The sequence below is a fragment of the Saccharothrix luteola genome, assembly GCF_020859565.1.
Classification (GTDB): Bacteria; Actinomycetota; Actinomycetes; order Mycobacteriales; family Pseudonocardiaceae; genus Actinosynnema; species Actinosynnema luteola.
The window spans coordinates 56,720-114,390 of sequence record NZ_JAJHUO010000013.1 but is presented as its reverse complement, the minus strand read 5'-3'; the positions used below and the strand labels follow the sequence as shown (position 1 = coordinate 114,390).

At 73.3% G+C, this 57,671-nt stretch carries 49 protein-coding genes and 1 pseudogene (2 of these 50 running past the window's edge); 19 read left to right on the top strand and 31 right to left on the bottom strand.

The features are described 5' to 3' along the window. A protein-coding gene (locus tag LNK82_RS19490) for an MFS transporter (RefSeq protein WP_230568439.1) crosses the window boundary here: on the bottom strand, positions 1–1,214 show its 5' portion. It extends 1 nt beyond the left edge of the window; 1,214 of the gene's 1,215 nt are visible here — the first part of the coding sequence; its start codon is at positions 1,212–1,214; its stop codon straddles the left edge of the window (only 2 of its three bases are visible, at positions 1–2). Further along, a complete protein-coding gene (locus LNK82_RS19485; RefSeq protein WP_230568438.1) occupies positions 1,211–1,552 on the bottom strand; it encodes a ClpX C4-type zinc finger protein in 342 nt (113 codons plus the stop codon). The genes LNK82_RS19490 and LNK82_RS19485 overlap by 4 nt, the downstream gene beginning before the upstream one ends. 152 nt (positions 1,553–1,704) lie before the next feature. Here LNK82_RS19485 and LNK82_RS19480 point away from each other — a divergent pair, with 152 nt between their 5' ends. Both LNK82_RS19480 and LNK82_RS19475 read left to right on the top strand, forming a co-directional pair. Beyond that, the gene (locus LNK82_RS19480; protein ID WP_230568437.1) at positions 1,705–2,583 is read left to right on the top strand and encodes a bile acid:sodium symporter family protein; all 879 of its coding nucleotides are present in this window, start codon (positions 1,705–1,707) and stop codon (positions 2,581–2,583) included. A gap of 229 nt (positions 2,584–2,812) precedes the next feature. Continuing rightward, positions 2,813–5,053: a PQQ-dependent sugar dehydrogenase gene (locus LNK82_RS19475; RefSeq protein ID WP_230568436.1), complete on the top strand. Its 2,241-nt coding sequence runs from the start codon at positions 2,813–2,815 to the stop codon at positions 5,051–5,053. Between the two features lie 151 nt (positions 5,054–5,204). On the opposite strand, the gene LNK82_RS19470 is transcribed toward LNK82_RS19475, so the two are convergent. After that, on the bottom strand, positions 5,205–7,475 hold the full coding sequence (locus LNK82_RS19470) for a catalase (RefSeq protein WP_230568435.1): 2,271 nt from the start codon (positions 7,473–7,475) through the stop codon (positions 5,205–5,207). A gap of 73 nt (positions 7,476–7,548) precedes the next feature. Next, the gene (locus tag LNK82_RS19465) at positions 7,549–7,941 is read right to left on the bottom strand and encodes a GNAT family N-acetyltransferase (protein WP_230568434.1); all 393 of its coding nucleotides are present in this window, start codon (positions 7,939–7,941) and stop codon (positions 7,549–7,551) included. Positions 7,942–8,027: 86 nt separating this feature from the next. On the opposite strand from LNK82_RS19465, the gene LNK82_RS19460 reads away from it, so the two are divergent. Both LNK82_RS19460 and LNK82_RS19455 read left to right on the top strand, forming a co-directional pair. Further along, positions 8,028–8,795: an ATP-grasp domain-containing protein gene (locus LNK82_RS19460; RefSeq protein ID WP_230568433.1), complete on the top strand. Its 768-nt coding sequence runs from the start codon at positions 8,028–8,030 to the stop codon at positions 8,793–8,795. A gap of 61 nt (positions 8,796–8,856) precedes the next feature. Beyond that, entirely contained in the window at positions 8,857–9,543 is a 687-nt protein-coding gene (locus tag LNK82_RS19455) for a hypothetical protein (protein ID WP_230568432.1), read from the top strand. 30 nt (positions 9,544–9,573) lie between these two features. Here LNK82_RS19455 and LNK82_RS19450 read toward each other — a convergent pair whose 3' ends face one another. Beyond that, on the bottom strand, positions 9,574–9,978 hold the full coding sequence (locus tag LNK82_RS19450; RefSeq protein ID WP_230568431.1) for an STAS domain-containing protein: 405 nt from the start codon (positions 9,976–9,978) through the stop codon (positions 9,574–9,576). Positions 9,979–10,173: 195 nt separating this feature from the next. Continuing rightward, positions 10,174–10,731, bottom strand: coding sequence for a class I SAM-dependent methyltransferase (locus LNK82_RS19445; protein WP_230568430.1), 558 nt, complete (start codon positions 10,729–10,731; stop codon positions 10,174–10,176). A gap of 60 nt (positions 10,732–10,791) precedes the next feature. Here LNK82_RS19445 and LNK82_RS19440 point away from each other — a divergent pair, with 60 nt between their 5' ends. Both LNK82_RS19440 and LNK82_RS19435 read left to right on the top strand, forming a co-directional pair. Continuing rightward, positions 10,792–11,193, top strand: a complete 402-nt coding sequence (locus tag LNK82_RS19440; RefSeq protein ID WP_230568429.1) for a MerR family transcriptional regulator — start codon at positions 10,792–10,794, stop codon at positions 11,191–11,193. Positions 11,194–11,239: 46 nt separating this feature from the next. Further along, positions 11,240–11,587 carry a VOC family protein gene (locus LNK82_RS19435; RefSeq protein ID WP_230568428.1) on the top strand — a complete coding sequence of 116 codons (348 nt, stop codon included), beginning with the start codon at positions 11,240–11,242 and terminating at the stop codon, positions 11,585–11,587. A 2-nt stretch (positions 11,588–11,589) separates the two neighbouring features. On the opposite strand, the gene LNK82_RS19430 is transcribed toward LNK82_RS19435, so the two are convergent. From LNK82_RS19430 to LNK82_RS19415, 4 genes are read right to left on the bottom strand one after another with little or no spacing between them, the layout of a single operon-like run. Further along, complete coding sequence (locus LNK82_RS19430) at positions 11,590–12,090, bottom strand: SRPBCC family protein (protein WP_230568427.1); 501 nt, start codon at positions 12,088–12,090, stop codon at positions 11,590–11,592. Continuing rightward, positions 12,087–12,509 (bottom strand): metalloregulator ArsR/SmtB family transcription factor, encoded by a 423-nt coding sequence (locus tag LNK82_RS19425; RefSeq protein WP_230568426.1) that lies wholly within the window; start codon positions 12,507–12,509, stop codon positions 12,087–12,089. Before LNK82_RS19425 ends, LNK82_RS19430 begins: the two co-directional genes overlap by 4 nt. Positions 12,510–12,537: 28 nt before the next feature. Further along, positions 12,538–13,623 carry a M20 family metallopeptidase gene (locus LNK82_RS19420; RefSeq protein WP_230568425.1) on the bottom strand — a complete coding sequence of 362 codons (1,086 nt, stop codon included), beginning with the start codon at positions 13,621–13,623 and terminating at the stop codon, positions 12,538–12,540. Positions 13,624–13,660: 37 nt separating this feature from the next. Then, the gene (locus LNK82_RS19415; RefSeq protein ID WP_230568424.1) at positions 13,661–15,118 is read right to left on the bottom strand and encodes an MFS transporter; all 1,458 of its coding nucleotides are present in this window, start codon (positions 15,116–15,118) and stop codon (positions 13,661–13,663) included. A 77-nt stretch (positions 15,119–15,195) separates the two neighbouring features. On the opposite strand from LNK82_RS19415, the gene LNK82_RS19410 reads away from it, so the two are divergent. Both LNK82_RS19410 and LNK82_RS19405 read left to right on the top strand, forming a co-directional pair. Continuing rightward, complete coding sequence (locus LNK82_RS19410) at positions 15,196–15,537, top strand: hypothetical protein (protein WP_230568423.1); 342 nt, start codon at positions 15,196–15,198, stop codon at positions 15,535–15,537. Continuing rightward, the gene (locus LNK82_RS19405) at positions 15,534–15,770 is read left to right on the top strand and encodes a DUF6343 family protein (protein WP_230568422.1); all 237 of its coding nucleotides are present in this window, start codon (positions 15,534–15,536) and stop codon (positions 15,768–15,770) included. The genes LNK82_RS19410 and LNK82_RS19405 overlap by 4 nt, the downstream gene beginning before the upstream one ends. A gap of 7 nt (positions 15,771–15,777) precedes the next feature. On the opposite strand, the gene LNK82_RS19400 is transcribed toward LNK82_RS19405, so the two are convergent. The 7 genes from LNK82_RS19400 to LNK82_RS19370 all read right to left on the bottom strand — a co-directional run bounded on the left by LNK82_RS19400 (position 15,778) and on the right by LNK82_RS19370 (position 24,741). Continuing rightward, entirely contained in the window at positions 15,778–16,647 is an 870-nt protein-coding gene (locus LNK82_RS19400; protein ID WP_230568421.1) for an isocitrate lyase/PEP mutase family protein, read from the bottom strand. 77 nt (positions 16,648–16,724) lie between these two features. Then, positions 16,725–18,182 carry a flavin-containing monooxygenase gene (locus LNK82_RS19395; RefSeq protein WP_230568420.1) on the bottom strand — a complete coding sequence of 486 codons (1,458 nt, stop codon included), beginning with the start codon at positions 18,180–18,182 and terminating at the stop codon, positions 16,725–16,727. A 92-nt stretch (positions 18,183–18,274) separates the two neighbouring features. After that, on the bottom strand, positions 18,275–18,889 hold the full coding sequence (locus LNK82_RS19390) for a cysteine hydrolase family protein (RefSeq protein WP_230568419.1): 615 nt from the start codon (positions 18,887–18,889) through the stop codon (positions 18,275–18,277). Positions 18,890–19,409: 520 nt separating this feature from the next. Then, a complete protein-coding gene (locus LNK82_RS19385) occupies positions 19,410–21,653 on the bottom strand; it encodes an ATP-binding protein (RefSeq protein ID WP_230568418.1) in 2,244 nt (747 codons plus the stop codon). A gap of 224 nt (positions 21,654–21,877) precedes the next feature. Then, complete coding sequence (locus LNK82_RS19380; RefSeq protein ID WP_230568553.1) at positions 21,878–23,062, bottom strand: PLP-dependent aminotransferase family protein; 1,185 nt, start codon at positions 23,060–23,062, stop codon at positions 21,878–21,880. Positions 23,063–23,104: 42 nt separating this feature from the next. Beyond that, positions 23,105–23,590, bottom strand: coding sequence for a nuclear transport factor 2 family protein (locus LNK82_RS19375; RefSeq protein ID WP_230568417.1), 486 nt, complete (start codon positions 23,588–23,590; stop codon positions 23,105–23,107). After that, the gene (locus tag LNK82_RS19370) at positions 23,557–24,741 is read right to left on the bottom strand and encodes an LLM class flavin-dependent oxidoreductase (protein ID WP_230568416.1); all 1,185 of its coding nucleotides are present in this window, start codon (positions 24,739–24,741) and stop codon (positions 23,557–23,559) included. The genes LNK82_RS19375 and LNK82_RS19370 overlap by 34 nt, the downstream gene beginning before the upstream one ends. Before the next feature lie 152 nt (positions 24,742–24,893). On the opposite strand from LNK82_RS19370, the gene LNK82_RS19365 reads away from it, so the two are divergent. After that, entirely contained in the window at positions 24,894–26,306 is a 1,413-nt protein-coding gene (locus LNK82_RS19365; protein WP_230568415.1) for an aminotransferase family protein, read from the top strand. 37 nt (positions 26,307–26,343) lie between these two features. On the opposite strand, the gene LNK82_RS19360 is transcribed toward LNK82_RS19365, so the two are convergent. Then, positions 26,344–27,327, bottom strand: a complete 984-nt coding sequence (locus LNK82_RS19360; protein WP_230568414.1) for an aldo/keto reductase — start codon at positions 27,325–27,327, stop codon at positions 26,344–26,346. A 156-nt stretch (positions 27,328–27,483) separates the two neighbouring features. Between LNK82_RS19360 and cs1 the strand changes: the two genes are divergently transcribed. Then, positions 27,484–28,473, top strand: a complete 990-nt coding sequence (gene cs1 / locus LNK82_RS19355) for a clavaminate synthase Cs1 (protein WP_230568413.1) — start codon at positions 27,484–27,486, stop codon at positions 28,471–28,473. Between the two features lie 7 nt (positions 28,474–28,480). Here cs1 and LNK82_RS19350 read toward each other — a convergent pair whose 3' ends face one another. From LNK82_RS19350 to LNK82_RS19340, 3 genes are all read right to left on the bottom strand, one after another. Continuing rightward, a complete protein-coding gene (locus LNK82_RS19350) occupies positions 28,481–31,576 on the bottom strand; it encodes an ATP-binding protein (protein WP_230568412.1) in 3,096 nt (1,031 codons plus the stop codon). Beyond that, complete coding sequence (locus LNK82_RS19345; protein WP_230568411.1) at positions 31,563–32,813, bottom strand: ATP-grasp domain-containing protein; 1,251 nt, start codon at positions 32,811–32,813, stop codon at positions 31,563–31,565. Before LNK82_RS19345 ends, LNK82_RS19350 begins: the two co-directional genes overlap by 14 nt. 70 nt (positions 32,814–32,883) lie before the next feature. After that, on the bottom strand, positions 32,884–34,326 hold the full coding sequence (locus LNK82_RS19340; protein ID WP_230568410.1) for a M20/M25/M40 family metallo-hydrolase: 1,443 nt from the start codon (positions 34,324–34,326) through the stop codon (positions 32,884–32,886). Positions 34,327–34,618: 292 nt separating this feature from the next. Between LNK82_RS19340 and LNK82_RS19335 the strand changes: the two genes are divergently transcribed. The 7 genes from LNK82_RS19335 to LNK82_RS19305 all read left to right on the top strand — a co-directional run bounded on the left by LNK82_RS19335 (position 34,619) and on the right by LNK82_RS19305 (position 44,832). Then, positions 34,619–36,289, top strand: coding sequence for a thiamine pyrophosphate-binding protein (locus tag LNK82_RS19335; RefSeq protein ID WP_230568409.1), 1,671 nt, complete (start codon positions 34,619–34,621; stop codon positions 36,287–36,289). A 6-nt stretch (positions 36,290–36,295) separates the two neighbouring features. Then, entirely contained in the window at positions 36,296–37,837 is a 1,542-nt protein-coding gene (locus LNK82_RS19330; protein WP_230568408.1) for an asparagine synthase-related protein, read from the top strand. Continuing rightward, complete coding sequence (locus LNK82_RS19325; RefSeq protein ID WP_230568407.1) at positions 37,834–38,862, top strand: arginase family protein; 1,029 nt, start codon at positions 37,834–37,836, stop codon at positions 38,860–38,862. Before LNK82_RS19330 ends, LNK82_RS19325 begins: the two co-directional genes overlap by 4 nt. Before the next feature lie 48 nt (positions 38,863–38,910). Continuing rightward, positions 38,911–39,156, top strand: coding sequence for a bifunctional ornithine acetyltransferase/N-acetylglutamate synthase (locus LNK82_RS19320; protein WP_230568406.1), 246 nt, complete (start codon positions 38,911–38,913; stop codon positions 39,154–39,156). 192 nt (positions 39,157–39,348) lie between these two features. Further along, the gene (locus LNK82_RS47780; protein WP_230568405.1) at positions 39,349–41,562 is read left to right on the top strand and encodes an RCC1 domain-containing protein; all 2,214 of its coding nucleotides are present in this window, start codon (positions 39,349–39,351) and stop codon (positions 41,560–41,562) included. A 371-nt stretch (positions 41,563–41,933) separates the two neighbouring features. Continuing rightward, positions 41,934–42,650 (top strand): sulfite exporter TauE/SafE family protein, encoded by a 717-nt coding sequence (locus LNK82_RS19310; RefSeq protein ID WP_230568404.1) that lies wholly within the window; start codon positions 41,934–41,936, stop codon positions 42,648–42,650. Positions 42,651–42,663: 13 nt separating this feature from the next. Then, a complete protein-coding gene (locus LNK82_RS19305; protein WP_230568403.1) occupies positions 42,664–44,832 on the top strand; it encodes a WD40/YVTN/BNR-like repeat-containing protein in 2,169 nt (722 codons plus the stop codon). A gap of 1 nt (position 44,833) precedes the next feature. Here LNK82_RS19305 and LNK82_RS19300 read toward each other — a convergent pair whose 3' ends face one another. Both LNK82_RS19300 and LNK82_RS19295 read right to left on the bottom strand, forming a co-directional pair. Then, entirely contained in the window at positions 44,834–45,235 is a 402-nt protein-coding gene (locus LNK82_RS19300) for a hypothetical protein (RefSeq protein ID WP_230568402.1), read from the bottom strand. A 512-nt stretch (positions 45,236–45,747) separates the two neighbouring features. Beyond that, positions 45,748–48,615, bottom strand: a complete 2,868-nt coding sequence (locus tag LNK82_RS19295) for an AfsR/SARP family transcriptional regulator (protein ID WP_230568401.1) — start codon at positions 48,613–48,615, stop codon at positions 45,748–45,750. Positions 48,616–48,852: 237 nt separating this feature from the next. Between LNK82_RS19295 and LNK82_RS19290 the strand changes: the two genes are divergently transcribed. After that, positions 48,853–49,287, top strand: a complete 435-nt coding sequence (locus LNK82_RS19290; RefSeq protein WP_230568400.1) for a hypothetical protein — start codon at positions 48,853–48,855, stop codon at positions 49,285–49,287. Between the two features lie 38 nt (positions 49,288–49,325). Here the strand turns inward: LNK82_RS19290 and LNK82_RS19285 are convergent, their stop codons facing one another. The 7 genes and pseudogenes from LNK82_RS19285 to LNK82_RS48315 all read right to left on the bottom strand — a co-directional run. Further along, positions 49,326–49,871: a hypothetical protein gene (locus LNK82_RS19285; protein WP_230568399.1), complete on the bottom strand. Its 546-nt coding sequence runs from the start codon at positions 49,869–49,871 to the stop codon at positions 49,326–49,328. Then, a complete protein-coding gene (locus tag LNK82_RS19280) occupies positions 49,868–50,797 on the bottom strand; it encodes a WXG100-like domain-containing protein (RefSeq protein ID WP_230568398.1) in 930 nt (309 codons plus the stop codon). The genes LNK82_RS19285 and LNK82_RS19280 overlap by 4 nt, the downstream gene beginning before the upstream one ends. Before the next feature lie 8 nt (positions 50,798–50,805). Further along, positions 50,806–51,126: a hypothetical protein gene (locus tag LNK82_RS19275; protein ID WP_230568397.1), complete on the bottom strand. Its 321-nt coding sequence runs from the start codon at positions 51,124–51,126 to the stop codon at positions 50,806–50,808. Continuing rightward, the gene (locus LNK82_RS19270) at positions 51,123–51,437 is read right to left on the bottom strand and encodes a YbaB/EbfC family nucleoid-associated protein (RefSeq protein ID WP_230568396.1); all 315 of its coding nucleotides are present in this window, start codon (positions 51,435–51,437) and stop codon (positions 51,123–51,125) included. The genes LNK82_RS19275 and LNK82_RS19270 overlap by 4 nt, the downstream gene beginning before the upstream one ends. Further along, on the bottom strand, positions 51,434–51,724 hold the full coding sequence (locus LNK82_RS19265; RefSeq protein WP_230568395.1) for a YbaB/EbfC family nucleoid-associated protein: 291 nt from the start codon (positions 51,722–51,724) through the stop codon (positions 51,434–51,436). Before LNK82_RS19265 ends, LNK82_RS19270 begins: the two co-directional genes overlap by 4 nt. A 54-nt stretch (positions 51,725–51,778) precedes the next feature. Then, the gene (locus tag LNK82_RS19260; RefSeq protein ID WP_230568394.1) at positions 51,779–52,003 is read right to left on the bottom strand and encodes a hypothetical protein; all 225 of its coding nucleotides are present in this window, start codon (positions 52,001–52,003) and stop codon (positions 51,779–51,781) included. Between the two features lie 136 nt (positions 52,004–52,139). Beyond that, a pseudogene (locus LNK82_RS48315) lies at positions 52,140–52,289 on the bottom strand (putative adhesin); the annotation flags it as partial. 542 nt (positions 52,290–52,831) lie between these two features. On the opposite strand from LNK82_RS48315, the gene LNK82_RS19250 reads away from it, so the two are divergent. Then, on the top strand, positions 52,832–55,570 hold the full coding sequence (locus tag LNK82_RS19250) for an alpha/beta hydrolase family protein (RefSeq protein WP_230568392.1): 2,739 nt from the start codon (positions 52,832–52,834) through the stop codon (positions 55,568–55,570). A gap of 203 nt (positions 55,571–55,773) precedes the next feature. Here the strand turns inward: LNK82_RS19250 and LNK82_RS19245 are convergent, their stop codons facing one another. Beyond that, positions 55,774–57,671: the 3' portion of a S8 family serine peptidase gene (locus LNK82_RS19245; RefSeq protein WP_230568391.1), read on the bottom strand. It continues 1,294 nt past the right edge of the window; the window shows 1,898 of its 3,192 coding nt (coding positions 1,295–3,192); the start codon falls outside the window, past its right edge; it ends in the stop codon at positions 55,774–55,776.

The window sequence follows — 57,671 nt, the reverse complement described above, 5'->3', positions numbered from 1 at the left end:
TACGTCCGCGTCACCCGTGTCCTGCGTTCAGGACCCCCGAGTTGAACGCTCAGGACACGGGTCGACACGAGCCCGAGCACGACCACCCACCCCGCGAACAGCAGGGACGTGGTGCGCGGCGTGACCGCGTCGAGCAGCACCCCCGCGGCGGCGGCCCCCACCGGGGTCGCCGCCCAGATCAGCAGGCCGAACGCGGTGCCGACGCGGCCGAGCAGGTGGTCGGGCGTGACCTCCAGCTGGTAGCTGAGCGCGGCCACGCCGAAGCACGGCATCGACACCGTGAACAGGGCAAGCACGACACCCACCGCGACCAGACCGCCGGCGAACGCCAACGCCGCCCAGAGCACGGCTTGCAGCCACACCACCGTCAGCAGCAGCCGGAACAGCCCCATGCGCGCCTTGAGCTTCGGCGCGATCACCGCGCCCACGACCCCGCCGACGCCCAGGGCCGCGAACAACCCGCCGATCGCGGCCGGTGACGCGTCCCGCGCCGCCACGATCGCGACCAGCGCGACACCGGAGATCGCCACCTGCAACCCGGCGGCGGTCACCGCGATCGAGCGCAGCGCCCGGTGCCCCCACAGCCACCGCACGCCCTCGCCGATCTCGGCGCGCAGGCCGTCGCGGGTCCGGGTCGGCTCGCCCCGGAAGTCGGCCCGCACCAGGGAAAGGCACAGCGCCGACGCCAGGAACGACACCGCGTCCACGACGAACGGCAGCCCGCGGCACAGCTGCAGCAACGCGCCGCCGACCGGCCCGGCGAGCACGCCCGTCGCCGCCTGCGCGGTTTCCACGGCGGACACGGCGCCGGTCAACCGGTCCTTGCCGACCACGTTGGGCAGCACGGCGTTCTCGGCGGCGGAGAAGAACACGTGCAGCACGCCACCGACGAACCCGGTCACGAACAGGTGCGCCGGCGTCAGCGCCGAGAACGCCAACGCCACCGGCACGGTCGCCATGTTCACCGCGCGGCCGAGGTCGCACAGCACCATCGTGCGCCGGCGGTCCCAGCGGTCCACCAGCGCGCCCGCGGGCAGGCCCAGCACCAGGTACGGGAGCGCGCGCACGGCAGCCAACGCCCCGGCCGCCGCGGCGGAGCCGGTCAGCGCGAGCGCCAGCAACGGGTACGCGAGCTGCGACACCCCGTTGCCGAACGACGACAGGGTCTGCCCCGCCCACACCAGCCGGAAGTCGCGGACCCGCCACACGCTCACGAGAAACGCTCCCACGCCGACTGCCTGCTCATCCCCAGCGCGGCGCCGATCCGCGCCCACGTGACGCCCCGGCCGCGCAGTTCGGCGACCCGTTCCTTGAGCCCGGTCTCGACCTGGCTCGCGGTGGCCGCGATGCGCGGCAGGTGGGCCAGCAGTTCGCCGTCCGACATCACCGACCACTCCGGAACGGTCACGTCGGATGCCCCGTCGTCGGCCTCCAGGATCGCCACGCACGCCGACACGCAGCCGTCGCAGATGTAGATCCCCGGCCCGCTGATGATCTTGCGCACGTCGGCGGCGGCCTTGCCGCAGAACGAACAGCCCGGCGGGTACGTCATCGGCCCTCCAGCGTTGTCAGGCACTGCCTGACAACCATAGCCGTGATCACCGAATGCCATCGAACCGGACTCGGGCCTCCCGATTCGTCCCGTTCTGGGGGAGGATGCGCTCCTCCCGGTCCGGGTTCGACGCAGAAACGCAGGTGATCGCCGTGGATTCCGCCTTGACGAGCGTCGGCCTCCCGATCGCGCTGGCCGTGGTCATGTTCGGGCTCGGACTGTCGCTGACGGTCGCCGACTTCGCCCGGATCGCGCGCGAGCCCCGTGCGGTGGCGGTCGCGCTGGCCACCCAGCTGCTCCTGCTTCCGCTGGTGTGCTTCGGGCTGGTGGTCGCGCTGGACCTCGACCCCGTGCTCGCGGTCGGCATGATGCTGCTGGCCGCGTCACCCGGCGGCACCACGGCGAACCTGTTCAGCCACCTGTTCCGCGGCGACGTCGCGCTCAACATCACGCTGACGGCGGTCAACTCGGTGCTCGCCGTGGCCACCCTGCCGCTGGTGGTGAACCTCGCCCTCGACCACTTCGAGCCCGCCACGGGGGGCGCGGTGGGGCTGGAGTTCGGCAAGGTCGCGCAGGTGTTCGCGATCGTGCTGGTGCCCGTGGTGCTGGGCATGCTCGTGCGCCGCCGGTCGGCGGCGTTCGCCGAGCGCGCGGACAAGCCGGTGCGGATCTTCTCGGGCGTGGTGCTGGTGGCCGTGATCGTGGGCACGATCGTCGCCGAGCGCGAGAACGTCGGCGGGTACCTGGCCGACATCGGGCTGGTCGCGGTGCTGTTCTGCGCGTGCAGCCTGACCGCCGGCTACCTGGTCCCCCGGTTGGCGCGGGTCGGCGAGCGGCAGGCGATCGCGTCGGCGTTCGAGGTCGGTGTGCATAACAGCACGCTGGCGATCACGGTCGCGATCACCGTGCTGGGCAGCGAGCAGCTGGCGGTGCCGGCCGCCGTCTACGGGGTGGTGATGTTCCCGCTCGCCGCCGCGGCCGGGTTCCTGCTGTCCCGGACCAGGGCCGAGCGCGACGCCGCGCTGGACTGAACGCCGAGCGCGGGTACGCCGGAAGGACCAGGCCTGAGCCGATTTTTCGGGGTGACCGATAGTCCGCTCGGATGAGACCACACGACAACCCGATCCCAGCCCGACAAAGCAGTGCGTGACCGGCAACCCGCATGTCACCCTTCCGTGCTCACCCAAAAGTGTCACGAAGGGAACGAATCGGGCCATGCGTTTACACCGCCGCGCACAACTTTCACCCCGTTCGAGACGCGTGACCGCCGTGGCCGCCGTGGCCGTCATGGTCGCCGCCACCACGGTGGCACTCCCACCGACGGCCTCCGCCGCCGTGCCGACCGGCTTCACCGACACCCTCGCCATCGGCGGCCTCACCACGCCGACCGCCGTCTCGTTCGCGCCGGACGGCCGCGTGTTCATCGCCGAGAAGAGCGGCCTGATCAAGGTCTTCGACTCGCTCGCCGACACCACCGCGACCGTGTTCGCCGACCTCCGACCGCAGACGCAGGACTTCTGGGACCGCGGCCTGCTCGGCCTGGCCGTCGACCCGCAGTTCCCGACCCGCCCGTACGTCTACGTGGCCTACACCCACGACGCCGTGCCCGGCGGCACGCACCCGCGCTGGGGCGACCAGTGCCCGACCCCGCCCGGCGCCACCGACCAGGGCTGCGTCGTGACCGGCCGGGTCTCCAAGCTGACCGCGGGCGCCGGCGGCACGATGACCGCCGAGCAGCCGCTGGTCACCGACTGGTGCCAGCAGTACCCGAGCCACTCCATCGGCACGGTCGTGTTCGGTCCCGACGGCGGCCTGTACGTCGGCGGCGGTGACGGCGCGAGCTTCAACTTCACCGACTACGGCCAGGTCGGCAACCCGTGCGCCGACCCGCCGTCGCCCGCCGGCACGAACCTCACCGCGCCGACCGCGCGTGGCGGCGCGCTGCGCGCCCAGTCGATCCGCCGCCCGGCGGGCGAGCCGGTGAGCCTCGACGGCACGATCGTCCGCATCGACCCCGACACGGGCGCGGGCCTGCCCGGCAACCCGTTCGCGGGCAACGCCGACGCCAACGCCAAGCGCGTGATCGCCCACGGCTTCCGCAACCAGTTCCGCTTCGCGTTCCGGCCCGGCACCGAGGAGCTGTGGGCGGGCGACGTCGGCTGGAACACCTGGGAGGAGGTCAACCGGATCCCCGACGTGAACGACGCGACGGCGGAGAACTTCGGCTGGCCGTGCTACGAGGGTTCCGCGCGCCAGGGCGGGTACGACGGCGCGAACCTGGCCCTCTGCGAGTCGTTGTACACGGGCGCGGGCCAGACCACGCCCTACTACGCCTACAACCACTCGGCGAAGGTCGTCGCGACCGACCCGTGCCCCACCGGCGGGTCGTCGATCTCCGGCATCGCGTTCGAGTCCGGCAGCAACTACCCGCCCGCCTACGACGGCGCGCTGTTCTTCGCCGACAGCTCACGCGGCTGCATCTGGGCCATGCAGACCACGGCGGGCCAGCCGGACCCGGCCAAGCTGGTGCCGTTCGTGACCGGGGTGAACGTGCCGGTGCAGATCACCACCGGGCCCGGCGGCGACCTGTTCTACATCGCGCTGGGCGCGGGCCAGTTGCGCCGGGTCTCCTACCCGACCGGCAACCGGGCGCCGACCGCCGTCGCCACGGCCACCCCGCAGTCCGGGGCCGCCCCGCTGGCCGTGCAGTTCAGCGGAACCGGCTCGACCGACCCGGACCCCGGTGACACCCTGACCTACGCCTGGGACCTCGACGGCGACGGCCAGCACGACGACTCCACCTCCGCCACCCCGACGCGCACCTACACCACGCAGGGCACGATCACCGTCGGGCTCAGGGTGACCGACCAGTCCGGCGCGTCGGGCACCACCGCGGTCACCGTCACGGTCGGCACACCGGTCGCGGAGGACCCCGTGCCGGTGATCGACACCCCGACCGCGCCGCTGAACTGGTCGGTGGGTCAGCAGGTGCCGTTCACCGGCCACGCGACCGACCCGCAGGACGGCGCGCTGCCCGCGTCCGCGTTGAGCTGGAAGCTGAGCATCCAGCACTGCGCGACCAGCGGCTCGTGCCACGAGCACGTGGTGCAGAACTGGACGGGTGTGGCGTCGGGCTCGTTCATCGCGCCCGACCACGAGTACCCGTCGTACCTGGACCTCACGCTGACCGCCACGGACTCGTCGGGGCGCACCAAGAGCACCACGACGAAGCTCGACCCGCGGACGGTGGCGCTGACGTTCACGTCGAACCCGAGCGGTTTGCAGCTCAGCGTCGGCGGCACGGCGCAGACCACGCCGTTCACCCGCACGGTGATCGTCGGGTCGAACAACTCGATCAGCGCGCCGAGCCCGCAAGGCGGCACGCTGGTGTTCCGCTACCGGTACAGCAACTGGTCCGACGGCGGGGCGCAGACGCACAACGTGACCGCGCCCGCGACCGCGACGACGTACCAGGCGAACTACACGCTCTGCCTGTGCTGACATGACCGACCGGGCGCGGGGCGGGGGGGGCGGGCGGGGGGGGGGGGGGGGGGCGGGGGGGGGGGGGGCGCCGGGGCCCAACTCCCCGGTGGGCCGGGGTTCACAGCCCCGCGGGGCGGGGGGGGGGGGCCCGGGCCGGGTCGTCGTCGGGTCAGGCGATGGTCGCGGGGAACCGGTCCCACACGCGGTGCGTGCCGAGCAGCTCCTGGACCTGCTCGAACACGGCCGCCGGGGTGTCTCCGGCCACGACGCCGAGGTCGTCGACGTCGCACCCGGCCTCCAGCAGAGCCGTCTGGCCCGTGCCCCACGCGCCGATCGCCTTCGCGTGCCGGTAGCACTCCTGGACCATCAGCACCACGCGCGGGTCGACGGTGGCGGCGGGGGCGCCGGCCTTGTCGTCACGGGCGGGGATCGCGTCCGGGGCGGGCGGCGGCGCGGCGGCCAGCAGCAACGCGTCGAACTCGACCGAGCGGGCGGTCAGGAACGTCCGCTGCGCCACCAGCCCGTCCGCCGGCTGCCCGCCGCGAGCGGCGATGACCAACGGCACCATGCCGCCCGCGCTGATCGCCTGGCGCAGGGCGTTCAGGCCGTCGAGGCTCGCCGGGTCGTCGGCGTCCACCACGATGCCGATCATCCGGCCCTCCGTCGGCCACACCTGCCCGATCTGGGACACCGCCGGGCTCGGCGCGACCTCGGCCGCGGGCTCGGTCGCCGCCGGCGCGGGCAGCCCGAGACCGGCGGCCACCAAGGCGCACAGCTCGGCGTCCACGTTGGCGAGCACGCGCAGCTCGCGTTCCTTGATCGCCTGCTCGTAGCACTTGCCCAGCTCGAACGTGAACGCCCGCACCAGGTGCTCCTTCTCCACCGGGCTCAGGCTCCGGTAGAACAGCCGGGGCTGGGTGAAGTGGTCGGCGAACGACGCGGGCGCGCGGCGCTCCTTGACCCCCTCGGCCACCGGGGCCGGGAACTCGACGTACGCGCCGGTCTCCAGACCAGCCATGAACGGGCAGCCGCCGTCGAGGGTGTTCGGCTTGTACGGCGCCGCGCCGCTGTGCACGGCGTGCTGGTGGAAGCCGTCGCGCAGCATGTCGTTGACCGGGGCGTGCGGGCGGTTGATCGGGATCTGGTTGAAGTTCGGCCCGCCGAGCCTGCTCAGCTGCGTGTCGATGTAGGAGAACAGGCGCGCGTGCAGCAGCGGGTCGTCGGTCACGTCGATGCCCGGCGGCAGGTGGCCGACGTGGAAGGCGACCTGCTCGGTCTCGGCGAAGAAGTTGGTGGTGTTGCGGTTGAGCGTGAGCATGCCGATCGCCTGGACCGGCGCCAGCTCCTCCGGCACGATCTTGGTCGAGTCGAGCAGGTCGATGCCCTCGAAGGTCTGCTCGGGGGTGTCCGGGAAGACCTGGATGCCCAGTTCCCACTGCGGGAACGCGCCGGACTCGATCGCGTCGAACAGGTCCCGCCGGTGGAAGTCGGGGTCGACGCCCGCGATCAACTGCGCCTCCTCCCACAGCAGGGAGTGCACGCCGAGCTTGGGCTTCCAGTGGAACTTGGCCAGCGACGTCGTGCCCTCGGCGTTGACCAGCCGGAACGTGTGGACGCCGAAGCCCTCCATCATCCGGAAGGACCGCGGCACGGCCCGGTCGGACATCTGCCACATCACGTGGTGGGTGGCCTCGGTGTGGGTGGAGACGAAGTCCCAGAACGTGTCGTGCGCGCTCTGCGCCTGCGGGATCTCCCGGTCCGGGTGCGGCTTGGCGGCGTGGATGATGTCCGGGAACTTGATGCCGTCCTGGATGAAGAACACCGGGATGTTGTTGCCGACCAGGTCGAAGGTTCCCTCGGCGGTGTAGAACTTCGTGGCGAAGCCCCGGGTGTCACGCACGGTGTCGGCGGAACCGCGTGAACCCACGACCGTGGAGAACCGGGTGAACACCGGGGTGGTCACGCCTTCGGCCAGGAAACCGGCTTTGCACACGTTCGCGGCATTTCCGTAGCCCACGAACACGCCGTGGACGCCCGCGCCTCGCGCGTGAACCACCCGTTCCGGGATGCGTTCGTGGTCGAAGTGGGTGATCTTCTCCCGCAGGTGGTGGTCCTGCAGCAGTGTCGGCCCGCGCGCGCCCGCCTTGAGCGAGTGGTCGGTGTCGTACAGGCGAGCGCCCGTCGACGTGGTCAGGTACTCGCCCTGCTGCTCCCTGGTGTCCGCCGCGGCGCCGGTCTCCGCGCCGGTCGCGGTCCGCGTCCGGGGGGAGGCCTGGTCCGGTTTGCGCGGCAGCGGCCCCTGCGGCTCGTCCGGCGGGTCCAGCGGCGGCGGCGCGCTGCCCGGTGTGCCGGGGACGGGCGGCGTGACCAGGTCGGCGACCTTCTCCACGGCCTTGTCCAGGGCTTCCTTCACGACCTTGGCCGGTTTGAAAGCGTCCACGTGCTCCTCCTCGTCGGCAGTCTCACGCCGACTACCCGTGGTGGAGCGAACTACACGCGGCTTCCCCGGTTGGTCAGAGCGCGACGAGGCCCGCCTTGGTGGGCCGGAAACCGCAGCTGTCGAAGTAGAACGGCTCGAGGTGGTCGTCGAAGTCGACGTGCAGCCACTCGCAGCCGGCGGCTCGCGCGCCGTCCACGGCCGTCGCGACGAGTTGTCGTCCGACGCCCCGACGGCGCGCGGTCGCGGTGACGAGGGTGTCGAGGACGAAGGCGTGGGCCGCGCCGTCCCAGGCGACGTTGACGAACCCGACCAGGGCGTCGTCGCGGCGTGCGGTGACCCAGCCCAGGCTGTGCCGGGTGACCTGGCCCCACCAGTCGTCGTCCAGCACCCGGTGGTCGAACCCCTCCGCGTGCAGTGCGTTGACCTCGGGGTTCTCGAACGTGCCGCGCCACTCGTAGTCGATCATCCGCGAAGCGTACGGAACCCGGGACCTGCCGAAGGGCGGGTAATCGTTCGACGGATCGGCCCGGCGCGCCGCACGATGTGCGCACCATGACCGGTTCCCTGTTCGTGCCTCCCCCGGTGTTGCCCGCCATCGGTCCGCTCGCCCGTGCGGCGGTCGATCGCGGGCTGGCCGTCGTGTCCGCGGTGTCGGCCGTTCCGGCGGGGCCGGTGCACTACTACGGCGGGCCTCTGTTCGCCGACCGCGTCGCCGCGGAGCTGGGCCTCGGGCTGCTCGAACCGGCCGACGACTGGCTCCCCGGGTTGCCGCGGGAGTTGGTCGGCCGTCGGATCCGTGCGACGACCCTGGGCGAGGCCCGCGTCGGGTCTGGTCGGGCGTTCGTGAAGCCGCCGTCGAGCAAGAGCTTCCCCGCGCGGGTGTACGAGCACGGTGGCGAGTTGCCCGCGGACCTGCTCGACGACACGGCCGTGCTGGTGAGCGAGGTGGTCGATTTCGCCGCCGAGTTCCGGCTGTTCCTGCTGGACGGGGAGGTGCGCGCGGGCTCGCGGTACGCGACGTGGGGCCGGCTGGACCCGGCGCCGCTCGACTCCTGCTCGTCGGCGGCACGGGTGCGCGCGTTCGCGGCCTCGTTGCCCGGGTTGCCCGGCGCGGTCGTGGTGGACGTCGGGCTGTCCGGTCCACCGGACGACCCCCGTGCGGCGGTGGTCGTGGTGGAGGCGAACATGGCGTGGTTCAGCCAGGTCTACATGTCCGATCCGGTGCGGGCGCTCGACGTGGTGCTGCGCGCCGCGGGGCCGATCGGTGACGTGGCGGTGTCCGACCACCCGTTCGTGCGACGGCATCGGACCGTGGTCTGACCCGGAACTCCGGACCCCGGACCGATTCGCCCCCGGGGCCACCGTTGCGATCGTCTACCGCATGACCCCAACATTCCCCGGCCGGTGGGCGGGAGCCGGCGCGATGATCCTCGGTCCGGTGCTGCTGCTCGTGGGGACGCTGCTCCGGTGGCCGTTCCACTACTTCTTCCCCCAGCAGTTGCTCGCCCTGGCGGAGCAGCCAGCCCGGATGACCGCGGCGCACACCCTGGTGCTCGCCGGGACCGTGCTGCTCGCACCTGCGGTGATCGCGTTGGCGCACCGGATCGGGCGAACACGTCCGGTGTTGGCGACGTGGGGCGCCGCGCTGGTGCTCGTGGGTCTGTTCGAACGGACGTTCCACGCGGGCATCGACCAGGCCGCGCACGGTGTGGTCCGACGGCAGGGTGCGGCGTTCGCGACCGACCTCGTCAGCCAGTCCTACCAGGACGTGCACCTGTTCAGCTTCCTCTCGTTCACCATCCTGTCCGGCTGGCTGGTGCTGGCCTTCGGCGCCTACCGCGGCGGTGTGCTCGGCCTACCCGGCGCCGCCGCCCTGGCCGCGACGTGCCTGCTGCCGTTGGGCGTGCTGAAGGGCACCGAGATCACCTCGGTGATCGCGGTAGCGAGCCTGTGCGCGGCCTTCGTGCCCCTCGGCATCCGCCAAGCGCTCGACGGCCCGGACCGACCCGCAAGTCGCTCCTGCTCACCCTCGCCACCGTGCCGGCCCTGGGCACCCTGGCCTACGTGAGCACCCTCGGCTGACCGCCGGTGACGCCGGTCAGGTGGCGGGCAGGGCGAAACGCCGGACGCCCCTCGGGGTGCGGACCACCAAGGCCTCGGCCAGCGTCGAGCACGGCGTGATCTCCTGGTCCAGGCCGCTGATCTCGAACGGTCGCAGGACGTGACGGTGGCCGGCGACCACGCGCAGTGGCACGCCGGCCGCCTGGGCCGCCAGGTGACCGCGGTGGAGTTCGTTCAAGCCCGCGGCGGCGAAGAAGTCCACCTCGCTGAGGTCCACGACGACCGGTGCGGGCGGGGTGGCCAGGGCCAGGCTGATCGCGAGCTCGTGCTTGAGCCCGCAGACGGTCATCGCGTCGACCTCGCCGGCGACGCGGACCACGACGGCGTAGCCGTGGACTTGGCGGTCCACCCTGAACGAGTGGCTGAAAGGTTCGGTTATCACGGCCCGCAGCCTCCTCGGGGTCGAAGAAGGCAGTGGCTGGTGGAGTCAACCCGCTGCGTCCTCCGACCGTACTCGCACCCACCCGAATCCGCAGCTCACCGGCACACCGACGGCCACCGCACCTCCCAGGTCGACCACCGGGAGAGCCGACTCGGCAACGCCTCGGGAACCCCTCGAACGGGTGATGACAGACGGTCAGCTCACCGAGGCGGTGATCTTGGCGAACAGCGGCGCCGGCCACCACTTCGGCCGCACGGGTACGCGGCGGACATCGGCGAACCCCGAGAACGACTCGCGGTCGATCCGGGCGAAGCGGAAGTCGTACACCAGCAGGGCGCCGCCGGGCCGCAGCACGCGCCCCAACTCGGCCACCGCACGACGCCGGTCCGGCCACTCGTGCATGCTCAACGTCGAAACGACCACGTCCACGCTGTCGTCCGAGTACGGCAGCGACGCCACGTCGGCCACCTGGAACGTGATGCGCGACGACGGAGCGCCCGCACGGGCGATGTCCACCATGTCGGCGGACAGGTCGACACCGCCCAGCACCAGGTCCGCACGCCTGGCCGCGATCGCGTGCAGGAGCCGTCCAGGACCGGTGCCGACGTCGAGCACCACACCGCCGGGCGGAGCGAACGCGGCGACGTCGGAGGCGACCAGCCGGTACAGGCCTCCCAGCAGGCGGGTCGCCCGCCGCTCGTAGGACGCACTGCGCTTCCGGTCGAAGTAGCCGGCCTGCGGGTAGTCGGACACGTGGACTCCTGAACGCGACGGTGGTTGACAACACCACCGACTGTGCAACTTCATGTCGACATGAAGTCAAGCGAGGAGATGTCGATCGGCGCGCTGGCCGACCGGTTCGGGCTGGCGGCGCACGTGCTGCGGCACTGGGAGGACGTGGGGCTGCTCGACCCGCGCCGCCAGGCGAACGGTCGGCGGCGGTACGGGCAGGCGGACGAGGCGCGGATCGCGATGATCCTGCTCGCCAAGGACGCCGGGCTCGGCCTGGACCAGATCCGGCTGCTGTTCGCCGCCACCGCCGACCGCCCGGCCCGCCGCGCGCTCTACCGCGAGCACCACGACCGGCTGGCCGGGCGGATCGCCGCGCTCCAGGCGTCGCTGTCGGTGCTGGAACACGCGATGGGGTGCGACGCCGAGGACATCACCGCGTGCCCGGACTTCCGGGCCAAGGTCGCCGCCCGCATCCCCGACTGACCCGGCCCATCCCCGACGGACGCCGCCCATCGCCGACAATGGACCGATGGCACACCTCGGAAGCGTGGTCCTGAAGGTCTCGGACGTCCGCCGCGCGGCGGAGTTCTGGACCCGGACCCTCGGCTACGACCTGGTCAACGGCCCGATCGGCGACGACAGCCCGGTCCTGGCCCCGAAGGACGGCACCGGGCCGACCATCACGCTCGACCAGGACGACCGGACGCACCTCGACCTGCACGTCGCCGACGAGGCCGAACTGCGGGCCGAGGTCGAGCGGCTGATCGGGCTCGGCGCCGTGCGCGTGCCGTGGACCTACCCGCCGGGAGCCGACTTCGTGGTGCTGGCCGACACCGAGGGCAACCTGTTCTGCGTCGTGGTCACCGGGAGGAGCTGACGTCACTCGGCGGTGGTCAGGCCATCGAAGTACTCCTTCTGGGACGGGTAGTAGTCGTCGAAGGCGGGCAGCGGCGCGCCGGCGCGGGAGGCGACCAGCATGTCCAGGTAGTACTCCCACCCAGGGCCGACCTCGCCGATGCCCTCCTCGGTCGCCAGGTGGTGCACGAGGTTCAGCTCGGTCACACCATCCACTTCGGACAGCAGCAGCTCCATCCGCCACGTGCCGGCTTCGTCCACCATCGACAGCGCCAGCCGCCGGGGCGGGTCGCAGGCGTCGATGCGGACCTCCATCCACGGCTCCTGCTCCTCGAACACCATCTGCACCTTCACCGCGCGCCCCGGAGCGGCCTCGCCCTTCCACGGGCCGAACCACCGGGCGGTGCGCTCGGGCTCGGTCAGGCTCGCCCACACGTCCTCGGCGAGCGCGCGGAACGTCCGGGTGAGCACCAGGTCGCTGCCCGCGTCAGTGCGGACCAGCCGACCGGTGGGGGTGGGGGTCATGCGGTGTGCTCCTTCGATTCGTCGGCAGGGGATCCCTCGGCGGACGGGTGGTCGGCAGGCGGTCCGTCGACGCCGGGTCGGCCGGTGCGGCGCTCCCGACGGGTGCGGTAGACCTCGGTCTCCAGCGCGTCGAGGCGGCGTGCCCACCCCGGGGTCCGGTCGAGCACGCCGAAGTCGGCCAGCCAGCGCGCGAGCGGCGTCAACCGGGAGGCGTCCAGCACGTAGAACCGCTGTCGGCCCACCAGCTCGTCGCGCACCAGCCCGCTCTCCCGCAGCACCCGCAGGTGCCTGCTCACCGCCGGACGGCTGATCGCGAACCGCTCGGCGATCTGCCCGGCCGACAGCCGCGCGTCGGCGCGCAGCATCTGCAGGATCTCCCGCCGCACGGGGTCGGCGATCGCACCCGCCACCTCGTCCACGCCAAAAGCGTAACCACTGGGTTACACGTTAGGCAATGCCCTCCAGGAACGCGATCAACGCCCGCCGGTACGGCTCGACCGTGGTCAGGTCGGCGTGCTCGTCCGGCCCGTGCTGCCCGTCACCGCCGACGCCGAAGATCACCGCGTCGATGCCGCTCTGGAAGTAGAACCGGGAGTCGGCCGCGCCGTGCTTGCGCAGCAGGTCGCCCGAGTACCCCTGGGCACGGGCGGCACGCTGGAGCGCCAGCAGGTCCGGCCCCTCCGGGTCGGCCCGGTGCGGCGGCTCGACGTGGTCGACCTCGGCCGTGACGCCGGGTGGGCACAACGCGGTGAAGTGCGCGGCGACCTCCTCTCGCGAGCGGCCGGTGAAGTCGGCGTCCTCGGGCGGGAAGCGGACGTCCAGCCACGCGGTCGCGTCCGCGGGCACCTGGTTGAGCGCCTGGTTCCCGGACGAGATGCGGGCGACGTTCACCGTGGTCCGCCACTCCTCCTCCCGCGCCACCGGGTACGCGGCGAGCACTCCGTCCACCGCGCGCATCACCTTCACCAACGCGTTGTCGCCGAGCCACTGGTAGGCGCTGTGCGCCGCACGTCCCACCGCGTGCAGCCGCACGGTGGCGAGGCCTTTCGACTCGGCCACGACGCGCAGCGCGCTGTGCTCCCCGATCACCACGAACGACCCCGTGACGCCCTGCTCCAACTGGTGCAGCGTGCCGTTGCGCCCGCCGACCTCCTCGTCGGTCACGAGCTGGAGCCCGATCGGGTACGGCAGCCGGCCCGCCAGGTCCCGGAACACCGACGCCAGCACCAGCGCGGACAGCTTCATGTCCTGCGCGCCCCGGCCGACGAGCCGGTCACCGTCCCGCCGTGGCCGGAACTGCTCGTCCGCGCCCGGCACCACGTCCAGGTGGGCGTTGAAGATCACCCGGAAGTGCGGCCGGCGTTCACCGCAGTAGACGAGCGCGCTCGGCTTGCCGCCCGACTCGAACCGCTCCAGGGTGAAGCCGGGCCCGACCACGTCCAGCACGAACTCCAACGCCCGGCGCAAATCGTCGGGGCGGTCGGCGGTCGAGCGGATGCCGAGCAGTCGTTCGGTCAACGGCAACAGGTCCATCCCGCCATCCTGCCCTGATCGCACCGGTCCGCGTGGTTCACGGCGCGTCCGGGATCGCCTGCTCCGCACCCTCCACAGCGGACGGACAACGCGGGCGTGACCGCAGCTCGACAAGCGCCACCACCAGGGCCAGCGACACCGCCACCGTCGCACCGCCGACCGCGACCGACGCCGCGACCGGGAAGTCCCGCCCGGACGAGGTCAGCACCAGGTAGAACACGCCGGTCAACGCCGCCGTGCCGATCGCCGCGCCGATGCGCTGCCCGGTCTGCAACGCCCCACCGGCCGCACCCGCCATCGACACCGGCACGTGCCGCAACGTCAGCGTGGTGTTCGGCGAGATCACCCACCCGCCACCGATGCCCGCCACCAGCAACGCGGGCGTGACCGCCCACCCCGCCACGTGCGGCGGCGCGAACCGCAGCACCACGGCCGTCACCGCGAGGCCGGCCACCACCATGGTCAACCCGGTGACGGTCAGCTTGCGCCCCCACCGCTCCACCAACCGTCCGCCGACCACCGCCGACGCCGCCGACCCGACCGCGAACGGCGTCACGGCCAGCCCGGACTGCAACGGCGTGTAACCGAGGCCGGTCTGGAAGTACAGCGCGAACACCAGCCAGATCCCGGCGAACCCGATGAAGTAGACCATCCCGAGCAACGCGCCCGTGCCGTACCCGGGCGTGCCGGTGAACAGGGAGATGTCGAGCATCGGGCCGCGGCCACGCGCGGCGACCTGCCGTTCCCACCGCACGAACAGCACCAGCAACGCCGCCCCGAGCGCGAACAGCCACCACAGCCGCGCCAACCCACCCGCTTCGGCCAGCACCAGCGGCAGCATCACCGCCAGCACGCCGGTGCCGAGCAGGGCCGCGCCGACCAGGTCGAGGTGGCCGCGCGGGCCACCGCGGGCCCGTGGCAGCAGGCGTGCCGCGAGCACCAGCGCGACCACCCCGATCGGCACGTTCACGTAGAAGATCCACCGCCAGCCCTCGTCCTCGCCGGCCACGGCCAGGATGACGCCGCCGACCACCGGCCCGACGGCCGTGGAAACGCCGACCGTGGAGCCGAAGAACCCGAACGCCCGACCCCGTTCCGCGCCCCGGAACAGCTGCTGGATCAACGCCGAGTTCTGCGGGGCCAGCGCGCCCGCCGAGATGCCCTGGGCCAGCCGCGCCACGACCAGGACCTCGGTGGTCGGCGCGAGCCCGGCCAACGCGCTGAACAGCACGAAGCCGGCCAACGCGCCCAGGAACATGGTCCGCCGCCCGATCGCGTCACCCAGGCGCCCGGCCGGCACCAAGGCCAGGCCGAATGCCAGCGCGTAGCCCGAGACGACCCACTGCACGCCCGCCGGCGTGGTGCCGAGGCCGTGCTGGATGGACGGCAGGGCGACGGACACGATGCTCACGTCGAGCAGGCTCATGAACCCGGCGACGAGCGTGACCGTGAGCGCCTTCCACCGCCGCGGGTCCGGCTCATCCGCCCTGGTCATCACTCCTTCCTACCTCCCCGCGCGATCACCCGCACGCCACGACGTGTGGCCCGGGTCGGACTGGATACCCCCTGGGCATGGACGTGGAGCCGAACCGACTGTCGGACGTGGACCTGCGCCGGTTCGTGCTGGACCGGCTGGACGAGGACGCCGAGCGGCTGGCGCGCGAGGAGCTGCCGCTGCTCGACGAGGCCGAGCGCCGGGGACGGCTGGCGATCCTGCGGTCCGACGACGGCCGCGAGCTGCTGATCGTGCCCGGCGAGGCGCGCACCGCCGACGAGCGCGTGCCGGTGCCGTTCGAGGAGAAGGCGCGGTGGTTGCGCGCGGAGGTCGAGGGCGGGTCCGACCGGTCCGTGCTCCTGCTGCTGGCCTCCGCCTACGACACGCACCACGGGTGGCAGGAGGAGTGGCGGACGTGACCGGGCGCGGTCACCCGGACGACGACCTGCCCCCACCGGCGCCGCCGCGCAGCGCGTTGACCCTGCGGTTGTGGCTGGCCGGGTTCGGCGTCGTGTTCAACGGCGTGGCCGCCGTGCTGTGCGTGCGCGCCGGCCTGACCTGGCTGGCGGTGCTGCTCGCGGTGATCGTGGTCGGGCTGATCGTCGACTTCGGCTGGGTGGTGCACCGCAAGCGGCGCGGCGACCCCGGCTGACCCGGTCTCAGCGGGTCACGGCGGGTCGGGACGCGCGCGGCGCGGGCACGTCGTGGTGGCGGCTGACGTTGCGCTCCAGCAGGGCCTGCGACTCGGCGACGTCGATCGAGCCGTCCGGCAGCACGCCGTCGCGGTCCTTCAGCCGCACCATCGCGTCCTCGATGGCCGCGTGCGCGGCGAACAGGCACGGCGTGCTGTAGATCGCCACGTCGACGCCCAGCCCGGTCAGCTCCCCGAGCGACAGCTTCGGCGACCGGCCGCCCGCGATCTGGTTGAACAGCAGCGCCTTGCCGCCCACCGCCCGCCGGACCCGGCGGATCACGTCGACCGACGGCATGCCCTCGACCAGGACCACCTCGGCGTCCGTCTCGGCGAACGCGGCCGCCCGGCGCAGCATCTCGTCCTCGTCGGTGGCGTCGGTCCGCGCCACGACGACCAGGTCGGTCCTCGTCCGCAGCACGAGGTCCAGCTTCTCCAGGTACTGCTCCAGCGGCAGCACCCGCTTGCCCTCGACGTGCCCGCACCGGCGTGGCCGCTGCTGGTCCTCAAGGATCACGCCGGACGCACCGACCTGCTCCAGGGATCGAACCACCTGGCAGGCCACCTCGGGATCGGTGTACCCGTCGTCGATGTCGACCAGCAGGTGCTTGTCCGGCAGCGCCAGGCGCAGCCGCTGCACGAACCCGACCACGTCCGGCCAGGCGATGAAGCCGACGTCGGGCAGGCCGTAGTGCGAGGCGGAGAAGCCGAAGCCGGAGACGAACAGCCCGTCGTAGTGCCGGGCCGCGATCGAGGCCGACAGCATGTCGAACACGCCGATCAGCGGCGTCGTCCCGGGAGCCGCGACGGCCTCGCGCAGTGCCTTGCCGTAAGCCATGCGACGAACCGTAGGCGGCACCGTCGAACCTGGTCGAGATATCGGAAGGATGAGATCCACTCGGCCCGGGTGCGGGTTCACCGCGGCCGGCGGCTCGCCGTCAGGCCCCGATAGCGGTGGGCGACCCCGCCGGGGAGCAGGTACTCGGCCAGCACGTTGCCGGTGCGGCGGGACGGCAGGCCCATGTCGTGCATGAGCTCGTCCGCGGAGTGGATGTCGTAGGGACCGTAGTCGTAGCCGCCGGTGCCCGGGAGCACCCGTTCCTGCCAGGCCAGGCGGGCGTCGACGGCCTCGTGCATCCCCCGCTCGTCCGGGGTGGCGCGCAGCGTCCCGAGGAAGTGGCCGGCCAGCCAGTGCGCGGTGAGCTCCACGCCCATGATGTTGTTGAAGATCTGGCGGAAGCCGACGAACCCCAGCCGGTCGACGTCCGGCGGCACGATGCCCCGGTACAGCCGCAGCCGCCCGGCGTCGTCGTGCACCCGCAGGTCGAGGAACGGGAAGACCCGGCGGTGGCCGGTGGCGAACACGATGACGTCCGCCGCCACCTCCCGGCCGGTCGCCAGGCGCAGGCCCTGGTCGGTGTAGGCCTCCACCGCGCTGACCTCGGCGGTGAGCCGGCCCCGGCGGACGGCCCGCACGTAACCCCGCGGCATCACGCCCGCGTGGGCCAGGTGGAAGGGCAGCGGTCGGGTCGGCCGCAGCCGCTCCGGCAGTCGGGTGAACCCGGTGGAGATCAGCATGTCTCGGGTGACGATCCGCCACAGGACCCGCTTGACCCGGTCGTCGAGGCGGTCGATCGGGCGGACGCAGGCCGGGTCGTGGTAGCGCGGCAGGAGCGCCTCGCCGAGCCGGGTGAACAGGATCCAGCGGTAGCCGACCGTGCCGAGCAGGAGCCGTTCGGGGATCATCCAGTTGACCCTGCGCTGCACGAGCGTGGCCGAGGCCGCCTCGCGTGCCGCGCGGGTGGCCAGGTCCAACGCGGACTTGCCACCGCCCACGACGACCACGCGCCTGCCGGCGAACGTCCCCGACCGCACTTCGTTGGCGTGCAGCACGGTCCCGGGGAACGACTCTCGGCCGGGCAGGTCGGGCACGTGCACGTGGTGGTGCGCTCCACTGGCGACGACGACGTGGTCGAACGCGTCGCGACGGACCGGCGCGCCCTCGTCCCCGACCGGGCGGTGCTCGACCAGCCACCCGGAGGCCCCGACCCGTCCCGGCCCGTCGACCGGCCGGATCGAGGTCACCTCGGTGCCGGGGCGGACGCGGTCGAGCACGCCGAACGTCCGCGCGTAGTCCTCCAGGTAGCGCTGGCTGTCCACCGAACTGGCGAAGCGCAGGCGGTTGGGCAGGTCAGCGAACTCGAAGAGGTGCAGCGCCGACTGGTTGGACAAGCCGTCGTAGCAACCACCCGGCGACCAGATCCCACCGACCCGCTCGTACTTGTCGAAGACCGTGACCTCGAAGCCGTGCTCCAGCAACACCTTGGCCGTGACGATCCCCGCCGGCCCCGCTCCCACGACGCACGCCCTCATCGCCGCCGCTCCCCCCGTGCTCGGCACACCCGGCCCGCCCATCATCCCGGTCGCGGACGGCGGTGCCCAGTGCCGTCGTCCTCTGGGCGGTGTCAGGACAGGGCGGCGATCACGTCGTCGGCCGTGACCGGCACCGAGAACATCGGGAAGTCGAAGCGCAACGCGTTGTCGTGCTCCTCCTGGGACGTGGCGGCGACGCAGTCGGTGAGCGTGATGACCTTGTACCCGTTCTCGTAGCCGGTGCGCATGGTCGACTCGACGCAGCAGTTCGTCAGGAACCCGCCGAGGACGATGGTCGTGATGCCCTTGCTGCGCAGGATGAAGTCGAGGTTCGTGCTGGCGAACGTGTCGAGCCCGCGCTTGCCCTCGATCACGATGTCGCCGTCGCGTGGCGAGAGGTCGTCCACGATCGCCGCACCCCAACTGCCCTTGACGAACGCCTTGCCGTCCACGACGCCCTTGAGGATGCCGTACGGGTGCGAGGAAATCTCGTAATAGCCCTCGGCAAACGTGATGGGCGCGTGCATGACCGTCACCCCGGCCGCACGTGCGGCTTCCACCAGGGCCACCGTCTTGGGCAGCATGCCCGTGCTGCCCATCACCTCGCTGACCGCACCGTTGAGCACCCCGCCCTCGCTGGTGAAGTCATTCTGGTATTCGATCAGCACCAAAGCGGTCGTCTTGGGGTCCAGCACCAGGTCGGTCATCGCAGGCTCCACTCCTCGGCGGCGTTCGCGGACCTGATTCAACGGCCCCGGACCGCCGCCGGCAATGCGACGTCCGGGTTCACTCCCCGGAAGGTGAACGCTCCCGGAGCCGACGGCACCACGAAGTACTCGTCGGTCGCCTGGTGGCCGGGCTCGTACGCGACCTCGACGTCGCGGTGGCGCGTGGAGACGCGCGGGCCTGCTTGATCACGTCCCTGGCCGAGATGCCCTGGTAAACCGCGCTGTACTGGGCGCCCGTGACCTGCCGGGTGGGCGTGGAGCGGGTCCAGGTCGCGGTGATCCCGGCGAGCGCCTGACCGGCCGCGCCCTCCCGCGCCACCAACGCCCCCAAGCCTTGCGGTGCACGGGTGCCCGACGCCCCGACGGACTTCGCGTTCGGCTGCTACCGCCGCGCCCGCGCCGCCGACGTGCCGTGACCGAAGCCCGCGCCCTGGGCCTGGGCAAGTTACCGGCCGGAGCGTTCGGGTGCGCTACGACCGGGAAGCGCTCCGCGAGCGGGTCACCACGCCCCGCCGGCACTCCTCCGCACGGCCGGTGACCCCAGTTGCCGCCGCACCCGCTCGGCGTCGCCGTCGCGGGCCTGCGCCCGGTACAGCTCCAGCGCTTCGCCCCACGCCGCTCGGGCGTCCTCACGACGGCCGAGCGCGGTGTAGGACTGGCCGAGGTGGTCGAGGATGGTGGCGGCGTCGTAGGTGTCGCCCAGGTCCCGGAACAGTGCCAGGGCCCGCCGGTAGTGTTCGACGGCCTGCCGGTGGTCACCGGTGAGGTGGTCGACGTAGCCCAGGCTGTCCAGGGTGGCCGCCTCGACCTCGGGATCCCTGTGGTCCCGCAGCAGCGCGAGCGCGGCCAGGCAGTGGGCACGGGCGGTCTCGTGGTCGCCGAGCTGGGCGGTCAGCCAGGCGACCGCGTTGAGCGCGCCCGCCTCCCGCTCGGGGTGGTCGCCGGCGCGGACCAGTGCCAGGGCGAGTTCGGCGTGCTCCAAGGCGACCTCGTTGTTCCCCACCTCGTACCAGGCCCGCACCAACTGGCTGTGCGCCCGGGCCTGCTGGAGCCGGTCCCGGTGCTCCTCGGCCATCGCCAGCGCCCGGTGCAGGTGCCCGACAGCCTCCTCGTGCCGGCCCATCCGGAAGCACGCGCGTCCGAGGTGTCGGTGGACGTGGATGTGGAGATCGGGGTCGGACACGTGCCCGAGAGCGGCGAACGCCACCCGCCACACGGCCAGGTCGTCATGGCGGTGTCCCCGGCGGTGGTGGAAGGTGTAGAGGGACAGGGCGATCTGGCACACCACCTCGTGCCGCGCACCGGTGGCGGCGGTCTTCTGGGCGGCCAGCAGGTTGGCGTGCTCGGCCTCCAGCCACCCCAGCGCCGACGCGACGTCCGGCAGCGCGTGCGCTCGGACGTCGGGTGTCGGAGGGTCCTGGTGAACGGTCTCGACGTGGGGGTTGAGCAGCACGGCGGCGGCGCGGGCGGTGTGCAGGTAGAAGTCGACCACGCGGACCAGCGCCGCCTCGCGCACCTGCTCCGCGAGGTCCCGGTCGGCGGCCAGGGCGGCGTAGCCGCGAACCAGGTCGTGCATCCGGTGGCGACCGGTGGCATCCCGGTCGCACAGGGACGCCTCGTCCAGGGAGCGCAGGACCTTCCCGGTCCGCGCGGGCGGGAGGCCGGTGAGGCTCGCGGCGGCGGGCAGGCCGATGTCCGGCCCGGGGGCGATCCCGAGCAGCGCGAACACCCGCCGCTGCTCCGCGGTCAGTGCCCGGTAGGAGCCGGCGAGGACGGCGGCCAGGCTGGCGGTCGGGTCGTCCTCGTCGTCCAGCGCCTCCACGCCCAGCTCCCGCAACTCGGCGGCGAGCTCGGCCAGCGGCAGGTCCGGGTGGGCGTGGGCGCGCCCCGCCAGCAGGCCGAGCGCCAGCGGAAACCCCCGGCACCAGTCGACCAGCTCGGCCACCGCCCCGGGCTCGGCGGCGACCCGCGCCTCGCCCAACCGCCGGGCCAGCAGCGCACGCGCCTCACCGTCGGCGAGCACGTGCAAGGACAGGTGGCGGGCCCCATGGCGGGTGATCAGCCCGGTCAGCACCCTGCGGCTGGTCACCACCACGGCACAGCGGTCACCGCCCGGCAGCAGGGGGACCACCTGCTCCACCCCGGCGGCGTTGTCCAGCACGATCAGCATCCGCTTGTCCGACACCAGGCTCCGATACAGGGCGGCCTGCGCGTCCAGGTCGACCGGGATGCGGGCGGGTTCCGTACCCAAGGCGTCGAGGAACCCGCGCACCGCCGCGGCGGGCGGCAGGGGCTCACCGGCGGGGCTGAACCCGCGCAGGTCGACGAACAGCTGCCCATCGGGGAACCGGTCCAGGTGCGCGTTCGCCCAGTGCAGCACCAGCCACGTCTTGCCGATGCCGCCCGCGCCGCCGATCGCCGACACCACCACCACCTCCCCCGGCACGCGGTGAGGGGTCGAGCCGGCATCCTCCGCCGAGCCCGGCGTCCCGCCCAGCGCCCGGTCCAACTCGGCGAGCTGCCCGGTCCGCCCGGTGAACGGGCCCGGTGCAGCCGGCAGTTGGCGCGGCACCACCGGCCCTCGCGCCGGCAGCACCGGGTGGACGTGCACACCGCCGTGCACCACCCCGGCCTGCGCGACCACTCCCGCCGACGACACCGACGCCGCGTTCCGCACGCGCCCCTCGCCACCCGCGCCGTCGGTGTCGTCACCGGGCGCGGGCCGCTCCTCGTGGTGGCGCATGGCTCTCCGACGACCTCCCGGACGGGGTCCGACCACACCTCAGGGTGCACCCCGCGCCCCCCGCACCACAGCGGTGCCGACGCCCTTCACCCGCACGCACGAACCGCTCCCCGCCCAGACGCGGACTGACCGGTCCGGGACGCGTCCGGGGAAGCACGACCGTGAGTTCCACCGCGGCACGTCGGCGTGACGCTCCCGCGTGGTCGGGGCTGGTCGAGGACCGGTCAACGGGCCGCCACGGCCGCGGGCTTTGCGGTGAAGTGCACCTCGGGGAACGACCGGGCCAGGTCGACCACGTCCGGGATGACCTGCTCGGGCGACTCGTGCCGCAGCAGCAGCCGGCCGAGCAGGGCGGCGACCGCGGGCATGTCCTCCTCGCGCATCCCGGTCCTGGTCAGCTCCTGCACCCCGATGCGCAGCCCCGACGCGCCCGAACTGGGCAGGACCACCGTCGTGGAGCGGATGTTCGCCGCGGTCAGCCGCCTGCCCCAGGCGTGCGGGCCGGCGGTGACCGGCGGGTGCACCCAGACCTGGTGCGTCTCGGTGTGGCCGAACGCGGCCCCGGCCACGTCGAAGCCCTGGTCGACCAGGCTCGCGGCCAGGGCGCGCGCGTTGGCGACGACCTGCCGGGCGTAGTCGACGCGGTGCGGCATCAGCTCCTCCAGGGTGATCGCCAGGGCCGCGATGCTCGCCGAGTGCGGGCTCGACGCGGTGTAGGGGATCCGCGCGGCCAGCCGGTCGGCGACCGCGTCCTGATCGGTGACCAGCAGGCCCTTCTGCGGTCCGGGCAGCGTCTTGTGCGTGCTGCCGGAGATGCTGTCGAACCCGCCGTCGAGGACGAGGGTCTGCTCGGCGGCGGGCAGCAGGCCGAAGACGTGCGACGCGTCCAGGCAGATCCGCGCGTGCGGCGCGGCCCGGCGCAGTTCCCGCGCGTCGGGCAGCCGCAGCAGCGTGGACATGTCCAGGTAGATCAGGTCGACGTCGACGCTGTCGGTGTCCAGCGCCTCGGTGTCGATCAGGCACGTGGCGCGGTCGAACGGCACGTAGCGGTGCCGGTAGCCGTAGCCCGCGCAGATCGTGGCGGTGGCGTAGTGGCCGCCGCAGGACGGGTCCATGATCATGACCCGGTCGCCGGGAGCGGCCAGCGCGGTCAGCACGGTGTGCATCGTGTGCAGCCCGGACAGGAACTGCACGAAGGCGTGCCGGGCGCCGAAGTACGCCCTGCCCAGTTCCGCGCAGTACTCGTAGACCGCCGCCAACCCGTTCACGTCGCCGTAGACCGCCTCCGGCGTCTCGGAGTACGGGTAGCGGTTCACCGCGTCGCAGGACAGCGCGGCCAGCGCGCGCGGCGACATGCGGTTCTCGATCGGGAACAGGTTGAGGCTGTCGGGCCGGCCCAGCGCTGCCATGACATCCACGGTTGGACTCCTCGGGATCGGGTCGACGGCTGGTCACCGGTGGGACAGCCACGGGTAGCGGTCCACGTCCTGCCCGGCGTAGTCGGGGTCCAGGTAGATGGACGCGCGGTGGATCAACCGGTCGCGCACCTCGAACACGCCGCACCAGTGCCCGGCGCCCCACTCCGGCCGGCCCGCCTCCCACCGGCCGTCGCGGTGCCGGCCGTGCGTGGTGCCCTCGACGGCGAGCACGTCACCGCCGGAGTGGATCCAGGTGAACGACGAGAAGTGGTGGGTGACGGCGTGGACGGTGGCGCCGAGGTCGGCGAAGAGCTCGCCGATCATGGGCCGGCCGACGGCCAGGCCCCACTTGGGGAACCGGAACCGCGCGTCGTCGGCGAAGTAGTCGAGCACGCCGACCCCGTCGTGCCCGGTGCCGCCGTTGTCGAAGGCCGCCAGGTACGCCGTGACCAGGGCCCTGCGCTCCTCGTCGGTCATCACGGGGTTCACCACCAGTTGGGCGCGATCTCCGTCGCCCACAGTTCGAGGCTGCGCATCTGGACGTCGTGCGGGATGAGCCCGGAGTACTGGCACTGCAACAGGTACTCGGGCTCGTGCAGCGACACCACCCGCTCGATCATGCGGTTGATGTCGTCCGGCGTGCCGACCCACTCCAGGCCGCGCTCGACGAGCGTGTCGTAGTCCGCGCCGATCGGGCCGGTCTCCCCGACCCGGCGCAGCGACTCGGTGAAGCCCATCGGCCCGAACCAGTGCTCGAAGACGAACCCGCCGCCGCGCCGCGCCCAGTGGTGGGCGGTGGCGGCGTCGCGCGAGACGAGGACGTCGCGCATCACCCCCACCCGTTGGCCGCGCTTGAGCCTGCCGTGCCCGGCCGCCTCGGCCTCCTGCTGGTACACGTCGAGCAGTCGGGCGACGATCCGGTCGTCGGTGTTGAGCACCACCGGGACGATGCCCTCGCGGGCGCAGAACCGGAACGTCTCCTCGCTGAAGCTGAACGGCTGGAACACCGGCGGGTACGGCTTCTGGTAGGGCCGGGGCGCGATGCCGATCTCGGTCACCGTGCCGTCGTCGGCCAGTCCGCGGCCGAACCGGCGCACCGCGTCGTAGGGGAAGCTCACCCCGGCCGGCGGGATCGTCCACGTGGGCCCCTGGTGGCTGAACGTGTCGCTGGTCCACGCCTTCTTGATGATCTCCCAGTGCTCCTCGAACAACGCCCGGTTGCGCTGGTCGGCCGTGCCGTCGTCGGAGAGGGCCGCGCCGATGCCGTAGACCTGCCCCATCACCTCGGCCCAGCGCTTCTGGAAGCCCCTCGCGACGCCGACGAAGACCCGGCCGCGGGTCATGTGGTCGAGCATCGCGAGGTCCTCGGCCAGCCGCAGCGGGTTGTGCATGGGCAGCACGTTGGCCATCTGGCCGACCCTGATGTGGCGGGTGCGCATCGCGAGGTAGAGGCCGAGCATGATCGGGTTGTTCGAGACCTCGAACCCCTCCACGTGGAAGTGGTGCTCGGTGAAGCACAGGCCCCAGTAGCCCATCTCGTCGGCGGCCTGCGCCTGGTGCCCGAGCTGCCAGAGCATGTTCTGGTAGTTCTGCGGGTTCGTGCCCGACATGCCCCTGGCGATCTGACCGTGGCTGCCCACGCTGGGCAGGTAGAACAGGATGGACTTCACGGCCGCCACCTCCTCGAGCTCCCGCCGACCGTGCCACCTCCGCCTTGCCTTCGGCTGGACGACCCGTCGGCCCACCCACCCCACCGCCCGTCCAACGAACCCCAAGCCACCACCACGACCCTGGACACCCCACGTGCCGAGGGGAGCCACCCGTGTCCACCGCCCCGCCTGTCGCCGCCCCGCCTGTCGCCGCACCGGTCCCCGATCCCGGCCCCCCCGCGGGCGACCCGACCGCGGAACTCGTCGCGGCCGACCGGGCCGTGCTGATCCACCCGGCGCTGCCCGCCCACCGCGCGGACCGCACGGTCCTCGTGCGCGGCAGCGGTTGCCGGGTGTGGGACAGCGAGGGGCGTTCCTACCTGGACGGTTCGGCGGTCCTCGGGTTGTCGCAGGTCGGGCACGGTCGCCGGGAGCTGGCCGACGCGGCGTCCGCCCAGATGGCGACCCTGGACTGCTTCCACACCTGGGGCACGATCACCAACGACCGCGCCGTCGAGCTGGCCCGGCGGCTGGTCGGGTTGGCGCCGAACGGACTCGACCACGTCTACTTCACCAGCGGCGGCGCGGAGGGTGTCGAGGTGGCGCTGCGGATGGCCCGGTTCGCCCACCACCGCAACGGCGAACCCGATCGCACCTGGGTCCTGTCCCGCCGCCTCGGCTACCACGGCATCGGGTACGGCAGCGGCAGCGTGTCCGGGCTCCCCGCCTACCACGAGGGCTTCGGCCCGGGACTGCCGCACGTGCACCACCTCAGCCCGCCGCACCCGTACCAGCGCCACCGCTACACCGGCGCGGACGTCACCGGTTCCTGCCTGCGCGAGCTGACGGCGGTCATCGAGCGCATCGGCGGCGACCGGATCGCGGCCATGATCGGCGAGCCGGTGATGGGCGGCGGAGGAGCGGTGACCCCGCCGCCCGACTACTGGCCGAGGGTGGCCGAACTGCTGCGCTCCCACGGCATCCTGCTGATCTTCGACGAGGTGGTCAGCGCGTACGGCCGCACGGGTCGGTGGTTCGCCGCGGAGCACTTCGGCGTGACGCCGGACATCCTGGTCACGGCCAAGGGCATCACCTCGGGCTACGTCCCGCACGGCGCGGTGCTCACCACCGGGGAGGTCGCCGACGCGCTGTGCCGCGACAGCGGGTTCCCGGCCGGCTTCACCTACACCGGCCACCCGACCGCCTGCGCGGTGGCACTGGCCAACCTGGACCTGATCGAACGGGAGGACCTGCTCGGCAACGCCGTCGAGACCGGCGCCCACCTCGCCGCCCGGCTGCGCGAGTGCCTCGACCTGCCGGTGGTCGGCGACGTGCGCGGGCTCGGCCTCATGCTGGCGGTGGAAGTGGTGGCGGACAAGCACACCCGCGACCCGCTGCCCGGCGGAACGGCCCACGTCGCCGACGCGTTGCGCACCGACGCCGGGATCCTCCTGCGCGTCAACCCACACGCACTGGTGATCAACCCGCCGCTGGTGCTGACCCGCGCCGAGGCCGACGAACTCGCCGACGGGATCCACGCGGTGCTGCGCCGGGTGCGGCCCGACGGCAGCCTCGCACCCGCCTGACCGCTGCCGCCGACCGCTGCCGCCGACCGCCGACCGCTCACGGCCCGGTCATGGCCGCCATCGCCGGGCCGTACCGCGCGCCGTGCGCCGGCCCGACCGCGTCCAGCTCCGCGAGGTCCACCACGGACAGCTCGACGGCGAGCGCGGCCACGTTCTCGCGCAGGTGCCCGCGCCGGGCGGTGCCGGGGATGGCCACCACGTCCGGTCCACGTCGTGCGAGCCAGGCCAACGCCACCTGCGCGGGCGTGCAGCCGCGCCGCGCCGCGACCTCGGCCAGCACGGCGACGATGGGCAGGTTCCGCCGGAGGTTCCCGGGCGCGAACCGCGGGATCGTCCGCCGGAAGTCGTCGCGGTGCAGGTCCGCGGCCGAGGTGACGTGCCCGGTGAGGAAGCCGCGGCCGAGCGGGGAGCAGGCGACCAGCCCGATGCCCAGCTCACGGCACACCGGCAGCACGCCCGCCTCCAGGTCACGCGTCCACACGCTCCACTCGCTCTGCACCGCGGCAAGCGGGTGCACGGCGTGCGCGCGCCGGATGTCGTCCGGGCCGGGCTCGGACAGGCCGAGGTGGCGGACCTTGCCCTCGGACACCAGCCCGGCCAGCGCGCCGACGGTGTCCTCGACCGGCACGGTCGGGTCCACCCAGTGCTGGTAGTACAGGTCGATGTGGTCGACGCCCAACCGGCGCAGCGACGCCGCGCAGGCTGCCCGGACGTGCGCCGGCTCACCGCACAGCCCCGCGAAGTTCCCGTCCGCCGCGCGCACCATGCCGACCTTCGTGGCCACGACGACGTGGTCCCGGCGTCCGCGCAGCGCCCGGCCGAGGAGGCGTTCCCCGGCACCCATCCCCTGCACGTCCGCGGTGTCCAGCAGGGTCACGCCCAGGTCGATCGCCTGCCGGATGGTGGCCACCGACTCGTCGGCGTCGGCGGGACCGTAGAAACCGGTCGTGCTCAGGCACCCCAAGCCCTGTGCGCCCACCGTGAGCCCGCCGAGCGCACGACCGGGCAGTGCGAAGTCCATGGTGGACAAGCTAGGCGGGTGTCCCGGCCGCGGCAGCCCGGCCGACCACACCTGCAAGGCACTCGTCCAACCCCTTGCAAGGCGCTCCTGCAAGCCTCGGCCAGACCAGCCGAGCCGGCGTCCGCGCCGTGACCACGAGGACTCCCAGGGGGCACCGTGACGACCTCTCCGACCGCGACCACCGCCCGGCCGGTGCTGCGCTGCGACGCGCACCACGACCTGCTGCTCGACCTGCGCGCATCGCTGCCGGTGCGACCGCGCGGCGACCTGCCCGCGTTCTTCCGCGCGGCCCGCGCCGCGGCCGAGCGGTTGCCCGCAGAGCTGCTGGAGTCGCTGCGGGTGTTCCGCGACACGGGCAACCGGCACGGTTACCTGCTGCTGCGCGGGCTGCCCGTCGACGACGCCGAGCTGCCGCCGACACCGACCACGACGCCCGCCCCGGAAGAACGACCCCTGCTGGCCATGGAGGCGTGGCTGGCGATCGTCGCGCTGCGGCTGGGCGAGCCGACCGGCTACCGGGAGCTGCGCGCGGGCAGCGTGTTGCAGGACATCTACCCGTCGCCCGGCGCCCACCACCTGTCCGCCGAGACCTCCGAGACGCTGCTCGAGTTCCACACCGAGATGGCCTACCACCGGCACCAGCCGCACCACGTGCTGCTGGCGTGCTCACGGGCCGACCACGACCGCACCGCCGCGACGCTGGTGGCCTCCGTGCGCAACGCCGTGCCGCTGCTGTCGGCCGCCGACCGCGACCGGCTGCTCGGCGCGCCCGTGCCGTGCCACGTCGACCTGGCGTTCCGGCCGCCCGGCCTGCCGGAGCCGGTGACGTCCGTGCCGGTGCTGGACGGCGACCCGGGCGACCCGATGATGGCCTACGACCGCGAGCTGATGCGCCCGGCCGACCCGGCGGGACGGCGCGCGCTCGGCGCGTTGTCGGACGCCCTGACCGAGGTGGCCGAGCCGGTGCGGCTGGAGCCGGGAGACCTGGTCGTGGTGGACAACTCGCGGACCACTCACGCCCGCACGCCGTTCCACCCCAGGTGGGACGGCCGCGACCGCTGGCTGCACCGGATGTACACCCGGGACCCGTCCCGGCTGGACGGCCCCGTCGACGCGGCGGACGTCGTGCCGTTCGTCGGCCGCTGACCCGGCCCTACAGCGGCGGCAACGCGAACCTGGTACCCGGCCGCAGGTAGAGGTGCTCGCGGCGGCACCGGGCGTGCACGACCATCGTCCGCAACGTCCGGCAGGCGTCGCGGTCGTGGCCGGCGCGGTGCTCCGCGTCGGCGAGCAGCCGCAGGTTCAACGCCCGCCGCAACCACACCTCCGACCGCGCCGAGGACGTGAGCGCCGCCCGGATGAGGCGGAGCCCGGCGGCGACCTGGCCGCGGTGGACCAACGCCCAGCCGTGCGGCACGGCGGTCATGTCGCGCCAGTACCCCGGCCCGCCGCGCGTGGCCAACGCGGCCCCGGCCCGCCCGCTGCGCCAGGCCCGCTCGACGTCGCCTCCCAGCGCGGCGAGCACGCTGTCGACGTAGAGCGCGAACACCCGGGCGACCGGTGGCACACCGGCCGCGGCGGTCGTGGAGAGGAGGGCTCGGCTGCGCGCGGCCGCGGTGTCCCGCGAGCCCTGGAACCAGTGGGTGAAGGCGAGGTAGCCGCCCACGGCGACCGTCGCGGGGGCTCCGGGCCGCAGTCCAGCGGCGTCGGCCAGCGCGGCGGCCCGGTCGAACTGCGCCAACGCCTCGTCCAACCTGCCCTGCTCGTGCCGGGCCGCGCCCCGGCTCAGGCACGCGGAGACGGCCGCGGCCAAGTCGCCCCGCTCCCCCATCTCGTCCAACTCGCCCGCCGGCCCGTCCACTTCCTCGTACTGGCCGGTGACCAGCCGGGTCAGGCAACGGGCCCGCAGCACCGCCGCCCGCAACGACGGGCGCACCCGCGGGCACAGCTCCTCGGCCCTGGCGTGCGCGGTTTCCACGACGTCGCTGCGGTAGCCGTGCACGGCAGCCCCGAGCCGGACCCGGTGCAACTGCAGCACCACCTCGATCTCGGCGGTGCGCCCCCGCCCCCGACCGACCAGACCCACCGCGTGGTGCAACCAGTCCAGCGCCTGCGGCGCGGCCCCGGCCCGTTCCACGAAACGCGCCGCGCGCAGCAACGGACCGACCGCGCGCACGACGCCGGCCAACTCGGCCACGGCAGCCGCGTGCCGAAGGATCGGCTCGGTGTCAGGGAGCCCGGTGAGTCCGGCTGTCGCGCCGGTGTGCCGGAGGGCCGGCTCGGTGTCGGTGGGTCCGACCATCGCGCCGGTCGGTGGCAGGAGCGGCTCGATCCGCACGGCCCGCGCGTCCGCCGGCCGGGCGTCCAACGCGCGGGTGATCAGGGTCTCGGTTGCCGCGGAGTGCAGTTGGGCCAGTCGGGGACCGGGCAGGTCGGTCAGGAGCACCTCGCCGACCAGCGGGTGCGCCAGTCGGCCCTCCGTCGGCGTCAGCAGCCCCGCGCCGATCGCCGCCCGGAGCGGGTCGGGGACGTCGGCAGGCCGCGGCCGATCGACGTGCCCGCCCAGCACCGCCCGCAGCTCCAATTCGTCGCGCACCGGCCGGGGCAGCCGCGCCAACCACTGCCGAACCGTCGAGCGCACCACGTCGGGGATCCCCTCCGGCACACCGCTCACCGACGACACCAGCAACTGGGTCAGCAGCAGCGGATTTCCGCCGGTCCGCTCGTGCAGGGCCGCGGCGACACCCGCCTGCTCGCCCACCGCCGCGAGCACGAGCGCCGCGGACTCCTCCGAGCTCAGCCCGGCGAGCCGGATCACGGTCGTGGCGGGCGATCCACCGACGACGGCGAGCGTCCCGGGCAGGTCGGGGTGCGCGGCGGTGTCGGCGGGCTCGTGGCCGCGTGCGGTGATCACCAGCAGCAGCGGGGACCGGTGCACCTGCCGTGCGAGCAGCCGCAGCACGGCGAGCGAACCCGCGTCCGCCCACTGGACGTCCTCCACGACGACCGCCACCCGCCGCTCGCCCGCCGCGGCCAGCACGGACTCGCACACCGCGTCGGCCACCTCGAACGACGGCGCGACGACCGGCTCACCCTCGGCCACCGCCCGCGCGATCCGCGCCGCACGCGCGGGCAACCGGCGCAGCACCTGCCGCCACGGCCACAGCGAAGGCACCTCCTCGTCGCACGGGCAGCAGGCCCACAACACCTCCGTGCCGTCGGCCGCCAGCCGGTCCGCCAGCTCCAGCAGCAGCCGGCTCTTCCCGGTGCCCGCCGCGCCGGTCAGCAACACCGCACGACCCCGCTCGCCCGACCACCGCGCCAACCGCTCGACCAGATCACGCCGCCCGACGAACGGCAGCCACAGCGGCCCGGGCCGGGACGTCGGCACGAGCTCACGGCGCGGCGACGGCACGACGGGCCGCGCGGCCGGGTCGAGCGACGGGTCCTGGCGGAGGATGGCCCGGTGCAGCTCCTGCAAGTCCCGGCCAGGGTCGACGCCCAGCTCATCCGCCAGGAGCGCCCTCGACCGCTCGTACACCCGCAACGCCTCGGCCTGCCGCCCGACCCGGTACTGCGCGCGCATCAGCCGCAGCACGAGGCTCTCGCGCAACGGGTGCTGAGCCACCTCCTGCCCGAGCGCCTCCAGCAGCTCGCCGTCCTGACCGAGGTGGAAGCAGGCGTCGGCCCGGCCCTCCACCGCGGCCAACCGCACCTGCGCCAACCGGGCGGCCTCCTGCGCGGCGAACCGGTAGCCGGCCAACTCGGCGTACGGCCGGCCCGTCCACAACCGCAGCGCCATCGCCAACGACCGCTCCGCGACCGCCGCGCGTCCCGCGCGCAGCGCCTCCCGGCCGTGCGCGACCGCCAGCTCGAACCGGCCGACATCGGTCTGGTCGGGCCGCACGACCAACCGGTAACCCGGCGCGCGCCACTGCAACGCGGGCGCGCGGCCCGCGCCGGCTAGCAGCACGCGCAGCCGGGACACGTAGGACTGGAGGGTCGCCGTGACCTGCGCCGGCGGGCGGTCCTCCCAGATCGACCCGATCATGGTGGACACCGGGACCACCTGGCGCGCGTTGGCCAGCAGCAACGCCAGCACCGCCCGCTGGCGCGGCGGCCCCGGCCGCACGGCCCGCCCGTCCGCCACCACCGACATGGGCCCGAACACCGAGAACGACGGCCGGTCCGCCCACTGGAGGAAGTCGGTGTCCTCCGGTTCGCGCCGGCCGACCCTAGGCAGGCTCATACTCGACGCGGACGGTGCGGGCGAGGTGGTCGTGGAACGCCGTCGCATCGTCGTCGCTGGCGTGGTGGGACAGCACGATGCCCGGGTAGGCCGACCAGTTCGGGTAGGGCGCGAGAACGTCCCCGGGTCGGACCATGTTCCCGATGACGTGGTCCACCCTCGGGTCGTCGCGCAGCTCGTCGAGCCCGCGGACGCGCGCCACCCGGCCGCCGGGGCCGACCGGGACGCTGAACGCGGCGCCGTGCCCGCGCGGCGCGGGCGGGCTCGTCCAGTACTCGGGTGGTCGTCCCAAGTGGACCCGCAACGCCTCGGCCGCGACGTCGATCCCGGTGGCGGCGTGGATGACGTGGTGCATCACGCCGGCGCCGCCGAGCCGGGCCGCCATCTCCAGCAGCACCGGCCTCCCGTCCGCCGACAGGCGCAGCTCGGTGTGCGTGGTGCCCTCCGTGACCCCGAACGCCGCGTGCGCGGCCACCACCTCGTGCTCGACGGCCGCGACCACCTCCGCCGGCAGCCGGGTCGGCGCGCGCATCATCGTCTCCTCGAAGTACGGGCCGGTCATCTCGCTCTTGTAGCTGACACCGCACACCCGCACGGTTCCCCGGTGCGCGATCGACTCCGCGGTCAGCTCGACGCCGTCGATGTACTCCTCGACCAGGACCTCCGCCGGTCGCCCCTCGGCGAGCCGGGCCGTGGCCAGGGCGTGCACCTCGGCCACGGCGGCGGCGAGCTGGTCGGGCCGGTCGACCCGGACGACGCCGAGGCTGGAGTACCCGTTGGTCGGTTTGACGACCACCGGGAACCGCAGCCGCAGCGCGTCGCGCCAGCGGTCCGGCCCGGCCACCACCGCGAACCCGGGGGTGGCCAGACCGGCGGCCCGCAGCCGTTCCCGCATGAGCGCCTTGTCCCGCACGACGGTCGCCGCCTCGCCGGTGAGCCCGACCAGGCCCAGCCGGGCCGCCGCACGGGCCACGAACGGCACGACCTTCTCGTTGCCCGCCATGATGCCGTCGAACGGCTCCCGGCGGTGCCGCTCGACCAAGAGGTCCGACGCCGCCGCCGGGTCCGCGCCGATCGGCAGCACGAGCAGCTCCACGACCGAGGCGGGCAACCGCGCCGGCGTGACGGGGTCGTCGGGCCTGGGCACGAGGATCAGGTCGATGCCCGCGCGGCGCGCGCTGTCGAACACCGGTGGGAAGTAGGACAGTTGACCGACGAGGACGACCTTGGGCCGCATGACCGGACGCGCTCCTCTCCTCGACTTCCCCGACACCGGCTCGGCCCGTCGTCCGGCCACTGTGGACGGTTCAGCTCTTCCTCGCCCGCGGCACCGACGTGGCCGCCGCCGCTGCCGCCTTGCTCACCAACAGCGCCTCGGCCAGCGTCAGCCGCTCCAGCTCGGTGTAGCTGATGCTCTCGTCGGCGCCGTGGTTGTTCGAGCGCGAGTCCTCCACGCCCCACAGCACGACGTCGGACTCGGGGTTGAGCCGCTTGAGGACGTGCGGCGCCCAGCCCGCGCCACCCTGGCCGACCTCCTCGGCGCTCTCGGCGCCGTGCGCCTCGGCCAGCGCCATCCCCGCCAGCAGGCGGTACTGCCCGCCCGGCGCGGCGTTGAAACCGGAGCTGCTGGTCACCGGGGTCAGCTCGAAGTCGATGCCCCACGGCCGGTGCTGCTCCAGGTGCTCGCGCAGCGCCGACTGCACCGCGCCGACGTCCTGGCCGGGCGCCAACCGCACGCTGATGCGGGCCTTGGCGCGGGCGCACAGCACGTGCGCGGCGCGGTCGACGGGCTGCAGGCCGACGGCGTCCAGACCGACGACGTTGATCGACGGCTTGCCGTACAGGCGTTGCTCCAGCGAACCGGTGCCGATCAGCGACACACCGGACAGCAGGCCCGCGTCGGCGCGCATCCGCTCTTCGTCGACGGTGTTCCAGTCGTGCTGGTCCTGGTTCAACCCCTGCACGGCCACGTCGCCCTCGTGGTCGTGCAGCGTCGCGAGCAGCTGCGCGAGCACCATGAACGCGTCCGGCACCGGCCCGCCGAACACCCCGCTGTGCACCGGGCGTTCCAGGGTGGCGACCTCGAGGTCGTACACGGCGAACCCGCGGACCGTCGACGTGATGGCGGGCACGCCGCTGCCCGACTTCCCGCTGTTGGCCACGACGATGACGTCGGCGGAGAACCGGTCGTCCTGCGTGCCGGGATCGCCGAGGTAGTCCGCGAGGACCCGCCGACCCGACTTCTCCTCGCCCTCGACGACCAGCTTGAGGTGCACCGGCGGCTTGCCCTCGAACAGCTGGGCCATGCCGAGGTGGGCGCAGATGCCGGCCTTCTCGTCGGACACGCCGCGGCCGACGAGCCGGACGTCGCCCGCGACCTTCACCTCGGTCGGGGTGAACGGCTCGCTCGACCACTCCTGGCCCTGGACGGGTGCCACGTCGTAGTGGGAGAAGAACAGCACGGTGGGTGCTCCGGGCGGGCCCGGCTCGTCCACGAAGACGATCGGCGCGGTCTCCTGGCCCTGGTGGCTGATCCGCTCGGTGCGCGCCGAGTTGAGCCCCGCGCGCCGGAACTCGGCGGCGATGGCGTCGCTGCACCGCTCCATGTCCTGGGTGGGCGGCACCGTGGCGATCGACGGGATGCCGACGAGCATCTTGAGCACCTCCCGCAGGTGCGGCATCAGCTCCTGCACCTGCTCGCGCAGGTGGTCCACATCGGTCGCGGGTGTGCGGATCGTGGTGTCGGCCATGTGCGTTTCCTCTCGGGTGAAAAGGACGCGCTCGTCGTGGTCACGGCGGACGAGCGCGGGCCGCGGCCGGAAGGTGTCGGGTACAGCCCAACGCAGCTTCGCTCACGGTGTGCCGGGCCGACAGTGCCGGTTCCCGCGATCACCCGGCAGAGCAACCTGACGGGCGACGTCGCTCACCTGACGTAACCTGCGACTCGTCCGAGTGAGAAACGGCGCGGTGGCAGTCGGTCTGGTGTGGACTGGGTCCCGGTTCGGCGATGTGGACCGAACTCGTGAGGAGCGGGACGGGCACATGACTGCACCCACTACGGCCGGCGTGCTGCTGTCGCGGCTGCGGGACCACGGCGTCGAGTACGTGTTCGGGATCGTCGGCCGGGAGGCGGAGGCCATCCTGTTCGACGAGGTCGACGGGATCGAGTTCGTCCTCACCCGGCACGAGTTCTCCGCCGGGGTGATGGCGGACGTGCTGGCCCGGATCACCAACCGGCCGCAGGCCTGCTTCGCCACGCTCGGGCCGGGCGCCACGAACCTGTCGACCGGCGTGGCCACCGCCGCGCTGGACCGGAGCGCGGTCATCGCCCTCGCCGCGCAGACGGAGTCCTACGACCGGTTCCCCAACCACACGCACCAGTGCGTCGACACGGTCGGCGTGATGCGGCCGTTGACGAAGTTCGCGGAGGAGTTGGCCCGGCCGCGCGACGTGGTCGACCTGATCGACTCGGCGGTGTCGGCGGCCACGGTCGAGCCGCCCGGTCCCAGCTTCCTGAGCCTGCCGGTGGACCTGCTCGGCGCGCCGATCGGGCCGCAGGCGCCGCCCCCGGTCGACCACGTGGCCGGTCTCGGCACGGTCGACCCGCACTGGCGGCGGCAGCTCGCGGTCGTCGCGGACCTGTTCGCCGGCGCGGAGCACCCCGTGCTGGTGGTGGGCAGCGCGGCGATCAGAGCCGGGGCCGTCGACGTGCTGCGGTCGTTCGCGCGGCGGACCGGGACACCGGTGATCACCACCTACACCGCCAAGGGCGTGCTGCCCACCGACGACCCGCTGTGCTACGGCGCGGTGAGCGGCTACATGGACGGCATCCTCGACTTCCCCGCGCTGGACGCGTTGTTCGGCCCGGTCGACCTGATCATCGCGCTGGGCTACGACTACGCCGAGGACCTGCGCCCGTCGATGTGGCAGCGGGGCCGCGACAAGCGGGTGGTCCGGGTGTCGGCCGCGGTCAACCCGGTGCCCAGGGTGCTGCGGCCGGACGTCGACGTCGTGGTGGACCCGGCCACGTTCCTCACCGGCCTCGACCGGGCGACCGCCGGGGTGGCAGCCAGGACACCGCACGACATCTCCCCGCTGCGCGCTCGGGTCGCCGAGCTGCTGGCCGACCGGACCGACCACGCCGACGGCATGCGGGTGCACCAGGTCATCGACACGATGAACGAGGTGCTGCCGCGCGAAGGCACCTTCGTCAGCGACATCGGCTACTTCCGCCACTACGGCGTCCTGTTCGCCAACTCCTCGCGCCCGTACGGTTTCCTGACCTCCGCCGGCTGCTCCAGCTTCGGCTACGGGCTGCCGGCGGCGCTGGCCGCGCAGCTCGCCAGGCCGGGGGAGCCCGTCGTGCTGCTGGCGGGCGACGGCGGGTTCCACTCCAACAGCGCCGACCTGGAGACCGCCGCACGGCTCAACCTGCCGGTGGTGATGGTCGTGGTGAACAACAGCGGCAACGGGCTCATCGAGCTGTACCAGCACAAGGGGCACGGCCGCGCGCACCGCCCGGCGACCGGGTTCTCCACGGTGGACTTCGTCCAGCTGGCCCAGGCCAACGGCGTCGAGGGGGTCCTGGCCACCGACCGCGACAGCCTGCGCACCGCGCTGCGCAAGGGTTTCGAGCTGCGGCGACCGTTCCTGGTCGAAGTGCCGATCGGCTACGACTTCGCCGCCGGCGACTTCTCCGCCCTCGCCGTCTGACCCGGCATGCCCACCACCGACAACGCCCTCCCACCCGTGCTCGGGTTCCACGCCCGGGTGGGCGCACGGGGTGAGCCGGGACCGGCGCCGCGCCGGATCACGGCCGGCGAGGCCGTCCCGTTCACCGGCGGGACGTGCTCGGGCCGGCTGCTGGCCGGGTCCGGTCCCGCGGTCCCGCGCACGGCCGACGGCGTCACCACGCTGCTCGCCGGCGAGCTGTACCACCGCGACGGGCTGCCGGCCGCGCTCGGCGGGATCGCCGACGACGCCGAACTCCTGCTGGAGATCTGGCTCAGGTACGGGCGCGCCGGGCTCCGGTTGTGCAACGGCCGGTTCGCCGCGGTCGTGGTCGAGGCCGACTCGGTGGTGATCGCGACCGACCACGCCGGCAGCGTCCCGCTCTACGTGCGCCGGGAGGAAGGCGCCGTGCACGTGGCGACGGAGGCCAAGGCGTTGGCCGGCGGCGGCGTCGACCTCGCGCTCCCAGGCACGGAGCCGGTGCCCGGGACCCCGGGCGTGCTGCGGGTGCGGGCCGGATCGGCGGTGACGCTGCGGCCGGCGGGACCGATCGGCGCGGCGGAGTGGACGCGCACCTGGACGCCTCCGCTGCACCGCCTCGCGCTGCCGCCCGCGCGGGCCGTGCGACGAGTGGCCGACGCGCTCGACGCGGCGGTCCGCACGCGGGTGCGGGGGCCGGTCACGGCAGTGCTGTCGGGCGGTGTCGACTCCGGCTCCGTGGCGGCGTTGGCGAGCCGGGCCGGCGGCCGGCTGACCACCGTGTCGCTGGGCACGGACGCCGGTGACGAGTTCGCCGCCGCCCGCGTGGTCGCCGAGCACGTCGGCAGCGACCACCGGGAGTTCCGGTGCGGTGCCGAGGACCTGGTCCGGCAGCTGCCGTGGGCGGTGGCCGCAGCCGAGATCGTCGACGCCGAGGTGATCGAGTACCTGCTGCCGCTGGTGGTGCTGTACCGGGCGCTGCCGCCGGGCGGGCGGCTGCTCACCGGCTACGGGGCGGACATCCCGTTGGGCGGCATGCACCGGGGCACGGCGGAGTTGGCGTCGCTGGACGACGTCATCGCCGCCGACATGGCGGGCTTCGACGGGCTCAACGAGCTGTCACCGGTGCTGTCGACCCTGGCCGGGCAGTGGACGACGCACCCGTTCTGGGACCGCGACGTGCTCGACCTGCTCACCGCGCTGGAACCGGGCCTCAAGCGGCGCGACGGGCGGGACAAGTGGGTGCTGCGCGAGGCGGTGCGCGACCTGCTGCCCGAGTCGACCGTGCGCCGGCCCAAGCTCGGCGTGCACGAGGGCTCGGGCACGACCGGCGCCTGGACCCGGCTGCTGCTGGCGCACGGCGTGCGGACGTCCGAGGTGGGTGCGGTCAAGAACGCCATGACGGCCGCGATCCACCGCCGGGTCGTCGGCGCGGGCGAGCACCCCGACGCGGTCTCGTTCGACGACGTGCTGGCCGCGGTGCTCGCGACGCGCGCCGCGCCGGTCATCCCGGCCCAGGTCCCCCCGGTGTGGAAGGCGGTGGTGTCGTGACCGACGGCCGGCGGATCTCGGCGGGCAGCTCGCCGCGCTACGCGCAGATCGCCACGTTCATGCGGCTGCCGCTGGTGCCCGACCCCGGCGGGCGCGACCTGGTGGTGGTCGGCGCGCCCTACGACGGGGGCGCCAGCTACCGGCCGGGCGCACGGCTGGCGCCGCGGGCGATCCGGCACGAGTCGTGCCTGCTCCACGGCACCGGCATCGACCGAGGGCCGAACGTCTTCGACGTGCTGGACGTGGTCGACGCCGGCGACATCGACCTGAGCCCGTTCTCGATGGAGCTGGCCATCGAGACCGCCACGGCCGCGCTGACCGGCCTGGCCCGCGACAACGACGCGTTCCTGCTGCTGGGCGGCGACCACTCGATGTCCCTGCCGGGCATGCGGGCCGCCCACGCGCGGCACGGGCCGCTGGCCGTGCTGCACCTCGACGCGCACAGCGATACGTTCCCCCCGGTCTACGGCGGGCTGCACCACCACGGCACGCCCTTCCGGTGGGGCCTGGACGAAGGGCTGATCGACCCGCTCGGCATGATCCAGATCGGGATCCGCGGGCACAACCCGAGCCCGGACTCGCTCGACTACCCGCGTGGCCTCGGGGTGACCGTCGTGCCGGCGCGGGACTGCGCGGGCACGGCCGCCGTCGAACGGCTGGTGGACCGGATCCGGCGGGTCGTCGGAACCCGGCCGCTGTACGTGTCGGTCGACGTCGACGTGGTCGACCCGGCGTTCGCGCCGGGCACCGGGACGCCCGCGCCGGGCGGGTTGTCGTCGCGCGAGCTGCTGGGCCTGCTCGCCGCGATCGGCGACCTCGACCCGGTGGCGTTCGACGTGATGGAGGTCTGCCCGCCGTACGACCCGTCGGGCATCACCGCGCTGCTCGCCGCGGAGGTCGGCGCGGAGCTGGTGTACCAGTACCTGCGCGCGCGGCGGCGGACGGGCGCGTTGTCGAGGGACGGCGTCGGTGGTACAGCACGTTCCGGCGGGGGTCCGGGGTGCACACCGACAGCGCGCGGGTGATCGACGATGACCGGCACGACCTGACGATCACCGTGTCCGAGGCGTGCGGTGGCCGGCGCGGTGTTCACCCGGTCGCGGTTCACCGGGCCCGGCGTGGTGATGAGCCGGGAGACCGCGCGCGACCACGTGGCGCGGGGCGTGGTCGCGCTCGCCCTCAACGCCAACGTGACCACCGACGCCCAAGGGCTCGCGAACGCGGTCGAGGTGCGCCGGCGCTCAGCGGGGTGCCGCGGCGGTCGAGCCCTGGTGCGGGATTCGGCGTGTGCTTCACCGCCGCCGCACGCGCGATCATGACGACGGACACCCGGCCGACGGTGGTCAGCCGCGGCTGCTGCGCCGCGCGGCCCGCCTGCACCCGCGTGAATTCGCCGAAAGGTGGTGTGCCGTCGGGATTTGAGCTGTAGCGTCCCGCGCGGGTCGGGGGATCCGTGATCTTAGGGGTGTTCGATGCGGTTCCTCACCGCTGTTCTGTCGGCGGTTGCCCTGGTGGCGGTCGTTCCGGCCGGTTTCCCCGCGGTGGCGCAGGCACAGGCCGCCGGAGGGTCGACTTACACGGCGTTGTCGCCGACCCGGGTGCTGGACACCCGTTCGGGGGGTGGGCCGATCGGGACCGCGGGCACGATCTCCCTCGACCTCGCCGGGCGGGTGCCTGCGTCGGCCACGGCGGTGGTGTTCAACCTGACCGGCACCGAACCGACCGCGAACACCTACGTCACGGTCTCGCCGCACGGCCAGGCCCGGCCGGTGGTGTCGAACCTCAACCTCCGGGCGGGCGAGACGCGGGCGAACTCGGTGACGGTGGCGGTCGGGGCGGACCGCGTGGTCGACCTGTACAACAACGCGGGCAGCACGCACGTCATCGCCGACCTGGCCGGGTACTACGCGACCTCGGGCGGGTCGAAGTTCATCCCGGTGCGGGCGTCCCGTGAGATGGACGAGTACCGCGGCGGGCACGTCGGGCCAGGGGGCACGACGACGCTGGACCTGTCGCGGACCGTGCCCGCCTCGGCGACCGCGGTCGTGCTCAACGTGACGGCCGCCCGCGCCACCGCGAACACGTACGTCACGGCGTGGCCCGCGGGCACCGCCCGGCCGACCGCCTCGACGGTCAACGTGCCGATCGGCGGTACCAACCCGAACCTCACCACCGTCGCGCTGGGCGCCGGACGGCTGGTGAACCTGTACAACAACGCCGGTGAGCTCGACCTGGTCGTCGACATCCAGGGGTTCTACACGCCGGAGTACGGAGCGGTGTTCACCCCGGTCGCACCGCGGCGGATCTTCGACACCCGCAACGGCACCGGGAACGGCGACCAGAACTCCACGCCCATCGGGCCGCAGCGGTCCCGGGGTGTCAAGCCCGACGCGGCGGTGCCGGCGGAGGCCATCGGCGCCGTGGTCAACATGACCGGGATCGCGCCGACGGCCGACACGCACGTCACGGCCTGGCAGGTCGACCGCGATCGCCCGGCCACGTCCAACCTGAACCTGGTGCGCGGCCAGACGGCGGCGAACCTCGCCGTGGTCGTGATCCAGTACGACGTCCACGAGTCGCGCTTCTACACCTACAACAACGCGGGTGAGACCCACGTCGCCGTGGACCTGGCCGGGTACTTCTCGGTGCCGCCCGTGCCGTGCGTCCGCGACTGCGCCTACGTGTGGGGCGGTAACCACGGGCGACTCGGCAACGGGACGACGACGTCCTCGTCGTTGCCGAAGCCGCTGCACGGGTTGTCCGGCGTGGTGTCGCTGGCGTCGAACACGGCGGCGCTGGCCGACGGCTCGGTGTGGGTTTGGGGCGGCTACGGCCCGCACGTCGGTGAAGCCTGGTACTCCTCCGCCGTCGTCCCGATCCCGGTGCGGGTGGCCGGGCTCACCGGGGCCGTCGCGGTCGCCGACGCGTCGGCCGGCAACCACTACGCGTTGCGGGGCGACGGGACCGTCTGGTCCTGGGGCAGCGACGGCTCCGGCGCGCGGGGCCTCGGCGTGGGCGCCCACCCGGCGGAACCCCGGCAGATCCCCGGGCTCACGGGTGTCACCGCCATCGCGGGTGGTTGGGAAACCGGGTACGCGTTGCGCAACGACGGCACGGTCTGGGCCTGGGGTTGGAACCACCGGGGCCAGCTCGGCACCGGGTCCACCTCCGCGTCGTCGAGCGTGCCGACCAGGGTCAGCGGGCTCTCCGGTGTCGTCAAGATCGCCGCGAATGGGGCGACCGCGTTCGCCGTCACCGCGGACGGCACCGCGTGGGCGTGGGGCGACAACTACGAAGGCGCCCTCGGCAACGGCACGACCGGCGACTTCTCCAGGGTCCCGGTGCGCGTCTCCGGGTTGACCGGGGTGGTCGAGATCGACGGTGACAGCTACAACGGCTACGCCGTGCGCAACGACGGCACGGTGTGGTCGTGGGGCGGGGGCTCGTCCGGCGCGCTCGGCGACGGGAGCGACTGCTTCGACTGCGTCAAGAACGTGCCGGTGCGCGTTGACGGCATCACCGGCGCGGTCGACGTCGTCAGCCACATCTACGGCGGGCAGGTGCTCGACGCCTCGGGTCGGCTCTGGATGTGGGGTTCGAACTCCAGCGGCGACCTCGGCACCCCGCCCAGCGGCATTCCCGCGCTGCGGCCCGTCCAGGGCCCGGACCTCGGCACCGTCACCGCGCTGGGCGACGGTGGGCAGGCGCTGGTGCCGAACCCGTGAGAACCGGGTGGGTGCCGGCGATAACCGGCACCCACCCGCCTTCCGCCTGAACCCCCCGGAGCCGCGCGGCGCGCAGCCGTCGTGCGTGAGTCGCCGGCAGGTGGGCTACCTGCGCCGCTGCGAGATCCGGTCGAACTCCAGGCGACGATCCGCAAAGGCGTCCGAGGCGATGACCTCGGTGAACGCGGCGCTGATCTGGGAGGACAAGCCTGCGCCGAGCCGATCGCACGGTGGAAGCGGTGGCGGCCCCGACCCAGCGAGTAAGCCGAACGGGTGCCTCGAGTAACCCGAATGGGTAGTACTACCGCCAGTCCGGAGACGCGGCCGCATTGACAGGCGATTACCAGTCAACCGACCGTGTGGAGGCGGCTGTGGATCCCCTGCTGCTGGTGATCGTACTGGTGACGGTCGCGGTCGCGTTCACCGTGTCGGCCTCCGCGGGGTTCGGCGGCAGCCTGGTCCTCGTCCCCGCCCTCGCTCTGGGCCTGGGCACGAAGACCGGCACGGCGCTGGCCGCCCTCCTGCTGGCCTGCAACAACGTCGTCAAGGTCTGGGCCTACCGCAACACCGTCCCGTGGCGGAAGGCGCTGACCGTCGTACTCCTGGTCGCGATCGGCGCCACCCTCGGGGCACTGCTCTTCGCCGCCGCGCCCGAGCGGGTCGTGACGATCGCCGTGGTCGTCACGTTCGTGCTGTCGTTCGTCGCCGAACGGGCCGACCTGACCGGGCTGCGCCGCGTCGGCGCGCACGTGCTGGCGTTCGGCTCCGGCGCCACGTCGGGCTTCAGCGGCACGTCCGGCCCGCTCAAGGGGCTGGCGGTGCGCGGGCTGGGCCTGGACCGCGCCCACCTCGTCGGTGCGCTGACGCTGGTCTCGCTGGCCGGCGACGTCGCCAAGACCGCCGTCTGGACCGGCGCGTCCCTCATCCCGTCGACCGGGTACCTGGTCGCGCTCGCCGCCGTCCCGCTCATGGTCGGCGGCACGTACCTGGGCCGACGCCTCAACACCTCCATCGGTGAAACCGGCTACACGTGGCTGTTCTGGGCCGTGATGGTCGGCTACACCGCCCGGCTCATCACCGGGTTGTAAGCGGGAGCAGCACATGGACAAGCTCTACCTCTCCCACGAGGTCCCGTACCGACCGGACCCGGCCGACCGCCCGGCTCCCGCGCACACCACGCACAAGATCCGCGCCCGCTGGTTCCAGGCGCGCGAGTCGTGGCCGTGGAGGGAGAGCGACGTCGACCTGCTCAACGCCGAACGCGCCCGCGCCGCCGCCGAGGTGCCCGCCGCGCCGGAGCAGGCGCGGTGGCTCCCGGTGGGGCCGTCGAACATCGGCGGGCGGATGACGTGCGCCGTCGTCCACCCGGACAACGCGCGGCGGATCTGGGCCGGAGCCGCCGGCGGCGGCGTCTGGCAGTCCGACGACGGTGGCGAGACGTGGGAGACGACCTGGCACGACGAGCAGTCGCTCAACATCGGGGCGCTCGCCATCGACGCCGCGGGGACCCTCTACTGCGGCACCGGCGAGGCGAACCTCTCCGCCGACTCACACCCGGGCGTGGGGCTGTTCCGGTCGACCGACGGCGGCGCGAGCTGGCACCTGCTGGCCCCTGCCGCCACGACCGGCCTGCCGCGCCGGATCGGGGCGCTGGTGGTCGACCCGGCGAACCCGCGGCGACTGTTCGTCGGCGGTGTCCGGCACAGCGACGGCGGCGGCACGGGCCTGTTCACCTCGGCCGACGGCGGCCTGACCTGGGCGCGGGTGCCGATCATCGGCCAGCCCTACCGGTGTCACGACGTGCAGCTGCGCGACGGCCGCGTCTACGTGACGATCGACGCGCAGGGCGTGCACACCGGGATCTGGCGGTCCGTCGACGGCGGCGGCACGTGGCAGCACCTCACCGCCGGTCTGCCCTCCGGCGACCGGTTCATCCGCACCTCGATCGCCATCGCGCCGTCCGCGCCGGACGTCCTCTACGCGCTGATGGGCGCGCCCGGCGTGCCGAGCCGCGTCGTCGGCCCGTTCCGCAGCGACAACGGCGGCGACACCTGGAAGTCCGTGGGCGGCCCGCACTTCGCGGACGAGCGCCAGATGAACTACAACAACACGATCGTCGTGCACCCCGAGGATCCGGACCAGGTGCTGTGCGCCGGGGTGGACATCCACCGCACCGCCGATGGCGGGCGGACGTGGACGAAGGTCACCGACTGGCGCGCCGACCGGGGCAAGCCGGACTACGCCCACGCCGACAACCACCGGCTGGTCATGCCGCGATCCGAGCCCGGATTGGTGTACGCGCTCAACGACGGCGGGATGGACGTCAGCGAGGACGCCGGCCGGACGTGGCGCAACCGCAGCACCGGACTGGCCACCAACATGTTCTACGACCTGGCGGTCGCGCAGACCAACGGCGACGTGATCGGCGGCGGCGCGCAGGACAACGGCACGCTCGTCACCGGGGACGGCACGGCGGACGGCTACTTCGAGCTGACCGGCGGCGACGGCGGCTGGATCGTCATCGACCCGGGAAACGTCAACCACCTGTTCAGCACGTGGCAGAACATGAACATCGCCCGGTTCCGATCCGACGGGGCCAAGCTGGTCACGCCGCCCGAGTCGGAGGAGGCCCGCAAGAAGATCTGGATGGTGTTCGTCGCGATGGACCCCGACGAGACCACCACGCTGTTCTGCGGGTCGAGGCGCGTCTGGCGGACCACGGACGACGGCGACCACTGGGAGCCGGTGTCAGCCGAGTTCGACGACAGCCCGATCAGCGCCATCGAGGTGTCCCGGGGCGACAGCGACCGGATCTACGTCGGCACCGAGAACGGCGCCGTCCACCGCAGCACCGACGGCGGCGACACGTGGAGCGGCAACCTGGCGAGCACGCTCCTGCCGTCCCGGATGATCACCCGCCTGGAGAGCCGCCCGGACGACGCGGACGTGGTGTTCGCGACCGTGGCCAACACCGGCGGCCACCACGTGTTCCGCTCCGATGACGGCGGCCTCACATGGACCGACGTCGACGGCGGGCGACTGCCGGACGTGCCGTTCAGCTCCATCGCGATCCCCGCCGCGCACCCGAACCGGGTGTACGTGTGCTGCGACGTCGGTGTGTTCGTGTCCGAGGACGGCGGCGGCAGGTGGGCGAACCTGACCGGCAACCTGCCCACCGTGATGGTGGTCGACCTCGTCTACCACGAGCAGGACCGCACGCTGACCGCCGCGACCTACGGCCGGAGCATCTGGCGGCTGGACGTGGACTGACTCAGTCGGTGGAGCCGTGCCGGCGCTCGAACCACTCCGAGCGCCGCTCCAGCCCGGACTCGTCCTCCCCCACCTCCCCCAGCCGTCCGACCGCCAACGTGTCCCGTGCGTGGTAGAGGTCGAACCGGTCGTCGGCGACCGCGATCCCCGACCTGGCGTGACCGAGCCCGCTCGCCGGCGTCCCGGAGGGCAGCGCCACCAGCTCACCGGCCAGCCCTTCCGCGTCCTCGGGCCGCTCGACGAACACGACATCGCCGTGGACTCCAACGGCTTCACCCGGCACGACCACCGCGGCGGCTCCCGAGTCGGACTCGTACCGGGTCCCCCCGACCGCGTCCGCCACGGCACGCAGCACCCCACCGCGGTCGAACTCCTCGACCACGCGCCAGCCACCGGAGGTCACGGTCCCATCCTCGCAGGCGGTCAGGCGGATCGCAGCCGGAAGACGAGCGCGGCGAGCTCCGCCTGCTGCTCCGGGCTCATCAGGGCCTTCACCACCGGGAACGCCTGGGCCTGTCGTCACCCATGTGCCTTCTGGGTTGACCAGCGACCTGTGGAGGGCATCAGTGGTGGCTACGTCCCGGACGGGCGTCGGTGCAGGGGCCTCACCGGACCCGCGTGTGGATCTTGTGCCACCTCGGTCTTTCCAGTTGTCTCACGGTGACGACACCGTGATCAGTGTCAGAGATCGTGGCACTCCCTCGGGATCCGGCAGGCTTCGCGGACGCAGGAGTGAAGCGATTGGCGGATCTGCGCCCTCCTGCTGTTGTGGGAGTGGACAGTGCCATGGTTGGCCTGCTGCTGCTGGTGCTGCTGTGACCATGGTCGTCCGGGAGGGCCGGCTGATCACCGTGTACCTGGCGGTGCGCCGCCGGATGCGCAAGGCCGGGAGCTCGAGGCGCGGCCTGCCGAGCTTCACCCGTTCTCCGCGGTCTTGCCCGCGTCCGACGGCATGATCGACTCCGGTGCTGGGGCGAGGTCGTCGAGTTGTCGTCGCACCCGCTTGGCGTCGTCGTCGCGGCCTTGTTCCCGGTACAGCTCCAGCGCCTCCGACCACACCTGGCGGGCATGGGCGTGCCGACCGAGGGCGGTGTAGGGGTGGCCGAGGCGGTCGAGGGTGTCGGCCGCCTGGGTGGTGTTGCCGTGGGTGCGGCGCAGGGTGAGGGCCTGTTGGTAGTGGCGGACGGCTTGGTGGTGGTGGCCGGTGTGGTGGTCGATGAAGCCCAGGCTGTCGAGGGTGTCCGCCTCGCCGTCGGGGTGGTGGTGGCGGCGGTGGTGGGCGAGGGCTTGCCGGCAGTGGTCGCGGGCGGTGTCGTAGTCGCCCAGGCGGGCGGCGTACCAGCCGACCGTGCTGAGCGCGACGGCTTGCGCCGCGGGCTGGTCGAGGGCGCGGAGGAGGAACAGTGCGCGGCGGGCGTGCTCCAAGGCCCGCCGGTCGTCACCCCGCTGTTCCCACACCCAGGCGAGGGTGTGGTGGGTGTAGGCCTGTTGGGCGGGGTCGTGGTGGTGTTCGGCCAGGGCGAGGGCGTGGTGCAGGTGCTCGAGGGCCTGCTCGTGCCGCCCCAGGTTGGCGTGGGCGCGGCCCAGGAGCCGGAGGGCGCGGGCGGCCAGGTCGGGCACGGGTCCGGCGGCGTCGGCGGCGGCCTGCCACGTGTCGAGCTCGTCGTGGCGGTGGCCCCGCCGCCAGTGGAAGGTGGTCAGGGTCCAGGCCAGGTGCCACACGGCCTGGTGGCGGTGCTGCGCGGCGGCGGTGTGCTGGGCGGCCAGCAGGTGGGGGTGGTGGGTGTCCAGCCAGGCCAGCGCGGCAGGGTAGTCGGGCAGCGGGTGGGGGAGGACGCCGGGGACGGGCGGGTCGAGCCGGATCGGATCGCGGTGGGGGTTCAGGAGGCGTTCGGCGGCGTGGGCGGTGTGCCGGTAGAAGTCGACCACCCGCTCCAGCGCTGCTCGCCGCGCCGACTCCGGTAGGTCGTCGCGGGCGGTGGTGGCGGCGTAGGCGCGGACCAGGTCGTGCATCGCGTAGCGGCCGTGCGGGCGTCGGTCGAGCAGGGAGTGCTCCGTCAAGACCCGCAGGACCTTGCGCGCTTGGTCGTGGGGCAGGCCCGTGAGGGAGGCGGTGGCGGGCACGTCGGTGTCCGGGCCGGGCGCGATGCCCAGCAACCCGAACGCGGTGCGCTCGTGGTCGGTGAGTCGGCGCAGGGACCAGGACAGGACGGCGGGCAGGCTGGCGGCGGGGTCGGTGTCGTGGTCGAGCATCTCCAGGCCCAGCTCGCGCAGTTCGGCGGCGACCTCGGCCAGCGGGGTGCGGGGGCGGGTGGCGGCGTCGCGGGCGGTGATCGAGAGGGCCAGCGGGTAACGCCCGCACAGATCGGCCAACTCGTCCACGGCGCCCGGCTCGGCGGCGACGCGGTCGGCACCCAGGCGTGCGCTGAGCAGGGCCCGGGCCTCGGCGGGGGCCAGGACGTCCAGTTGCAGGTGGCGGGCGCCGTGCCGGTCGATCAGGGAGGCGAGCCTGGTGCGGCCGGTGACCAGCACGGTGCAGGTCGGACTGCCCGGCAGCAGCGGGACGACCTGCTCGGCGGTGGCGGCGTTGTCCAGCACCACCAGCATCCGGCGCCCGGCGACCAGGCTGCGGTACAGGGCGGCTTTGGCGTCCAGGTCGGTCGGCACGCGGTCGGGGGCGACGCCCAGCGCGGTGAGGAATCCGAACAGCGCGGCGTCCGGGGCGACCGGCTGTTCGGCGGGGGTGAACCCGCGCAGGTCGGTGAACAGGTGCCCGTCGGGGAACCGGTCGAGGTGCCGGTGGCCCCATGCCAGCGCCAGCCAGGTCTTGCCGATCCCGCCCGCCCCGCCGATCGCCGAGATCACCACCGCGGCGGCGGCTTGGGTCCCCGACGGCGGTGGGCCCTCAGCGGTCAGCGCCTCGTCCAAGCGGCCCAGTTCGGCACCGCGGCCGGTGAACCACCGCGGCGGCGCGGGCAACTGCCGGGGTACCGGCTCTTCCGCCTTCGCCGCGTTCCCCCCGCCGAACGCCACCGGGGACGGAACGAGGGCGGGGTCGGTGGCGAGGATGCGGCGGTGCAGGTCCCGCAGTGCGGTACCGGGGTCCGTGCCCAGCTCCTCGACCAAGCGCTCCCGCAGGCGCCGGTAGTGGGCCAAGGCGTCCGCGGTGCGCCCGGCACGGTGCAGCGCCAGCATGTACTGGCCCGCCACCCGCTCGTCCAACGGGTGCCGCGCGGTCCGTGCCGACAGCTGCGCCACCAGCTCTTCGCCCTGGCCGCTGCCGAGCCGGGCATCGACCAGGTCGAGCTCGGCGGCCCATCGCTCCTGCTGCCACCGATCACGCTCGCCTTCCACCCACAGCCCGCTCACGCCGGTCAACGGATCCCCGCGCCACAACGCCAACGCCTCGGTCAGCAGCGCCACCTGGTCCGTGACGTCATCCGTGCGGCGGGCGCGGTCGCGCAGGGCGCGGAACCGGAGCAGGTCCACCGCGTGTTCCGCCTGATCCACCACCAGCGTGTAGCCACCGGAGCGGTGCACGACGGCCGGCGCACCGGCGAAGGCCCCGCGCAGCCGCGAGATGTGGCTGTGCAGCGTGGCACGCCCCCGCCGAGGCGTGTCCGAGCCCCACACCCGCTCGACCAGGCGATCCGCCGGCACGAGCCGACCGGCGTCCACCGCCAACGCCGCGAGCACGCACCGCTGCCGGGCAGGCCCGAGGTCCACCGGCCGCCCGTCGACGCGCGCGGTCACCTCGCCCAGCAGAGCGATCTCCACCGCCATGCCCGTCTCTCCCCGCGCGGCATCTCCCCGACCGCAGGAATAGCGCAGGGACCAGGGCAATGCAGAGAGTTGGCAAGCAGTTCACACGAACGGCCGCCCACTGTGACACCCGAGGTGGTCCGAGGGGATCGTCAGGGGACGGGCCGCCTCATCAGGTAGTCGAGTTCCGCTCACGATCACCCCGATCGCGGGCTCGGTCAGCTCGACGACTCACCCGAGTCGAGGGAAGGAAGTCCCATGAGCACCGCAATCGAGAGCAGGGATGCGCGTCCGGCCGGGAAGCGGAGCGGCGTGCGGCGTCGACTCGTCCGGACGACGCTCGCCATGGGCATGGCGTTGGGCACCGTCGTGGCCACCTCCACCCCGGCGTTCGCGGCGATCTCGACCTGCACCATCTGGTGGACCGGGCCGGGTGCCTGCACCACCGGGGCGGTGACCCCCTACCCGGGCGGGACGTGGGTGGACTGGCGTGTCGGCGGCGGCGCCTTCGGCAGCACCGGCTGGTACATGTACGACGTCAGCAACGGCATCCGCGTGGCGGCCGGGAACGTGCCGGCCGGCGAGACGCACACCGGGACCGTCTCCGGGCTCTACAACCGGGCGGACGGGTACAAGATCCGCATCTCGTCGTCGTACGCGGGCTTCGGCACGATCGAGAACGAGCTGCCCTGAGCGACTGACCGCACCGGCCGCGGCTGGGGATCGCCCGCTCAGGGCAGCCGGGGCGCGAGCTCCAGCCACGCGCGCACCTCCGCCCGGAGCTCGTCGTCTCGCAGGTGCCCGACCAGTTGTCCCAGTGGGCCGAGGACGTTCTTGGCCGCCCGCAGCGTCCTGATGTCATCCCTCGGGCGGTCCTGCCAGCTCTCGGCCAGGCTCGCGGCGGCGTCCCGGTCGAGCGCGATGGTGGCGAGGCTTCGTCGTGCGACGGTGTCGGGCTCCAGGAGCGGTGGCACGTCGGTCCGGTCCGCGATCCTGGCGGTGGCGAGGCTGAGCCAGGCCGTGCGGTTGGCGACCTCGCGTGCGTCCAGCGCTCCGGTCTCCCGGGCCAGGTCGAGGGTCGTGGCGGCCAGTCGTGCCCACCGCAGGACGGCGGCCGGGTCGTCGTCCTCGGGGTCGGTGACCCGGGTGCCGAGCGGTTCGACGAGGGCGAGCCACCAGTTCGCGCGCTGCGACTCGTCGTCCGGTTGGCGGGTGAGGAGCCAGGTCCTCCGGTCGGCGTCGTCGAGGGCGAGCAGCTCGGTGAGGTGGTTCGTCATTCGAACTCGATTCCGTGGCGGCGGAAGGCTTCGCGTCCGACGTCGAGGCTTTCGGGCGGGGGCCTGAAGTGCCCGCTCCGGTTGTTGATGTCGAGACTGTAGTACCGGCCGGAGCCGCCCGCGATCTCCACCTCGCCGGCGGCTCTGACCGGGGCTCCGCCACTGAGCACCGAGTGCTTGATCTCGACGCCGTCGACGTGCTTGGGCACGACGACGAGCCTCCCGTCCTCGAGGACGGCCCACTTCAGCTTCTCGCCGGTGCCGAGCAGCCGGTCGAACTCCGGGGTGCCGGGCTCGGTGGGTTCGACACCGAGGCGACGGGCCGCGTCGAGGTCCCGGCGGAGGTCCTCCGGCATCTGGTTGGGGTAGACCGGGGGCACGGCCTCCTGGCTTCCGGCGTCGGGCGCGCGCTCGGTGAAGACGGGCAGCGGGAGTTCGGGTGCACCCCGGCCGCGGGCGGCGATGCGCTCGGCCATGTGGCGCAGGAAGGTGTTGATGGAGTCGGCCACCTCCACCACCAAGGTCTTCCTGGCCGTCGTGTCGGGGTAGAGGCCCAGGAAGCCGTTCAGTTCCTCGTACTGCCCGTTGTTGGAGTCGATGACCAGGCGGATCTGGTCCTTGGTGTGGGCGACGTCCTCGGCGTAGCGCCGGGCGAGCCAGGCCAGGTGGTTCATCTCCGCTCCGTTGCCGGAGGTGAGATCGCGGAGCTTGGCGACCTTGCCGCGGTAGTCCTCGCCGGTGCCGTCGTCCCAGCCGTCGACCAGGCGTTGGTCGGGTGGCCGTTGGCCTTCGCGCTCGAAGACGGCGCCGGGGTTGGCCCAGGCGGTGGCGAGGTCGTGCACGAGCAGCTCGTCGGTGACCGGCCACCCGGCGGTGAGGGGTTTGACGGCCGGCCACAGCGGGGCCTCGGGTTCGGGGATCGCCATGGCGCCGGCTAGTTGATCTCGGTGAAGACGAGGGCGCCGTTGTGGTCACCGCGGCGGTAGATCTCGACGCTGTCACGGCCGGCGGCGATGAGGTCGCGGTACTGGGTCAGCCGCCGTTCGGCTTCGGGGCGCAGCCGTTCGGCCCGCGGCGCGTAGCCGGGGTGGAACGCCTGGTTGAGCAGGTCGGGCGGACCGAAGCCGCTCTCGCCCGCCCGGATGGCGGCGGGTGCGCCGTACCAGGCGTTGTCCAGCTCCGCCAGCTGGACGTCGAGGGTGTCGAGCGCGGGGCCCACGAGTGACTCGTCGAAGTGGACGTCCGATCGGGTCATGGTCGCGGCTCCCGCTCGGCGAGGAGCGCGTCGAGCCGGGCGGCGACGTGGGCGCGGGCCTGGTCGGCCGCGGCGCGCGCGGTCTCCGTGATGCGGGCGGCGAGCAGGCGGGAGTCGGTGGTCCGGTGGACGCGGGGGTGCAGCCGCAGGTCGAGGAGCTGGCCGAGGCCGCCCGCGGTCGCGGTGACCAGGCCGTCGTCGGAGTGGGCGGTGGCGGTGGTGGTGCGGACGTGCTCGCGCAGGGCCAGCAGGGTGCGCCGCCACGCCTGGAGGTCGAGACCGTCACCGATGGTCGGCGGAGGGCTGGTCACGGTGCCACCGGCCGCTGGTCGTCGAACGCCCGCAGCACGGGGTCGAACAGCAGGTCCACGGCGTCCGGCGGCGCAGTGCCGTCGGAGGTCCGCGCGGCGTTGTCGGCGGCGGCCCGCACGGTGGCCAGGATGGTGCCGCCCAGCGCGTCGGCGTCCTGGGTGCGGTGGTGGCGCGGGTCGAGGTGGAGCTCACGCAGGTCGCCGAGCGCGCCGGCGGTGACTCGGACGAGGCCGTCGGGTGAGCAGGCGGTCGCGGCGAGGTCCGCGAGCTGTCGCGGGATGGGCATGGCGTCCAGCATGGAGACCGGTCCGCCGACCTGTCGGGCCGTGGCAACAAGCGGTCAAGCGGGATCCTTCAGGCGCACGTAGTGACCGATGTGGGTGAACAGGGACTTGAACTCGGCGTTGTCGGACCATCCGGCGCTGCAACACGCGTAGTGGACCTTGGCGTGCCCGTCGACCGCCGCCTGTTCGACCAGCGTGCGCAGCGGGGTCGGCCGGTCGACGGTGATCGAGAACCCCTCGATCCTCAGCCCGTCCGGCGGCGAGACGGTGTAGTCGATCACCTGCTGCCCCCCCGGTGAAGGTCCACGGGTACCCGGCGGGCATGGGGATCACCTTCGACTTCTCGTCCAACAGCCCCAACTCGTCGACCCGCGGCGGGTTCCCGTTCTCGATCCGGTGGCCCACGCGGTCGTCCATGGAGGCGCCGGGCGGCGCGTACATGATCACCGTCATGCCCTGCGGCACCTGGAACGTCGGGGACTTCTTGCGCCGCTCGGCGGCCAGGTGGTTCTCGTTGAACCTGCCGTGCCCGCTGACCACGACGCCGTACTGCGCCTCCAGTTCCATTTCGTCGTCCCAGTCCATCACGGACTTCCCGGGGTCCCGGCTCGCACGCTGCACCGGCGTGAGCATCCCGGCCACGGCGCGGTTGCCGATCCGCCGTTGCAGGTCGAGCACCCGCTCGTGCTCCGGGTGCTGGTGTTGGTGCGGCGACGCGAGGGCGTGATGCCGGTGGGCGGCCTCGTCCTCCGCCTCGTCCCGGTGTGGTGCCGACTTGCGCACGACCACTTCCTTCCTCCAGACGACACCGTCCAGCGTCGTTGACGCCGCCGAACGCGAGAGGGGACGTGAGGGCAACGCGGGGGCACAGTTGTTGCCCGGTCCGGCCACCGGCAATCGAGAAGGTCGCGGTGCGATTCATATCGGCGATTCTCCGAAAGGAGGAAGGAACAGTGCCGAATGGCGCCGGCCGTTGGACTGTACGGCACACCGGAGAGACTTTCGGGAAGTGTTGCGGCCAATAACGCGAAAGTATTTCGACAATGCTTGTGGCACGGTGCCCGGCGCTGCTAGGACTGATCGACTACCGGTCGTTCGGAGGGGGCCACATGCGCTTGGTGAAACTGCTGTTGCCGGCCTTGGTGGTGGCGGCCCTCGCCGCACCCGTCACGGCGACGGCCCAGGCCCGACAAGCGCCCGACTCGCCACCGCGACCCGGGTGGGCGATCACCGGCACCGGGCTGGCGTGGACGGCGACCTCCCCGATACCGCCGGGTGGCGCGGCGGTCGAGTTCTGGGACGGCGACCGGCTGCTCGGGCTGCCGCGACCGTCCGCGGACCTGCGCACCTTCACCTTGGACGCGGCGGACGTCGAGGACGTCGACGCGCTCCAGGTGCGGGTATCGGGCACGCGTCTGGACGTCGAGGAGCCCACTCCCCCGTCGACCGTGGCGGTCGCGGCGACGCCCGCGCTCCTGCCCGCGGGGGACGTCGATCCCGGCAGGCCTGGTCCGTTCGCCACGTCCACCGGGGAGTACCGGCTGGACCCGATCGCCATGCCCGGCTACGCGGTGCCGCTGGAGATGGAGGCCGTGGTCGTCGCGCCGGTCGACGCGCCGGGCCGCCGTCCGCTGGCGCTGTTCCTGCACGGCAGGCACATCACCTGCTACGACGGCGCCGAGATGGTGCTGGCGTGGCCCTGCCCGGCACCCACCAAGCCCGTGCCGAGCCACCGGGGCTACCTCCAGGCGCAGCGGCTGCTGGCCTCGCAGGGCTACGTGACGGTGTCCGTGTCGGCCAACGCGGTCAACGCCCACGAGGACCTGGACCTGGAACAAGGCGCGGGCGCGCGGTCCGCGCTGGTGCGCGCGCACCTGGCGCGGTGGGCGGACTGGGCGGGCGCCGGGCGTGCCTCCGCGCCCGAGGTGGTCCGCGCCGCGCCGGTCGCCGACCTCGACGAGGTGGTCCTGGTCGGGCACTCCCGCGGCGGTGAGGGCGTCAACCGAACCGCGGTCGACAGCCTCTCCCCGCCGGCCCCTGGCAGCGGCCACGACGGCCCGGTGCGCTGGACGATCAAGGGCCAACTGCTGATCGGCCCGACGGTCTTCGCGCACAACCCGGCGCCGGACGTGCCGTCGGTGACGATCCTGCCCGGCTGCGACGGCGACGTGTCCGACCTCCAGGGTCAGCTGTTCGTGGACGCCACCCGCGGCGTGAGCCGGGGGGCCGCGCTGCACAGCGCGCTGTACTTCGTCGGCGCCAACCACAACTACTTCAACACCGAGTGGACGCCCGGCCAGGCGGAGGCCCCGGCCCAGGACGACTTCCGCTCTCCGCCCGAGGACCCGGTGTGCTCGCCGGGCACGGCCACCCGGCTCACTCCGGAGCAGCAGCAGACCGCCGCCGCGACCTACATCGCCGCGGCGGCGCGCCTGTTCGTCGCGCGCGACCGTCGGGTGCTGCCGCTGCTGGACGGTTCGGGCGTGCGCGCTCCGTCGGCCGATCCGGCGCGCGTGCTCGCCCACGCCGTCGGCGGCGCCCGCACCCCGTTCGTCGTGCCCGACGCGGCGACCTCGGCGGGCGACTCGGCGCGGGTGTGCGCGCAGGTCTCGGCGGACCCGGCCACGGCGTGCGTCGACCCGGTCGAGACCCGCCCGTCGCCGCACTTCGCGCGGTTCAACCGAATCGTGCCCGAGTCCGGCCGGTTCGCCGTGGCGCTGGGGTGGACCGCCGACGGGCAGGCTTCGACCGCGCGTCCCGGCGCGCCGGTGTCCCTGGCGGGGTCGCGGCAGCTGGCGCTGAGGCTGATCGTGCCGCCGAACAGCGCGACCACCCGCTTCGACGTGGCCCTCACCGACGCGGCCGGACGCCGCGCGGAGCTGGGGTCGGTGGCGCTGGACGGGCTCCCCGCCACCACGCGGATCTCCGCCCGCTGGGCGCAGGAGGTCCGGGTGCCGCTGCCGGCGCGGGGGATCGACCTGCGCCGCGTCGCCGAGCTGGAGCTCGTCCCGCACGGCGGTTCCGGGCAGGCGTGGCTCGTCGACGCCCACGGGTACGCCCCCGGTCTGCCCGACCCGCGGCCGGTGGCGCTGCCGCGCGTCGACGTGGGCGCGCTGACCGTCCAGGAGCGCGACTCGGGCGTGCAGATCGTCCGGTTCCCGGTCTCGGTCACCGGGAGCGGCGCGGGCGCGGTGCGGGTGTTCGTCCAGAACGAGGGCGACAACGCCTACACCGAGCGGGTGGTGGAGGTCGAGCCGGGCCGGCGCGAGCTCGAGGTACCGGTGCAGGTCACCGGCAACACCCGCTGGAACCTCGACGCGAGGCGCACGGTGCTGGTCAAAGCGGTGCGAGGCGCGGTCGTGGGCCGCTACGCGGACCGCCTGACCGTGTCGAACGACGACCCGGAGCCGACCTTCACCGCCACCCCGGTCACGGACGTGGTCGCCGAGGGCGGCACCCTGGCTTGGCAGGTGACGCTGTCCGCGCCGGCCGACCGGATAATCGTGGTCACGGGTCGGCCCGCTGTCCCCGAGGGGGTCGAGCTGTCCACCACGGACGTCGACGAACTGTGGTTCCGCCGCAACGTCTCCTTCGAGGAGCCGCTCCCCTCGCGGCCGTTGTCGAGCACCCGCGTGCAGCCGATCGCCGGCATCCCGCGCGGTGGGCTGAGCGCGCTGCTGACCGTGCCGACGGTGGCCGACACCGAGGTCGAGCCGGTGGAGCGGATCCTCCTGAACCTCGCACTGTTCTCCTCCACCGCGTCGGTCACCGGCGCGGTCACGGACGGCACGCCGTCCGGGCGTCGACAGGCGGTTACGCCGACAGCGGCGCCCATGTCGGTGATGTGACTCTGCGAACCGGTGCGCGGGTGGGGACTCGAGCTGCTGGAGTTGGCCGAGTTCGCCCGATCTCCGGAGGCCGGCGGCTGATACCGGTGGTCGGCAGCCAAGGCCATCATCGCCGAGTCGGTGCTGCTCGCCCGTCGATGACGTGCGCAGCGGCGGATCCCGTCGGCACAGGGATCCGCCGCTGCGTTCTCGCGGTGAAACCGCTACCGGAGCTTGTACGCGCGGATCAAGGTGTGCTCGAACGTGTTGCCCTTGCTGTCCGCGCCCTTCACCCGCAGTGAGGCGTACGCGCCCGCCCCGGCGGCGTTGCGGACCAGCGCGGTGCGGCCGATCACCGGGGCCTCGGACCACGTGCCGCCGTCGTCGAACGACACCTCCACCCGCAGGCGCTGCACACGCCCGTTGTCGCCGCCGTCCTGCTGGGTGACGACCAGCGGCACGGAGAGGGTCCGGCCGGCGCCGGTCGCACCGTTCCCGTCCAGCTTCGGGGTGAAGCGCACGACGGTCAGCGGCACGGCCTGCCGTCCGTCACCGGGCGCGGTGTCGGACCGGAACGTCCACGCCGACTGCACCCGGGTGCTGAACTCGGCGACCTCGCTCGACCGCGAGCTCTCCGCCTCCAGCCGGTAGTCCGCCGCGCCCGGCGGCACGGGGAACGCCCCGATGCCGGGCAGCGGTGTCTCGTCCACCTTCACGCCGTCGCGGTAGAGCGTGGTCCGGGACGTGCCGGTCAGCGAGTCGCCGCGGTTGCCCGCGCCGTCGCCGAACAGCCACAGGTCGGCCACCACGACGTCGCCCACGCGGAACAGGTAGGGCGCCGCCGAGTGCGGCGGTGTCGGGCCGATGACCGGGAAGCCGAACGCCTCCGCGTACTTCCGGCCGGCCCGGTAGGTGCGTTCGGGGCTGAGCAGCGCCGTCTCCAACGTCTCGGGCGTGCCCTGGAACAACTGCCAGCGCCACGTCACGTCCGCCGCCAGCACGTGGTCGATCGCGCCGGCCGACGGCTCCACCGCGGTCGCGCCGCCGACCCCGTAGATGCCGTCGGTGGTCGCCGCGCTGCCGGAGTGCTCGCCGATCCGACCCGGCCGGCGCGGACCGAACGCGGTGGCGACCTCCGCCAGCTCGTTCTTCCCCGGCCTGCGGGCGAAACCGGTCGGCGCCTTGCCGCGCTCTTCCCACGCGAGCCGGTACGACACCGGTTTCCCGCCGACCGGCGCGCCCGCGAACTCCGCGCCGATCAGCACGCCGTACTGCGCCGCGGGCAGTTCCGGACCGCTGTTGCCCAGCGCCATGTCCGAGGGGAACCCCTCCGGGTACACCAGCCCCATCACCGCCATCACGTCCTCGTGGCGCCGGCCGAACGCGACGTAGCCGAACCGGGGCGTGGCGGCCCGGTCGGGCGACGTGATCTTCACCGGGGCCGCGGCGCGCGCGTCGAAGACCACCTCGGTGTCGGCGGTGACCGTGACGTCCGGCCGGAGCAGCACCGCCATGCCGGGCTCGCCGAAGCGGTGCTCGGACACGGCGGTGTAGACGCCCTTGGGCACGCGGGTCGTGACGTCGCCGTCCGTGTCGGTGATCATCGTGAACCGGTCGTTGGAGACGCCGATGAGCAGCGCGGAGTAGTCGCCCTCCGGTTTGCCCGACCGGTCGAGCTGGGTGAACCGGACGTTGTAGCTCTCCACCTCGCGGCTGATCGACACGGGCGTGCGCAGCAGCACGTCCGCGCCGCTCTTGGCGACGACCAGGCCGGTGTACGCGCCGTCGACCGCGCCGGACTTGCCGTCGCCGGTGACCGTCACCGCCGCCTCGCCGCCCGCCGGGACGGTGACCGCGGCCGGGGTGACGGTGAACAGCCCGGCCTGACCGGGTGTGCCGTCCGGGTTGCGCGCCTCGACGGCCAGGTCGAGCGTCACGGGCGCGGTGCCCGCGTTGCGGTAGGTCATCGCCTTGCTCAGCGGCACGTCGTCGTGGTGCGGCCACTCCTGGACGCCCAGGCTGACGCTCGGGGGCGACGTGGTGAGCGTCGTGGTCATGACCTTGGCCGAGTCGACGCGGCCGGAGCCCTGGTCGAACACCGTCAGGTCGGGGTTGTGCTCGG

What these genes read in the sequence shown, in the direction of transcription:
- LNK82_RS19485 (WP_230568438.1), bottom strand. Translation starts at nt 1,552, where the DNA reads ATGACGTACCCGCCGGGCTGTTCGTTCTGCGGCAAGGCCGCCGCCGAC.
- LNK82_RS19465 (WP_230568434.1), bottom strand. Translation starts at nt 7,941, where the DNA reads ATGATCGACTACGAGTGGCGCGGCACGTTCGAGAACCCCGAGGTCAAC.
- LNK82_RS19460 (WP_230568433.1), top strand. Translation starts at nt 8,028, where the DNA reads ATGACCGGTTCCCTGTTCGTGCCTCCCCCGGTGTTGCCCGCCATCGGT.
- LNK82_RS19455 (WP_230568432.1), top strand. Translation starts at nt 8,857, where the DNA reads ATGACCCCAACATTCCCCGGCCGGTGGGCGGGAGCCGGCGCGATGATC.
- LNK82_RS19440 (WP_230568429.1), top strand. Translation starts at nt 10,792, where the DNA reads ATGAAGTCAAGCGAGGAGATGTCGATCGGCGCGCTGGCCGACCGGTTC.
- LNK82_RS19435 (WP_230568428.1), top strand. Translation starts at nt 11,240, where the DNA reads ATGGCACACCTCGGAAGCGTGGTCCTGAAGGTCTCGGACGTCCGCCGC.
- LNK82_RS19430 (WP_230568427.1), bottom strand. Translation starts at nt 12,090, where the DNA reads ATGACCCCCACCCCCACCGGTCGGCTGGTCCGCACTGACGCGGGCAGC.
- LNK82_RS19420 (WP_230568425.1), bottom strand. Translation starts at nt 13,623, where the DNA reads ATGGACCTGTTGCCGTTGACCGAACGACTGCTCGGCATCCGCTCGACC.
- LNK82_RS19415 (WP_230568424.1), bottom strand. Translation starts at nt 15,118, where the DNA reads ATGACCAGGGCGGATGAGCCGGACCCGCGGCGGTGGAAGGCGCTCACG.
- LNK82_RS19410 (WP_230568423.1), top strand. Translation starts at nt 15,196, where the DNA reads ATGGACGTGGAGCCGAACCGACTGTCGGACGTGGACCTGCGCCGGTTC.
- LNK82_RS19400 (WP_230568421.1), bottom strand. Translation starts at nt 16,647, where the DNA reads ATGGCTTACGGCAAGGCACTGCGCGAGGCCGTCGCGGCTCCCGGGACG.
- LNK82_RS19395 (WP_230568420.1), bottom strand. Translation starts at nt 18,182, where the DNA reads ATGAGGGCGTGCGTCGTGGGAGCGGGGCCGGCGGGGATCGTCACGGCC.
- LNK82_RS19390 (WP_230568419.1), bottom strand. Translation starts at nt 18,889, where the DNA reads ATGACCGACCTGGTGCTGGACCCCAAGACGACCGCTTTGGTGCTGATC.
- LNK82_RS19385 (WP_230568418.1), bottom strand. Translation starts at nt 21,653, where the DNA reads ATGCGCCACCACGAGGAGCGGCCCGCGCCCGGTGACGACACCGACGGC.
- LNK82_RS19380 (WP_230568553.1), bottom strand. Translation starts at nt 23,062, where the DNA reads ATGGCAGCGCTGGGCCGGCCCGACAGCCTCAACCTGTTCCCGATCGAG.
- LNK82_RS19360 (WP_230568414.1), bottom strand. Translation starts at nt 27,327, where the DNA reads ATGGACTTCGCACTGCCCGGTCGTGCGCTCGGCGGGCTCACGGTGGGC.
- LNK82_RS19350 (WP_230568412.1), bottom strand. Translation starts at nt 31,576, where the DNA reads ATGAGCCTGCCTAGGGTCGGCCGGCGCGAACCGGAGGACACCGACTTC.
- LNK82_RS19345 (WP_230568411.1), bottom strand. Translation starts at nt 32,813, where the DNA reads ATGCGGCCCAAGGTCGTCCTCGTCGGTCAACTGTCCTACTTCCCACCG.
- LNK82_RS19340 (WP_230568410.1), bottom strand. Translation starts at nt 34,326, where the DNA reads ATGGCCGACACCACGATCCGCACACCCGCGACCGATGTGGACCACCTG.
- LNK82_RS19335 (WP_230568409.1), top strand. Translation starts at nt 34,619, where the DNA reads ATGACTGCACCCACTACGGCCGGCGTGCTGCTGTCGCGGCTGCGGGAC.
- LNK82_RS19330 (WP_230568408.1), top strand. Translation starts at nt 36,296, where the DNA reads ATGCCCACCACCGACAACGCCCTCCCACCCGTGCTCGGGTTCCACGCC.
- LNK82_RS19305 (WP_230568403.1), top strand. Translation starts at nt 42,664, where the DNA reads ATGGACAAGCTCTACCTCTCCCACGAGGTCCCGTACCGACCGGACCCG.
- LNK82_RS19295 (WP_230568401.1), bottom strand. Translation starts at nt 48,615, where the DNA reads ATGGCGGTGGAGATCGCTCTGCTGGGCGAGGTGACCGCGCGCGTCGAC.
- LNK82_RS19290 (WP_230568400.1), top strand. Translation starts at nt 48,853, where the DNA reads ATGAGCACCGCAATCGAGAGCAGGGATGCGCGTCCGGCCGGGAAGCGG.
- LNK82_RS19285 (WP_230568399.1), bottom strand. Translation starts at nt 49,871, where the DNA reads ATGACGAACCACCTCACCGAGCTGCTCGCCCTCGACGACGCCGACCGG.
- LNK82_RS19280 (WP_230568398.1), bottom strand. Translation starts at nt 50,797, where the DNA reads ATGGCGATCCCCGAACCCGAGGCCCCGCTGTGGCCGGCCGTCAAACCC.
- LNK82_RS19275 (WP_230568397.1), bottom strand. Translation starts at nt 51,126, where the DNA reads ATGACCCGATCGGACGTCCACTTCGACGAGTCACTCGTGGGCCCCGCG.
- LNK82_RS19265 (WP_230568395.1), bottom strand. Translation starts at nt 51,724, where the DNA reads ATGCCCATCCCGCGACAGCTCGCGGACCTCGCCGCGACCGCCTGCTCA.
- LNK82_RS19250 (WP_230568392.1), top strand. Translation starts at nt 52,832, where the DNA reads ATGCGCTTGGTGAAACTGCTGTTGCCGGCCTTGGTGGTGGCGGCCCTC.